The 57,170-nt window shown below is 38.5% G+C and carries 58 protein-coding genes, 2 tRNA genes and 1 pseudogene (2 of these 61 cut by a window edge); 26 read left to right on the plus strand and 35 right to left on the minus strand.

Annotation, left to right across the window (positions count from 1 at the left end):
* Together mnmA and SFB89_RS02335 are read left to right on the plus strand one after the other, a co-directional pair.
* Positions 1-647 carry the 3' portion of a tRNA 2-thiouridine(34) synthase MnmA gene (mnmA, locus tag SFB89_RS02330; RefSeq protein WP_331776042.1) on the plus strand. 400 nt of this gene lie to the left of the window's left edge, so 647 of the gene's 1,047 nt are visible here — the last part of the coding sequence; its start codon lies off the left edge, out of view; the stop codon is at positions 645-647.
* A gap of 94 nt (positions 648-741) precedes the next feature.
* Positions 742-2,661 (plus strand): methyl-accepting chemotaxis protein, encoded by a 1,920-nt coding sequence (locus SFB89_RS02335; RefSeq protein ID WP_331775344.1) that lies wholly within the window; start codon positions 742-744, stop codon positions 2,659-2,661.
* Here SFB89_RS02335 and SFB89_RS02340 read toward each other — a convergent pair.
* Positions 2,658-3,410: a CHAD domain-containing protein gene (locus SFB89_RS02340; protein ID WP_331775345.1), complete on the minus strand. Its 753-nt coding sequence runs from the start codon at positions 3,408-3,410 to the stop codon at positions 2,658-2,660. The two genes, SFB89_RS02335 and SFB89_RS02340, sit on opposite strands and share 4 nt — an antisense overlap.
* Before the next feature lie 138 nt (positions 3,411-3,548).
* Between SFB89_RS02340 and SFB89_RS02345 the strand changes: the two are divergent.
* Positions 3,549-3,737: pseudogene (locus SFB89_RS02345) on the plus strand (YgaP family membrane protein).
* Positions 3,738-3,790: 53 nt separating this feature from the next.
* On the opposite strand, the gene SFB89_RS02350 reads toward SFB89_RS02345, so the two are convergent.
* On the minus strand, positions 3,791-4,141 hold the full coding sequence (locus SFB89_RS02350) for a winged helix-turn-helix transcriptional regulator (protein WP_331775346.1): 351 nt from the start codon (positions 4,139-4,141) through the stop codon (positions 3,791-3,793).
* Positions 4,142-4,335: 194 nt separating this feature from the next.
* Between SFB89_RS02350 and SFB89_RS02355 the strand changes: the two genes are divergently transcribed.
* From SFB89_RS02355 to SFB89_RS02365, 3 genes are all read left to right on the plus strand, one after another.
* On the plus strand, positions 4,336-5,265 hold the full coding sequence (locus SFB89_RS02355) for a ribose-phosphate pyrophosphokinase (protein WP_331775347.1): 930 nt from the start codon (positions 4,336-4,338) through the stop codon (positions 5,263-5,265).
* On the plus strand, positions 5,265-7,061 hold the full coding sequence (gene lepA / locus SFB89_RS02360) for a translation elongation factor 4 (protein WP_331776043.1): 1,797 nt from the start codon (positions 5,265-5,267) through the stop codon (positions 7,059-7,061). Before SFB89_RS02355 ends, lepA begins: the two co-directional genes overlap by 1 nt.
* Before the next feature lie 120 nt (positions 7,062-7,181).
* Positions 7,182-7,664: a phosphoribosyltransferase gene (locus SFB89_RS02365; protein ID WP_331775348.1), complete on the plus strand. Its 483-nt coding sequence runs from the start codon at positions 7,182-7,184 to the stop codon at positions 7,662-7,664.
* A 29-nt stretch (positions 7,665-7,693) separates the two neighbouring features.
* Here the strand turns inward: SFB89_RS02365 and SFB89_RS02370 are convergent, their stop codons facing one another.
* The 3 genes from SFB89_RS02370 to SFB89_RS02380 are packed head-to-tail and all read right to left on the minus strand — an operon-like array spanning position 7,694 to position 10,552.
* Positions 7,694-8,140, minus strand: a complete 447-nt coding sequence (locus SFB89_RS02370; RefSeq protein ID WP_443082174.1) for an Hsp20/alpha crystallin family protein — start codon at positions 8,138-8,140, stop codon at positions 7,694-7,696.
* Between the two features lie 52 nt (positions 8,141-8,192).
* On the minus strand, positions 8,193-8,873 hold the full coding sequence (locus SFB89_RS02375) for a Crp/Fnr family transcriptional regulator (protein WP_331775349.1): 681 nt from the start codon (positions 8,871-8,873) through the stop codon (positions 8,193-8,195).
* 44 nt (positions 8,874-8,917) lie between these two features.
* Entirely contained in the window at positions 8,918-10,552 is a 1,635-nt protein-coding gene (locus tag SFB89_RS02380) for a Na/Pi cotransporter family protein (protein WP_331775350.1), read from the minus strand.
* 47 nt (positions 10,553-10,599) lie between these two features.
* On the opposite strand from SFB89_RS02380, the gene yddG reads away from it, so the two are divergent.
* Entirely contained in the window at positions 10,600-11,523 is a 924-nt protein-coding gene (gene yddG / locus SFB89_RS02385) for an aromatic amino acid exporter YddG (protein WP_331775351.1), read from the plus strand.
* On the opposite strand, the gene SFB89_RS02390 is transcribed toward yddG, so the two are convergent.
* The 8 genes from SFB89_RS02390 to SFB89_RS02425 all read right to left on the minus strand — a co-directional run bounded on the left by SFB89_RS02390 (position 11,518) and on the right by SFB89_RS02425 (position 17,899).
* Entirely contained in the window at positions 11,518-11,928 is a 411-nt protein-coding gene (locus tag SFB89_RS02390; RefSeq protein ID WP_331775352.1) for a 4Fe-4S binding protein, read from the minus strand. The two genes, yddG and SFB89_RS02390, sit on opposite strands and share 6 nt — an antisense overlap.
* Before the next feature lie 8 nt (positions 11,929-11,936).
* Complete coding sequence (locus SFB89_RS02395) at positions 11,937-13,025, minus strand: hydrogenase large subunit (RefSeq protein ID WP_331775353.1); 1,089 nt, start codon at positions 13,023-13,025, stop codon at positions 11,937-11,939.
* Complete coding sequence (locus SFB89_RS02400; RefSeq protein WP_331775354.1) at positions 13,018-13,362, minus strand: NADH-quinone oxidoreductase subunit C; 345 nt, start codon at positions 13,360-13,362, stop codon at positions 13,018-13,020. Before SFB89_RS02400 ends, SFB89_RS02395 begins: the two co-directional genes overlap by 8 nt.
* Positions 13,359-13,814: an NADH-quinone oxidoreductase subunit B family protein gene (locus tag SFB89_RS02405; protein ID WP_331775355.1), complete on the minus strand. Its 456-nt coding sequence runs from the start codon at positions 13,812-13,814 to the stop codon at positions 13,359-13,361. Before SFB89_RS02405 ends, SFB89_RS02400 begins: the two co-directional genes overlap by 4 nt.
* Positions 13,811-14,632, minus strand: coding sequence for an NADH-quinone oxidoreductase subunit H (locus tag SFB89_RS02410; protein WP_331775356.1), 822 nt, complete (start codon positions 14,630-14,632; stop codon positions 13,811-13,813). Before SFB89_RS02410 ends, SFB89_RS02405 begins: the two co-directional genes overlap by 4 nt.
* A complete protein-coding gene (locus SFB89_RS02415) occupies positions 14,629-16,374 on the minus strand; it encodes a proton-conducting transporter transmembrane domain-containing protein (RefSeq protein WP_331775357.1) in 1,746 nt (581 codons plus the stop codon). The genes SFB89_RS02410 and SFB89_RS02415 overlap by 4 nt, the downstream gene beginning before the upstream one ends.
* A gap of 35 nt (positions 16,375-16,409) precedes the next feature.
* Complete coding sequence (locus SFB89_RS02420) at positions 16,410-17,219, minus strand: DUF4405 domain-containing protein (RefSeq protein ID WP_331775358.1); 810 nt, start codon at positions 17,217-17,219, stop codon at positions 16,410-16,412.
* Positions 17,220-17,287: 68 nt separating this feature from the next.
* Positions 17,288-17,899 carry a class I SAM-dependent methyltransferase gene (locus SFB89_RS02425; RefSeq protein ID WP_331775359.1) on the minus strand — a complete coding sequence of 204 codons (612 nt, stop codon included), beginning with the start codon at positions 17,897-17,899 and terminating at the stop codon, positions 17,288-17,290.
* A 103-nt stretch (positions 17,900-18,002) separates the two neighbouring features.
* Between SFB89_RS02425 and SFB89_RS02430 the strand changes: the two genes are divergently transcribed.
* From SFB89_RS02430 to SFB89_RS02440, 3 genes are all read left to right on the plus strand, one after another.
* Positions 18,003-18,476: a hypothetical protein gene (locus SFB89_RS02430; RefSeq protein WP_331775360.1), complete on the plus strand. Its 474-nt coding sequence runs from the start codon at positions 18,003-18,005 to the stop codon at positions 18,474-18,476.
* 11 nt (positions 18,477-18,487) lie between these two features.
* The gene (locus tag SFB89_RS02435) at positions 18,488-18,880 is read left to right on the plus strand and encodes a DUF423 domain-containing protein (protein ID WP_331775361.1); all 393 of its coding nucleotides are present in this window, start codon (positions 18,488-18,490) and stop codon (positions 18,878-18,880) included.
* A 65-nt stretch (positions 18,881-18,945) separates the two neighbouring features.
* Positions 18,946-19,437 carry a ferritin-like domain-containing protein gene (locus SFB89_RS02440; protein ID WP_331775362.1) on the plus strand — a complete coding sequence of 164 codons (492 nt, stop codon included), beginning with the start codon at positions 18,946-18,948 and terminating at the stop codon, positions 19,435-19,437.
* Positions 19,438-19,440: 3 nt separating this feature from the next.
* Here SFB89_RS02440 and SFB89_RS02445 read toward each other — a convergent pair whose 3' ends face one another.
* Together SFB89_RS02445 and SFB89_RS02450 are read right to left on the minus strand one after the other, a co-directional pair.
* Positions 19,441-20,460, minus strand: coding sequence for a hypothetical protein (locus SFB89_RS02445; RefSeq protein ID WP_331775363.1), 1,020 nt, complete (start codon positions 20,458-20,460; stop codon positions 19,441-19,443).
* A gap of 29 nt (positions 20,461-20,489) precedes the next feature.
* Entirely contained in the window at positions 20,490-20,966 is a 477-nt protein-coding gene (locus tag SFB89_RS02450; RefSeq protein ID WP_331775364.1) for an ester cyclase, read from the minus strand.
* Between the two features lie 444 nt (positions 20,967-21,410).
* Here SFB89_RS02450 and SFB89_RS02455 point away from each other — a divergent pair, with 444 nt between their 5' ends.
* The 9 genes from SFB89_RS02455 to SFB89_RS02495 all read left to right on the plus strand — a co-directional run bounded on the left by SFB89_RS02455 (position 21,411) and on the right by SFB89_RS02495 (position 30,953).
* The gene (locus SFB89_RS02455; RefSeq protein ID WP_331775365.1) at positions 21,411-22,592 is read left to right on the plus strand and encodes an OprD family outer membrane porin; all 1,182 of its coding nucleotides are present in this window, start codon (positions 21,411-21,413) and stop codon (positions 22,590-22,592) included.
* 140 nt (positions 22,593-22,732) lie between these two features.
* Complete coding sequence (gene gyrA / locus SFB89_RS02460; protein WP_331775366.1) at positions 22,733-25,225, plus strand: DNA topoisomerase (ATP-hydrolyzing) subunit A; 2,493 nt, start codon at positions 22,733-22,735, stop codon at positions 25,223-25,225.
* 50 nt (positions 25,226-25,275) lie between these two features.
* Positions 25,276-25,788: an LPP20 family lipoprotein gene (locus SFB89_RS02465; protein ID WP_331775367.1), complete on the plus strand. Its 513-nt coding sequence runs from the start codon at positions 25,276-25,278 to the stop codon at positions 25,786-25,788.
* Entirely contained in the window at positions 25,764-26,159 is a 396-nt protein-coding gene (locus tag SFB89_RS02470; RefSeq protein WP_331775368.1) for a hypothetical protein, read from the plus strand. The genes SFB89_RS02465 and SFB89_RS02470 overlap by 25 nt, the downstream gene beginning before the upstream one ends.
* Positions 26,160-26,182: 23 nt before the next feature.
* Positions 26,183-27,487 (plus strand): sigma-54-dependent transcriptional regulator, encoded by a 1,305-nt coding sequence (locus tag SFB89_RS02475; RefSeq protein ID WP_331775369.1) that lies wholly within the window; start codon positions 26,183-26,185, stop codon positions 27,485-27,487.
* Positions 27,474-28,499 carry an aspartate-semialdehyde dehydrogenase gene (locus SFB89_RS02480; protein ID WP_331775370.1) on the plus strand — a complete coding sequence of 342 codons (1,026 nt, stop codon included), beginning with the start codon at positions 27,474-27,476 and terminating at the stop codon, positions 28,497-28,499. Before SFB89_RS02475 ends, SFB89_RS02480 begins: the two co-directional genes overlap by 14 nt.
* On the plus strand, positions 28,500-29,003 hold the full coding sequence (locus SFB89_RS02485; protein WP_331775371.1) for a YqhA family protein: 504 nt from the start codon (positions 28,500-28,502) through the stop codon (positions 29,001-29,003).
* Entirely contained in the window at positions 29,004-30,032 is a 1,029-nt protein-coding gene (gene hemE, locus SFB89_RS02490; RefSeq protein ID WP_331775372.1) for a uroporphyrinogen decarboxylase, read from the plus strand.
* A 6-nt stretch (positions 30,033-30,038) separates the two neighbouring features.
* Positions 30,039-30,953 carry a radical SAM protein gene (locus SFB89_RS02495; RefSeq protein ID WP_331775373.1) on the plus strand — a complete coding sequence of 305 codons (915 nt, stop codon included), beginning with the start codon at positions 30,039-30,041 and terminating at the stop codon, positions 30,951-30,953.
* Between the two features lie 35 nt (positions 30,954-30,988).
* Here the strand turns inward: SFB89_RS02495 and SFB89_RS02500 are convergent, their stop codons facing one another.
* Together SFB89_RS02500 and SFB89_RS02505 are read right to left on the minus strand one after the other, a co-directional pair.
* A complete protein-coding gene (locus SFB89_RS02500) occupies positions 30,989-33,160 on the minus strand; it encodes a TRAP transporter permease (RefSeq protein ID WP_331775374.1) in 2,172 nt (723 codons plus the stop codon).
* 112 nt (positions 33,161-33,272) lie between these two features.
* A complete protein-coding gene (locus tag SFB89_RS02505) occupies positions 33,273-34,220 on the minus strand; it encodes a TAXI family TRAP transporter solute-binding subunit (RefSeq protein WP_331775375.1) in 948 nt (315 codons plus the stop codon).
* 220 nt (positions 34,221-34,440) lie between these two features.
* On the opposite strand from SFB89_RS02505, the gene SFB89_RS02510 reads away from it, so the two are divergent.
* A tRNA-Asn gene (locus tag SFB89_RS02510) sits at positions 34,441-34,515 on the plus strand.
* 159 nt (positions 34,516-34,674) lie between these two features.
* On the opposite strand, the gene SFB89_RS02515 is transcribed toward SFB89_RS02510, so the two are convergent.
* The 4 genes from SFB89_RS02515 to SFB89_RS02530 all read right to left on the minus strand — a co-directional run bounded on the left by SFB89_RS02515 (position 34,675) and on the right by SFB89_RS02530 (position 38,206).
* Positions 34,675-35,772 carry a M20 family metallopeptidase gene (locus SFB89_RS02515; RefSeq protein WP_331775376.1) on the minus strand — a complete coding sequence of 366 codons (1,098 nt, stop codon included), beginning with the start codon at positions 35,770-35,772 and terminating at the stop codon, positions 34,675-34,677.
* A 62-nt stretch (positions 35,773-35,834) separates the two neighbouring features.
* Entirely contained in the window at positions 35,835-36,185 is a 351-nt protein-coding gene (locus tag SFB89_RS02520; protein ID WP_331775377.1) for a YkvA family protein, read from the minus strand.
* 16 nt (positions 36,186-36,201) lie between these two features.
* The gene (locus tag SFB89_RS02525) at positions 36,202-36,837 is read right to left on the minus strand and encodes a metallophosphoesterase family protein (protein WP_331775378.1); all 636 of its coding nucleotides are present in this window, start codon (positions 36,835-36,837) and stop codon (positions 36,202-36,204) included.
* 34 nt (positions 36,838-36,871) lie between these two features.
* Complete coding sequence (locus SFB89_RS02530) at positions 36,872-38,206, minus strand: cytidylate kinase family protein (RefSeq protein ID WP_331775379.1); 1,335 nt, start codon at positions 38,204-38,206, stop codon at positions 36,872-36,874.
* Positions 38,207-38,350: 144 nt separating this feature from the next.
* Here SFB89_RS02530 and SFB89_RS02535 point away from each other — a divergent pair, with 144 nt between their 5' ends.
* Entirely contained in the window at positions 38,351-38,776 is a 426-nt protein-coding gene (locus SFB89_RS02535) for a MarR family winged helix-turn-helix transcriptional regulator (protein WP_331775380.1), read from the plus strand.
* Between the two features lie 80 nt (positions 38,777-38,856).
* On the plus strand, positions 38,857-39,960 hold the full coding sequence (locus tag SFB89_RS02540) for a phosphoribosylaminoimidazolesuccinocarboxamide synthase (RefSeq protein WP_331775381.1): 1,104 nt from the start codon (positions 38,857-38,859) through the stop codon (positions 39,958-39,960).
* A gap of 55 nt (positions 39,961-40,015) precedes the next feature.
* On the opposite strand, the gene hcp is transcribed toward SFB89_RS02540, so the two are convergent.
* The 4 genes from hcp to SFB89_RS02560 all read right to left on the minus strand — a co-directional run bounded on the left by hcp (position 40,016) and on the right by SFB89_RS02560 (position 43,779).
* On the minus strand, positions 40,016-41,341 hold the full coding sequence (hcp, locus tag SFB89_RS02545; RefSeq protein WP_331775382.1) for a hydroxylamine reductase: 1,326 nt from the start codon (positions 41,339-41,341) through the stop codon (positions 40,016-40,018).
* Positions 41,342-41,487: 146 nt separating this feature from the next.
* A tRNA-Lys gene (locus SFB89_RS02550) sits at positions 41,488-41,563 on the minus strand.
* Between the two features lie 72 nt (positions 41,564-41,635).
* On the minus strand, positions 41,636-43,447 hold the full coding sequence (locus SFB89_RS02555; protein WP_331775383.1) for an HD domain-containing phosphohydrolase: 1,812 nt from the start codon (positions 43,445-43,447) through the stop codon (positions 41,636-41,638).
* A 152-nt stretch (positions 43,448-43,599) separates the two neighbouring features.
* Entirely contained in the window at positions 43,600-43,779 is a 180-nt protein-coding gene (locus tag SFB89_RS02560) for a hypothetical protein (protein WP_331775384.1), read from the minus strand.
* Positions 43,780-43,978: 199 nt separating this feature from the next.
* On the opposite strand from SFB89_RS02560, the gene SFB89_RS02565 reads away from it, so the two are divergent.
* The 3 genes from SFB89_RS02565 to SFB89_RS02575 all read left to right on the plus strand — a co-directional run bounded on the left by SFB89_RS02565 (position 43,979) and on the right by SFB89_RS02575 (position 46,296).
* Positions 43,979-44,908, plus strand: coding sequence for a ketopantoate reductase family protein (locus SFB89_RS02565; protein ID WP_331775385.1), 930 nt, complete (start codon positions 43,979-43,981; stop codon positions 44,906-44,908).
* Positions 44,909-45,010: 102 nt separating this feature from the next.
* Positions 45,011-45,496 (plus strand): DUF4405 domain-containing protein, encoded by a 486-nt coding sequence (locus SFB89_RS02570; RefSeq protein WP_331775386.1) that lies wholly within the window; start codon positions 45,011-45,013, stop codon positions 45,494-45,496.
* A gap of 92 nt (positions 45,497-45,588) precedes the next feature.
* The gene (locus SFB89_RS02575) at positions 45,589-46,296 is read left to right on the plus strand and encodes a glutamine amidotransferase (protein ID WP_331775387.1); all 708 of its coding nucleotides are present in this window, start codon (positions 45,589-45,591) and stop codon (positions 46,294-46,296) included.
* 3 nt (positions 46,297-46,299) lie between these two features.
* Here the strand turns inward: SFB89_RS02575 and SFB89_RS02580 are convergent, their stop codons facing one another.
* A complete protein-coding gene (locus SFB89_RS02580) occupies positions 46,300-47,055 on the minus strand; it encodes an SDR family oxidoreductase (protein ID WP_331775388.1) in 756 nt (251 codons plus the stop codon).
* A 166-nt stretch (positions 47,056-47,221) separates the two neighbouring features.
* Between SFB89_RS02580 and SFB89_RS02585 the strand changes: the two genes are divergently transcribed.
* Positions 47,222-47,578, plus strand: a complete 357-nt coding sequence (locus tag SFB89_RS02585; protein ID WP_331775389.1) for a DsrE/DsrF/TusD sulfur relay family protein — start codon at positions 47,222-47,224, stop codon at positions 47,576-47,578.
* 74 nt (positions 47,579-47,652) lie between these two features.
* Here SFB89_RS02585 and SFB89_RS02590 read toward each other — a convergent pair whose 3' ends face one another.
* From SFB89_RS02590 to SFB89_RS02630, 9 genes are all read right to left on the minus strand, one after another.
* Positions 47,653-51,249, minus strand: a complete 3,597-nt coding sequence (locus SFB89_RS02590) for a bifunctional proline dehydrogenase/L-glutamate gamma-semialdehyde dehydrogenase (RefSeq protein WP_331775390.1) — start codon at positions 51,247-51,249, stop codon at positions 47,653-47,655.
* 19 nt (positions 51,250-51,268) lie between these two features.
* On the minus strand, positions 51,269-51,991 hold the full coding sequence (locus tag SFB89_RS02595) for an ABC transporter ATP-binding protein (RefSeq protein ID WP_331775391.1): 723 nt from the start codon (positions 51,989-51,991) through the stop codon (positions 51,269-51,271).
* Positions 51,988-52,770, minus strand: coding sequence for an ABC transporter ATP-binding protein (locus SFB89_RS02600; RefSeq protein ID WP_331775392.1), 783 nt, complete (start codon positions 52,768-52,770; stop codon positions 51,988-51,990). The genes SFB89_RS02595 and SFB89_RS02600 overlap by 4 nt, the downstream gene beginning before the upstream one ends.
* A complete protein-coding gene (locus SFB89_RS02605) occupies positions 52,767-53,726 on the minus strand; it encodes a branched-chain amino acid ABC transporter permease (RefSeq protein WP_331775393.1) in 960 nt (319 codons plus the stop codon). The genes SFB89_RS02600 and SFB89_RS02605 overlap by 4 nt, the downstream gene beginning before the upstream one ends.
* On the minus strand, positions 53,723-54,625 hold the full coding sequence (locus SFB89_RS02610; protein WP_331775394.1) for a branched-chain amino acid ABC transporter permease: 903 nt from the start codon (positions 54,623-54,625) through the stop codon (positions 53,723-53,725). The genes SFB89_RS02605 and SFB89_RS02610 overlap by 4 nt, the downstream gene beginning before the upstream one ends.
* 12 nt (positions 54,626-54,637) lie before the next feature.
* The gene (locus tag SFB89_RS02615) at positions 54,638-55,765 is read right to left on the minus strand and encodes a branched-chain amino acid ABC transporter substrate-binding protein (RefSeq protein WP_331775395.1); all 1,128 of its coding nucleotides are present in this window, start codon (positions 55,763-55,765) and stop codon (positions 54,638-54,640) included.
* Positions 55,766-55,839: 74 nt separating this feature from the next.
* Positions 55,840-56,499: a hypothetical protein gene (locus tag SFB89_RS02620; protein ID WP_331775396.1), complete on the minus strand. Its 660-nt coding sequence runs from the start codon at positions 56,497-56,499 to the stop codon at positions 55,840-55,842.
* A complete protein-coding gene (locus SFB89_RS02625) occupies positions 56,492-56,716 on the minus strand; it encodes a ribbon-helix-helix protein, CopG family (protein WP_331775397.1) in 225 nt (74 codons plus the stop codon). Before SFB89_RS02625 ends, SFB89_RS02620 begins: the two co-directional genes overlap by 8 nt.
* A 257-nt stretch (positions 56,717-56,973) precedes the next feature.
* A protein-coding gene (locus tag SFB89_RS02630) for a hypothetical protein (RefSeq protein ID WP_331775398.1) crosses the window boundary here: on the minus strand, positions 56,974-57,170 show its 3' portion. 43 nt of this gene lie beyond the right edge of the window; the window shows 197 of its 240 coding nt (coding positions 44-240); the start codon falls outside the window, past its right edge; its stop codon occupies positions 56,974-56,976.

Here is a 57,170-nt window from a genome sequence, read left to right on the forward strand (position 1 = left end):
GATTTATCAAAGAAGCCGTTGATAAGAGCAAAGACCAAAGCTATTTTCTTGCCAATGTCAAAAAAGAGAATCTTGATTTTGTCACCTTCCCTTTAGGTGAAATGTACAAAGAAGATGTCAAAAAGTTTGCCAGTACGATTAGCGTACTAGAAGAGTTTGCCACACAAAAAGAGAGCAGTGAGATTTGTTTTGTCGATACTACCTACATCGATGTTTTGAAAAAACATATTGATACTCAAAAACCCGGTCATGTTTTGAACACAAAGGGAGAAGTGGTCGGTGAACACAAAGGCTACATGCACTACACCATAGGAAAACGTAAAGGTTTTAGTGTTAAGGGTGCGTTGAGTCCGCATTATGTCATTTCAACCAATCCAAAGACCAATGAAATTGTTGTGGGAGAAAAGCAAGATCTAGAGACGCAGTGTTTTGTTGCAGAAGATACGAATATGTTCATCACTGAAACAGAATTCGAGTGTTCGGTGAAAATACGCTATCGCAGCCCTAAAAGTCCTTGTCATGTTACCATTAGAGACAATAAAGCTGAAGTCTCACTCAAAGAGCCCCTTCAGGCACTAGCAGCAGGCCAAATGGCCGTATTTTACGATGGAGCGCGTGTTATTGGGAGCGCTTGGATTGTGAAATAATTCAAAAGAAGCCCACTAAAATATCTCTGATTTAAAGACAATTGTAGAAAATTTTTGATAATATTCTTTATCAAAGAATGAAAGTGGGCTTATAATGGATATAAAAAAACTTAAACTCTCAACGATGTTCTCGATTATGTTTGCAGGAGCTTTTATTCTAATTTCTGCAATTTTTTACTATTATGGCTATGTCAAAGAGAAAGAGTCTCTCACTCAAAATTTAAAATCTCAAGGTACTTCAGTACTCAATTTTGCTGATGTTCTTCTAGAATCTCGAAACGAAAAATTCTTTGGTGGTACCTCCACAGAAGTACCACAAGTCATCCAAAATGAAGTGTTTGAAAAATTCACAAAATTATCCAAAGGGAAAGTATTTTTTAAAGAAGCTTCCAATAATCCGACCAATGAAAAAAATAAAGCAACGCCTTATGAGAGTAAAATCATAGAAATATTTAAAAATAATCCACAACTCAAAGAGTATGAACAAAACATCAAACATCTCAATAAAGATTATTATCTTCTTGCCCGTCCGATTGTCGCAGAAAAAAGATGCCAAATGTGTCATCCGACATGGAATGCCGGTGAAGTCATTGCGATTGAAGATGTCAAAATCGATTTGAGTGATTTTGATGTGGATATCAAGGATAATCTCATCTTGACCGTAGCAACCGGTTTGATTAATATCATCATTATTTTGTTATTAACCTACTTTTTATTCAAACGCTATGTTGCCAAACGGATTGCCAAGTTATTAGAGGTGATTATGAGAGTCGAAAAGGGTAATTTTGTCATTGATGATATTCTCGAAGATGAACCCGTTGATAATGGCAAAAGTAAAAATGAAATTGACCAACTCTTTAAACATCTCAAAGATATGGTTAATACGCTCAAACCGGTCATTGAAAACGTTGTAGCTGAGAGTAAGCACATGGCTTTTAATGCTAGTTATGGCTATGTGAAAGTGGATCGTACGAATGAACATGTGAAAGATCAGCACGTGGCATTGCAAACGTCTCAAAAGAAACTCAAAGAGATATTTGAAGACAATGCACTCATGCAAAAGACGCTCACACATATGTTAGATAGTTCTCAAAATTCGAAAATCGTAGTACAAAACAGTCAAACAGAAGTATCCAAAAATCTCGAACAAGGTTTAGAAGCGGCTTCTTCCATGGAAGAGACGACCATGACCGTACAAGATCTCAAAACATTCTCAGATGAAATCTCTAAGATGATGGACATCATCTCTGATATCGCAGATGAAACCAATCTGATTTCTTTAAATGCCGCCATAGAAGCAGCACGAGCGGGAGTACACGGTAGAAGTTTTGCGGTTGTTGCGGATAAGATTCGAGAACTAGCAGAAGTATCTCAAAAGAATGCCGATGATATTGGTGAAGTCTTGAAAAAAATCAATAAACAGATTGACAATGTTTCTCAAAGTGCCCAACGCTCTAAAGAGAGTGTCATCTCCTTGGCGGATAGCTCTAAAATTATCGATAAAAACTTTGAAGAGATACGCGATAGTTTTGATTTGATTTCAAAATACCTCAATGATTTTAATGTACAATTCACACAAGAGTCAAAAGTACTAGATGAGATGCATAAAGAACTCGAAAATGTAGATGAAACGAGCAATGTATTAGCCAAAAATGCAGAAGAGACAAAAGATATCATGAAAGACACCGCTGAGAAAAGTGCCTCTTTAAAAACATTGGCGGATGGATTTGAAATCGTTTTAGATAACCGACAAGCCAAACGTACGGTTGTGACGCCACCAATGAAAGCACGTGATATCAAGTCACGCAGTCTTTATATCTTTGATATTTCACAAAGTGGTATTGCTTTTTATGATGTAGACCCAAGTATTGTTAGAAATCAAGGTGATGTGATTACCATCTTGACAGATGATACTATAGCGGGTGTTTCAGAATTTAAGTGTAAGATTATCTATGTGAGTGAGGATACCATCAAAGATATTCATTTTTATGGAGCAGAACTTTTAAATGCCTAGACGCGCTCTTGTAAATGGCGGCGCTCTTTGGCTAATTTTTTGTTCAATTTTTTGATCATTTTAGTACATTCGTATGAGGGGTGCAATCGCGCGTAGCGGTTGAGCCACTCAATTTGCGCACTAATGTCTTGTAGGTTTCCAAATGATTCCTGCGCTTTTTTACAAGTCTTAATCTGAGATTCTAAGTCAATAATATCACAATTTTTAAAAAACTCAAGCGCATAACGTGAGATTTTAAATCGTATTCGTACAGCATGATAGGCGGCATCACTATCGGTTTCATATGAGAGATGCTGGTATGCTTTCATCGTTTTTTTAAAATATTTTTCTGTTTTTTTAATCATCGCAACATAAGATTTGATACCTGGTAGATTGTGCAAGGCATCGGATATTTTTAATAGGGTTGAGGTGATATCATCAATCACGGATTGATGCCATAGTTGACGGTATTGTTTGATGCGATATTGGCGTATTTCTTCTTTTAATTTTGGGAATTTTTCTTCATGGATTGTTGTGAGTAACACATCTAAGTCTCGTAATTCATTGGTCTGTTTCAAGACTCTTTTGAGCTCTGAAATAACATGTTTTTCTTCTGGCATAAAAAGTTTCAATAGAGACAAAACGCGTCGGGTATAGACTCTATATTTATGAAGATATTCTATATCTGCATGCACGTTGATGGCATTGGCACTTCGAATGGCATTGAGAAGATTGAAAATCAAATAATTGACAAATAATAGATTATACATAGCAGTATTTTATCGTAAAAATAGTAGTGGCGTCCTTAAAGCAAATCAGAGTGCCTCTTATCAATAGATAGACACCATAGTGATGTATTATTTAGATTTATATGCTAAAATCAGTAAAAACTTTATGAGGAGCATCAGATGAAATGTAATGTCGGTGGCATGGATAAAATAGCGAGAATCGTAGTAGGTGCTGCTTTGGTCGTGTATGCTTATATGTGAGCACAACCTTTGGCCTATATTGGCATCATTCCTTTGGTGACTGGATTGGTGGGATTTTGTCCCTTGTATACGCTATTTCGGTTTAGTTCATGTTCTAAAAAAGAATGATATAGCACTCAAGCGGCTTTGATTTGAAGAGGGTAAAAGCCGCACGTTACGCATTAAGATGTTGGTTTAGTGATTTCTCCACACTGTTCTGCGTACATTTTACCCCAGATGAACATATCATCCAAGATGGGTTTTAGTTTTTGTCCGATTGGGGTCAAAGAGTAGACGACTTTGGGTGGGATTTGGGCAAAGACTTCTCTATGGATAATCTGCTTTTCTTCCAACTCTTTGAGTTTGATGGTCAAAGTTTTTTGTGTGATTTCACTAATATCTTCGCTTAATTCTTTAAATCGCTTATCTTTTTCCAATAAATGCCATATAATCGATAGTTTCCACTTGTCATTAAAAATATCCAGTGTAATGGACACCGGGCATCCGTATTTTTTGTCGTTTATGCAATACATCAATAGTCCTTTAGCTAATTATAGCATAATTTTTTTTAATGTGTATTACTTACATAAAATATAGTAAAAGATAATTAAGTAACCAGTTTTGCATTATCATGAGGAAAGATTTATCGATTGAGATTTGAAAAAATATCTTTTTAAGCCCTAATTCAGTAAAATAACACTCTATAATTTTCAAAGGAAATAAAGATATGAGAGGGTATAAAGTCTTTGCAGGAACTGCAAATCCTGAATTTTCAAAAAAAGTTGCAAAATATTTAGCTTTACCGCTCTCGCCAGCTCAAATCAAACGATTTAGTGATGGTGAGATTAGTGTACAGATTAGTGAAAGCGTTCGTGGCAAAGATGTATTTATCATACAATCCACCTGTGCTCCTGCTAATGTTAATTTGATGGAGTTATTAATCCTCACTGATGCATTGCGACGAAGTTCTGCCAATTCAATCACCGCAATTATGCCATATTTTGGTTATGCGAGACAAGATAGAAAAGCAGCGCCAAGAGTGCCAATTACTGCCAAATTAGTTGCCAATATGATTCAAGCTGCGGGCATTGACAGAGTGGTAACCATCGACTTGCATGCTGGGCAAATCCAAGGATTTTTTGATATTCCTGTAGATAATCTCTACGGAACGATTGTTTTTCATGATTATGTCAAAAACAAAAATCTCAAAAATCCTATTGTTGCAAGTCCAGACATCGGTGGTGTGGCAAGAGCGCGAAGTTTTGCTAAAAAACTCGGCGTGGATATGGTGATTGTTGACAAAAGAAGAGAGCGTGCTAATGAAGCAGAGATTATGAATATTATCGGTGATGTCGAGGGCAAAGATGTTATTTTGATTGATGATATGATTGATACGGCCGGTACGATTGTCAAAGGGGCTAAAGTGCTCAAAGCCAAAGGGGCAACCAGCGTGATGGCATGTTGTACGCATGCGGTACTCAGTGGCCCAGCTTATGAGCGTATTGAAAGTGGTGATTTAGATGAGTTAATCGTCTCCGATACGATTCCTCTAAAACAAGAATCAAGTAAGATTAAGGTACTCAGCGTTGCTCCAACATTCGCTGAAGTGATTCGACGTGTTTATCACAATGAAAGTGTTAATGGACTGTTTGTTTGATTGATCAATCTCGAATTAGAAACTTTTCTATCATTGCCCATATTGACCATGGCAAAAGCACGCTAGCTGATCGCCTGATCCAAGAGTGTGGGGCGGTAAGTGAGCGCGAGATGGGTGCTCAAATGATGGATACCATGGATATAGAAAAAGAGCGTGGCATTACCATCAAGGCTCAAAGTGTGCGTTTGACCTATGTTAAAGACGGTATATCTTATATCCTCAACCTAATCGACACTCCCGGTCATGTGGATTTCTCTTATGAAGTATCAAGATCACTAGCCTCCAGTGATGGAGCGCTACTTGTTGTTGATGCGAGCCAAGGGGTAGAGGCTCAAACCATTGCCAATGTTTATATTGCATTGGAACACAATTTAGAAATCATTCCGGTACTCAATAAGATTGATTTACCCGCAGCTGACCCTGAGCGTGTCAAAGATGAGATTGAGCATGTTATCGGACTTGATTGTGATGATGCCATCGAAGCGAGTGCGAAAAGTGGCATAGGGATTCGAGAACTTTTGGATAAAATCGTCGAAAAAATTCCTGCTCCACATGGTGATGAAGATGCGCCGACAAAAGCGATTATTTATGATAGTTGGTTTGATAATTATCTCGGAGCTCTTGCGCTGGTTCGGGTTTATGATGGTGAAATCAAAAAAGGACAAGAGATTTTTGTGATGGGTACGGGCAAAAAACATGAAGTCCTCAATCTCATGTATCCTCATCCTCTAGCTTTGCAAAAAACAGCGGCGATCAAAACTGGCGAAGTTGGCATTGTTGTCTTAGGATTGAAAAATATCGGCGACGTGCGCGTGGGTGATACGATTACCGATAACAAAAATAAAACAGCACAACCTATCAAAGGATTTGAAGAGATTAAATCATTTGTATTTGCGGGGATTTATCCTATCGAAACGGATAAGTTTGAGGATTTAAGGGATGCGCTTGATAAATTAAAACTCAATGATGCAAGTATCTCTTATGAGCCTGAAACCTCCGTGGCTCTTGGTTTTGGATTTCGTGTGGGATTTTTGGGATTGCTTCATATGGAAGTGGTCAAAGAGCGATTGGAGCGGGAATTTGGGCTTGATCTCATTGCTACAGCTCCGACAGTGACTTATAAAGTAACCAAAACCAGTGGTGAAGTCCTAGACATCCAAAATCCCAGCCAGTTACCTCCGGTTAATGAAATCGGAAGTATTTTAGAGCCCTACGTCAAAGCGACCATTTTGACACCAACGGAGTTTCTGGGGAATATTATCACACTTTTAAACAATAAGCGTGCCATACAAGAGAAGATGGATTATATCACGCAAGAGCGGGTACTTTTGGAGTATCTGATTCCGATGAATGAAATTGTTATGGATTTTTATGATAAGCTCAAATCGGTGAGCAAAGGATATGCGAGTTTTGATTATGAACAAACCGATTACAAAGAGGGTGATTTGGTCAAACTTGATGTCCTAGTAGCAGGAGAAGTCGTGGACGCACTCTCTATTATCGTGCCACGACAAAATGCCACGACTAAAGGTCGAGAATTTGTTAAAGCGATGAAAGAGATTGTGCCAAGACAACTCTTTGAAGTGGCAATTCAAGCAAGTATTGGCAATAAAGTCATTGCAAGAGAAACAGTCAAATCAGTAGGTAAAAACGTCACGGCGAAATGTTATGGTGGTGATATCACGCGAAAACGAAAATTGCTTGAAAAACAAAAAGCAGGGAAAAAAAGGATGAAGTCCATCGGTCGGGTGCAACTTCCACAAGAGGCTTTCTTAACCGTCTTAAAATTAGATTAGAGTAGCACAATGCGGTGTCTGCTCTGTCTAAATTTTAGCACTAAGACAATCTGCTCACACTGTTTAAATACGCTGCTTACTCCCACACCCCACAAACGAGTACTAGAGAGTGGTCTTTGTGTGTACTCTTTTTACAAATACAGTGAACTTTGCAAACTCTTACATACCAAGCATACGTATATCGGTGCTAAAATATTTGCTTATTTGAGTCATCATGCTATCTTGCCTTTTTTAAAAGAGGCAAATTTGAGAGATGTTGTCTTGCTTCCTATTGATGACCATGTCAGAGGGGGTTATTCGCATACTGCGGTGATGGCTCATGAGCTAAAAACCGTACTCCCTACGATATATGGATCCATAAGAGCACAAAATCCTATCCGCTATTCTGGACAAAAACTCAAAGTAAGACAAGCGCAGAAGAGAGATTTTAAAATCAAATGTAAAGCAGGAATTTCTGCCATTTTGATTGATGATGTGGTGACCACAGGGAATACATTGATGGAAGCACAAGCGACATGTCAAAAAAATGACATCATGATAGCCTTTGCTATCACCTTAGCGGATGCGCGTGAAGATACCCCATTAGGGTTTAAAAAGGGGTAAAGGAGAAGCGAGTTCTCCTTCACATTGTATTACTTGATTTCAATTTTTTTGGTTTTATTATCGATGACATCAAGTTTTGGAATGACGACTTCTAAGACGCCATCTTGAGAGTTGGCATGAATATTTTCGACATCGACCTTTTCAGGAAGTGTGAAACTTCTTGCAAAGCTACCATAAGCACTTTCCATTTTATAGTAGTCTTTTTCTTTGACCTCATTTTTGACTTTTCGCTCTCCTGAGATTGTGAGGGTATTGTCTTTGACATTGACCTCAATCTCCTCTTTTTTAACCCCTGGCAAATCGACTTCTATATGATAAGCATTTTCCCCTTCGATGGTATTGACTTTTGGTTTGAAATTGACGATATTGGAATCATCTAACTTTGAATCGAAGAAATTCATGAAATCATTAACCAAATCGTATTTGACCATGGTTGCTTCTGGATTGGTAAATGGATTGTATTTTCTGATTAACATTGTATCTCCTTTTTTTATTGGAATTTTATAACAAAATAAAAAAAAGAGTATGCTACTTAAGTTGCAATTGGGTGATTTTTTTCAATAATTTTGTGAGATCTTTGATGGTGATGTTTTTGCGCTCTGCGCTGAGAATATTTTGACGTTCAAACGCTTTAAGGTGGCGCTCGATTACTTGTCTAACGGTGCCGATGAGATTGGCAATCTCTGTGTTGGAGAGATTATGCAGCAAATTGTGTTTGAAATTATTGTCGGGATTCATATTTTCAAGTAACAATTTTATGAGTCTTTGCGTGGTATCAAGGAGCGACAAATCACTAGCTAAGGATTCAGTATGACGCATTTGTGAGGCGATATATGGGAAAAACTTTTTATTAAACTCTGGTTTTGTATCAATCCATTCACGTACTTTTTCGATAGGAAATTGCAATGCTTGTGTTGGCGTGAGGGCTTCATACATGAGCGGGTGTGATGTCTGATCAAGCAGTATGATAGTATCGAGCATATCACCGCGACGATAGATGAAAAACGTTTGCTCTCTTAGCGTGTCGAGATTGAGTTGATAGGCCTTGATTTTTCCATCAATAATCGAATAGAAATGTTGCATTAAATCATCCGCAAAATAAGGAATATCGCCTTTTTTAAAATGAACGATTTTAGCGCAGGCATTAATCTCATTTTTAAAGGCATCGTCAAAACCTTGAAATAATTGAAGTTCTTTTTGCTTTGCCATCTGTTTTTCCATAAAAAATTATAACATATTTATACAAGTTCACGCTATGATATGAGGGATTTTAGAAGCGATTTTGAATAGTTTTTGGCTAGATAGAGGTCATTCACGACGATGGCAGTCATCTCTGATTTAATATTAAAATTTTTAGCGATTTTTTCTACCAAATCGATATTTTTTTTGTATGAATCTGAGGTCGCTTCATACATCTTTTGAATCTCTTCTATGGCACTATTGTCCCCGCTTCTTGCTTGATGAAATGCGTGCGTACTTTTGAGAATTTGGCTGCGCAAATTTTCATAAAAATTTTGTTCATCCATACTCGGGGCATTGTAAAGTTGCGCAAGATCCAAAAGCATGTCTTTGATTGATTTTGATGCTGCTGTGAGAAGAGCAATTTTGCGGGAGAGATGCTCTAAGATTTCTTGAGAATCTTTGTCTTGATTTTGGATACTAATGGTAGAAATATAACGATAAATTTCTCCTTCTAAGAGACGAATTTGTTCGTAAATTTTATGATAAGAGAGATGAATATTGTCTTGATATGATGATAAAATAGCCGTATCCATTGTATCATGAGACTCCAAAATCTTATGATTGGGTATGTTGATGGCATAGAGGGCAAAACGTTCAATTTTATCGCTGAGGTATTCAATCTCTTTTTGAAGCGCATCAATCGCCGTTTGTGTATCATGAGCGGGAGTTTGGTGGATATATTGGGTGACGGTATGGGGTGTTGTTTTGAAAAATTTTTGCAGCAATTTTGAAAATTTTGCGATTAACGGAAACCAAATGAGCACACCAATGACATTATACAAAGAGTGAAACAGTGCGATTTTGATGACACTCTCAGCAGTTGGCAGGAGATAATTGACAACAGCAATAAGCGGGAAGAGTAAGCACAATGCCATGAGGTCGGTTGTAATATTATAAATCACATGTGCTGCAGCCGTTCTTTTTTTATTGGAAATACCGCCAAGAGACCCCAAAATGATGGTGATGGTCGTACCAATATCTGCACCGATGACAAAGGCACCTGCGGCATGAAATGTGATGAGATTGGCAAAGAGGGCACTTTGTATGATGGCAATGGATGCAGAGCTCGATTGGATTAAAGCGGTTAAAACAAGCCCAATCACCGCGTACCAATAGGGATTTTCCAAAGTAATCGATGCAACGTCAAAATGCTTGGCAAAAATTCCCAAACTATCCTTCATCTCATTGAGACCTAAAAAAATCAGACCGATACCAAAGAGCACACCACTATAATTTTTCCATTTGTTCTCATTGGATATCAACACCTTGCCAAGTCCTCCAAGCCCTATCATGATGTATAAAATCAGTGTGATGTTGGCTTTAAAACCGACAATGGCCATAATCCAAGCTGTTGCGGTGGTACCTAAATTGGCACCAATAATCACCGATACGGCACTTTGCAAGCTCATCATCTCTGCCCCGATGAGTGAGAGTACCATCAAAGAGACTAAGGAGGAACTTTGGAATATGGTCGTAGCAGATATTCCGATAAAGAGACTTGACATATTGGTTTTGGTTGCCTTTTTCATCATTTTTCTAAATGACGTGCCAGCAGATTCTTTAATTTGAGCTTCGAGAAAATACATACCAAAGAGAAAAAGTCCAAGACCTGAAAATGCTTGCAACAGTATGCTGGTATAATGCATCTTGTCCCCTTTTCTTTTTTTAATTATAGAACATAAATATATAGAATATGTTAAAATGTCGCAAAAAAAGGAAATCCTCCATCAAACAGCATATCTTAAAGGGAAATATTTTTGGACTTATTGCTATTTTATTGTGGTCCACACTAGCAAGTTTTAGTGTTTTAGCCAAGCGAATTCCACCGCTTGAGCTCACTGCCATGGCTTTTTTTATCGCTTTTTTAATTGGTTTGATACTTTGGAAAAAAGAGAAAAAAGGGATTGTAATCCATCTCAAATTTCCGCTTCGCGTGTGGTTGATTGGCGTGGGGGGACTTTTTGGATACCATTTTTTCTACTTTTTAGCATTGCAACATGCTCCTGCGGCAGAGGCTAATTTGATTAATTATCTGTGGCCTCTTTTGATTGTGCTATTTAGCTCTTTTTTGCCCAATGAACACCTGCGTTGGTTTCATGTCATCGGCGCACTTTTAGGCTTAAGCGGTGTCGTGATTTTGGTGAGCGGTGGCGTTGGATTTCATTTTCAAGCAGCCTATTTTCAAGGTTATCTATACGCACTCTCTTGCGCGATGATTTGGGCGAGTTATTCAGTACTCTCTCGCTATTTTGCGCATGTTCCAACAAGTGCTGTGGGTGGATTTTGTGGTGTGACTGCGGTGTTGGCCTTGATATTTCATTTCATCTTTGAGACAACGGTTATTCCAAACATCACCGAGATACTGGCGGCTGTCATGTTAGGCTTAGGCCCTGTGGGTGGTGCGTTTTTTGTTTGGGATTATGGCTTGAAACATGGAGATATCAAACTCTTAGGCTCATCCGCTTATGCGATACCATTGTTATCAACACTATTGTTGCTCATCTTTGGTCTCTCTTCTGTGAGTTATAGTTTGTGGATTGCGTGTGCTTTGATTATCTTAGGCTCACTCATCTCATCGCTAAATCATTTTAAAAAGAGAAAATCAACACAATCATGAAGGCTTTTTCTTATTCTGCTTGTATTTGATACGATCTTCTTTGGCTTTTTCTTGAAGGCGCTTCCATGCATCACTTTGTTCTGATTTTTCAAGCTCAATTCCCGGTTTTTCACTGCTTTGGGTAAGGGCAAGATCTATTTTGGGGCAATTTCGGGTGCATTCACCACAATAGATACACAAGTGATGATTGTAGTGATAATGTTTCGTCCCATCTAAATCTTGTGTGAAGACAATCGCACTGGTAGGGCAGACCTTCTCACAGCGATCACAAAAAATACATTCTGCCTCAGTGTATTGTATCAGACCTCGGTAATGCGCACTCTTTGGGATTGGCACGCTAGGATAGGCATGCGTTAGTGGTTTTTTAAAGATATTTGAGAAGGATTCAATCATCGATTTTATCATGATATCTCCTATTTTGCCGTGCAGGACATACACGGATCAAAAGAGGCCAAAATCGCAGGGGCATCGGCATAATTGGCTCCTTTAAAAATCTTGATAAATGTCGGTACTTGCGAATAAGTCGGCGTTTTGATGCGCACCCGACGCAACATATTGCCACCATCGGCTCTGACATAATAAAAAATCTCGCCTCTAGGTGCCTCAAGTCGGATGAGGGCCTCTCCTTTGGGTTTGCCTTTTACTTTGAGTTGAATTTCCCCCTCTGGCAATCCTTGGATAATGTTTTGTACCATCTGAATCGAGTTTTTAATCTCATACAAACGCACCATATTTCTTGCATAAATATCACCACCCTCAAACAAGATGGTTTCATATCCTACTTCCTTATGGGGCATCACATTGCTTTCTAACCTCGTATCAATACGCGCGCCGGTGGCTCGAGCGAGTGGGCCCATGGCATTGTAAATATACGCATCCTCTTTGGAAAGTACGCCGATGCCTTTGAATTTTAAAGAGAGCGACCAATTGGTTTCAAATGCCTCAATCAAATCGTCAATCTTGTGATCTAAAATCTGAACTTCTTTGAGGATTTGTTTCTCAATGGCTTTATCGATATCACGATTGACTCCACCCACACTGATATAATCAAATTGTATGCGGTTGCCGCTGATGGCCTCTTGAAGTTGCATAATGGCTTCACGATCATTCATAATCTTCATAAACATCGCTTCAAATCCCGCATTTTCAACCGTGTGAGAGAGACAGAGCATGTGAGAGTGGATGCGATCAAGCTCCAACATCAAGACGCGCAAATATTGAATCTTTTTGTTCAATTCAAGACCCAAAAGTTGCTCGATGGCATAGGTGTAAGCGAGCGAATGGGTGATGGCACACAGCCCACAAACACGAGCGACAACATAACCGACTTGTTTGTATTCAAATTTTTGGGTACAAGCCTTTTCGATGCCACGATGTACAAAACCCACATCCCAATCAATACCGACAATCTTTTCATTTTCGGTGGTAAATTTAAAGCGCACCGGTTCTAAAAGAGAGATGTGTTGGGAACCGATGGGAATATTAATGCTTTTTTTAGGCATTGTCATCTCCTCTTAGCGGGTATTTTTGGGAGCTCTCATCAAGATACAATCCCTTATCAATGCCTTGAATATCAATACCGAAAAGATCTACCACCTCACGCTCGCTCATGATGGCACTGGGGATTATATCCATGATTGAGGGCACTATCGTATCATAAGAGATGGTGGTGGTAAAGATTTGATACTCACTATCGCTGAGGTATTTAGAGAAGATCCATTGGAGTTTGCAACGCCCTTTGATATCATCAGCATTCAGACAGACAAAATGCCAAATCTTTGGATCATAAAAATCTTGAATCTCTTGTTTTAACTCTTCTAGTGCAATCTCTTTTATCATGTAAAGTCCTTTTTGACTTTTTCTTTTTCATTGGTTTTGGCCTCTAATATATCTATGGCTTTGATAATCCCATCGATAATGAGTTCCGGACTGGCGGCACATCCTGGGATATAAACATCAACAGGGATAAATGAATCGATACCATTTTCGACATTATACATATCGCGAAAGACCCCTCCGGTACACGTACAACTCCCTAGCGCGACGACTACTTTAGGCTCAGGGATTTGTTTGTAAAGCTCAATCAATCTCGCACGTGAGCGATAGGTGAGGGCTCCGGTGACTAAGAAAATATCGGCTTGTTTGGGGTTGCCGTTGTTTAAAATCCCAAAGCGCTCCAAATCATACTTTGGAGCAAGCGCTGCGAGGATTTCAATATCACATCCATTACAACTGCCACAATTATAGTGTAAAATCCACGGAGATTTTTTCTTGTAGGTATCAAGATTCATAATAAACTCCCCATAATGCTTAAAATACTCAAGCCAAACCCATAACTATAAATAAGACGCACCATGTCACTGATTTTGATGCGTGCGGTGGCATTATCGATGAGATTGACCAATAAAAAGGAGAAAAGCACCAAAAAAATCCCCATAAGATGATGACCTCCACAGAGAATATAGATAAAACTGTAGATGAAAATCGTCTCTAAAAATTTTGCCATATAAATCATCTCATATAAGATACCTCCAAACTCAACATCAATGCCACCGACGAGTTCTTGATGGGCTTTGGGTGCATCAAAGGGAGATTGGCCTGTGATGGCAGGCGTGATGAGTAACAAAGCTAGATAACTCAACAAAAGCGGAAATACAGAGTGGGTGCTCTCTAAAATCTGAGATATTTCAAAACTGCCATAATAGAGATAAAAGGCGATGGCATTTAAAAACAAAATCGGCTCATACGCCACAATACTCAGTAGTTTTCTATTGGCGCCTAGATTTGAAAATATCGACTTGACACTAAAACCTGCTAATATATAAAAGAGTGAAGCCATCAAGTGAAAGGAGATGATGTAGAGTAAATTGGCGCCAAAAAATATCAAAAAAATCGTCAACCACAGGGTTAAAAAGTAAAACAATCCTAATACTCGATGGATGTTGTTGATAAAAAGCGCTCTTTTATTGATGAGCTTGAGCATATCATAAAAAGGTTGCAAGAGTGGTGGCCCGATGCGCCGTTGCATTTTCGCCCTCAAGACGCGTTCAAAACCATAGATAAGACCACCCCAAAGCGGAGATAAGAGTGCTAGTATGAATGCTATCATGATACACCTGCTACAATCAAAGCACTCAAAAACAAGAGACACATGATGAGAATGAGACGGGAGACACGAGTAAAATCAAAATAAAAATTACCAAGCTCTTGGGGGTCTTTCTCCCCGCAATAATACTCATGTGCTGGGTCCATTTTTATTTTTGGTGATCGTTTCAATAACATAAAAAATCCTATCAAGGTGAGGGTTGCCAAGATGATATATAACAGCGTTTGTGGATTGGGCAGGGTCATCATGATAATACCAAAAGCCATAACGACAAAGAGAAATAAAGAGCCCGATAAGAAGCCTAGATGCATCTTAGACTGATGCTGCTGAGCTCTTTTTGATACTAAGATTAAGCTGGTGACTTTAAAATATAAAAGCACCATCAAAGAAGAACCCATAACGATAAAGATAAGGACAAAAGCATACAAGATATTGAGGTGGATGAGTTCACTCAGATAGGCGATTGAGAAGATTTTTGCAAAAAACAGCCCAAAAGGCGGTAGACTCAAAGAGGCAAAAGCGATGAGAATCATCACTGCTAGTAACGGCGCTTTTGAGATAAGATTTTCAAAATCATTGATACTGCGAATTTGATACTCTTTTTCTAAAATACCCGCGCACATAAACAAAATCGCTTTGGAGAGAGCATGAAAGAAGATAAGATAGAGCACGATGGTCTCAGCATATGGGGTTCCAATCGCCGCGATACTCATCATCAACGCCAACATCGCAATGGTCGAGTAGGCTAATATCTCTTTGAAATTATCCTTATCCAAAGCTTTTAGCATCGAAGAAAAAAACACAAAAGCACCATAGAGTGATATCAAAATGGCAACAGATTGGCTAAAGGATGGGGCGAGTTTGAGAATCAAAAACGGGGCGATTTTTACCATAGTAGCAGCATGCAAGATGGCACTCACCGGAGTTGGCGCCACCATAGCTCCTACCAACCAGCGCTCAAAAGGCATCATCGCTCCTTTGACAAAAGCGGCAAATGCCAAAAATACCATCGCAATTTGCAAAGGATTGGGGTTTTTTAAAATGGCACTAAAATCAATCGGAAGTTGATAATATAACAACATGCTAATTCCCATCAACAAGAAGACACCGCCGATTTGGTTGATCATAAGGGCATCCAGAGCATTCTGTATGGAGATGGCATCTTCGCGAAAGCGAATCAAGAGATACGATGAGAGCGTCGTGAGCTCAAAAAAGAAGAAAAACAAGAGCAAATCATCAGCAAGGACGAGCATATTCATAATCGCAATAAAAATCCAGAGATAACTCAAAAAGAAATTTTTTTTCTTAGGCGAAGTGGTCTCGTATTGGATGTAGCGATAGGCATAGATGACAATTGTCGCACCGACAAGATTGATGATGATGAGCATCAATGCGGCTAATTTATCCAACACTAAGACAGAGGTATGCGTCGCTAAGAGGTGTGCGTGAGCATAGAGATAAAAAACCAACTGTATTACCGCAAAGGTGATGATTTTTTTGTGGTGATTGTGCCATCCGACATAAGCAAAATAGAGCAATAAAATGATATCTAATAGATAGATAAGAGGCTCAAACCCTGCGGTGATATTGAGATGAATCACCCGCTCTTGTGTCAAAAAAACCAAAGCGAGCGTACTGAGGAGTATCATAGACAAAAATGAACAAAAGTAGAGTACTTTTTTATAATCTAAAAGGGCAAGTATGAAGAGGATGAAGGGAAGAAAAACATATAATAATAAAATCATAATCTTCTATTGCCTCCTTCGTCTAAAAAACCTTTTTAGGGTGTGAGTATTTTGATTAATTCTATAGGTGTGATGCCTAACTCATTTGCGATGGGTTTGATTTTGCTATTTTTATCAGCTTGAATACCTTTGTCTTGTAAAATTTTAACAGCACGTTCTAAATCCAAATTTTTGGATTGGCAGACTTCACCCAAGCTCATTCTCCCCCAACCGCCACTTTTTTGACTTTTGGTGGTATTCGTTTGTGTTGATGCGGTGATGATTTGATAGAGTTTTACTGGAGCGAGGTGATGTTTCTCGGCCAAGGTGGCAAGAGGCTGGTTGGCTGAAATATTAGTGATTCCATTGGCTTGCAAACGGGCTATTGCATTATTGAGGTCGATATTGGTTTTATCGCACAACTCTTTTAAGCTAAGTAATTCTGCATGAGGAATCGGCGCTTCATTGTGTTTTGTTTCCCAGCTATTTTTGACACTCGCTTCAAAATCAGTGAAGGTTTTAAAGGGAGGTATTTGATAGAGCGTGCCGAAGATAAAAAGGAGAGCAAAGCCAAAGGCCATGGCAAACTCTTTAGTAAGAATAGAAAAATTTCGTTCTTTATTTTGCAGATAGTGCATCAAAGGACGCCAGTTGAGATAAAGATGCAGTGCAATCCCTACGATAAAAAGCACCATAAAGGTGACGTGTAAATCGGTATATTGATCCTTGCTCAGACCAAAAAGCTCCCAATTGGTCCAATGCGCAACACGACCTTTTGGAGAAATAAAAAGAAAAATCCCAGTATAGGTCATAATAATAAACGAGAAGGTAATGGATAAAGATACGAACTTTCTAAAACTGCTCATGATACCCTCCTTTTAAAAAGGTTATTATAATTATAACATTATCTTGATGAAAAAGCGTCTCTTCTCTTTTAAGATGCGGCAATCTTCTTAATAATGATTCGAATCACACTGGCTTCTCCATTGTGTGCGGGACCTTCTTGAAGAAAAATTCTCTCTTGAGAGAGTTTATAAATCTCACAAGGAAGTGCTGAAAAAATCTGATAAAGCGAATCCAAACGATAGAGTAAATCAACATTTTTAGGTCCACCACTTGTAAAATTAAGTTGTGATGTACTGAAAAATTCAGCGATAAAATACCCTCCGACACGCAGGGCTGTGATGATTTTTTGGAACATCTCTTTTTGTTCGTTGGCATGAAGATGCATGTAGGTTGATGCGATGGCATCATAAGTATCATGATCTTCCCATTGCGATATTAACAGGTGTTTTAGATGAATGTCAACATGGTGTTCTTTCGCTAATCGTTCAACTTTGTTCAATCCCACATCAGAGGCATCTAGCGCGGTGACATCAAACCCTTGCTGTGCTAAAAACAGTGCGTTTCTTCCTTCTCCTTCGCCAAGGCAAAGAATTTTTGAGTTTTTTGGGATGATTGGGTAATTTGTCTTGATAAAATTATTGGCTTCTAAGCCGTATAAAAAGGTTTCGGAGTTAAATTTTCTATTCCACATTTCGCGCATTTGTTTCTCTTTTCTTATGAATTTTTATTATTTTACCCAATGTTAATTAATATTGAAATAAATAATGTATAATGGGCCAAACATTCAAGGACGGTCATAAAAAATGCAAGATGATGAAATCATAAAAGCCTTTGAAACCTTTGATGAAGACAAAGACAGTTTGGTTATTTCAAGTAGCAGTTTGGATAATATTCCTTTAACGAATTATTCCCCCTTTGTTAAGAAGGAGGGCGCTTATTATATCTGTGTGAGTTCTAATTTGCCCCATTATAAGAATATGATTGAAACAAAACGTGCTCATGTTATGATTATAGAAGATGAAAAAGATGCAGAGCATATTTATGCAAGAAAACGTCTCTATTTTGGTGTTTCTTGTGAGCTTGAACCCGATCAGGAGAGTATTTTCAAACTTTTTGATGCACGCTATGGTACCGCGCTCTCTTTTATGCGAAATATGAAAGATTTCAAAGTTATCAAGCTCATACCCCATGAGAAAAGCTTGGTATTAGGATTTGGAGCAGCGTATCGGATGAATCTCAAGGGAGAATTAGAATATAAAAAAATCAAACATCAATAAGGCGGTATGGTATGAATGAACTCTCAAGGAAATTTGTATTTTATGGTGCGCTTTTTATGGCGCTAGCTGTAGCAATTGGCGCATTTGGCGCACATGGTCTCAAGCAGAGTCTCACCAAAGAGATGGCCGTGGTTTATCATACTGGAGTGACGTATCAATTTTATCATGCTCTTGGCCTCTTTGCTGTTGCTTTTGTGGCACATTTTAATCCGTGTAAAAAAGTAGCATGGGCAGGGTATTTGATGATTTTCGGTATGGTTTTATTTTCGTGTAGTCTTTATGCCCTCAGCATCACCCATATCATGTGGTTGGGCGCTATTACGCCTATTGGAGGCACGGGTTTTATTGTCGCGTGGATTTTGTTGGCATGGGGTGTAAAAGAAAAATCTTTTGCTAAAAAATAGTCACTGAACATAGACGCATGGCTATGTTTTGTGGTAGTATTTATCATAAATTATAAGGAGTCAGTATGAATGCATATGAATATGCGATGGAAATGGAAAAAGAAGGAGAGAGTTTTTATAGAGAGTTGGCCAATAAATCAACCGATATTGGAATTAAAAATATCTTTTTAAATTTAGCCAATGAAGAAGTCAAGCATTATGAACTCTTTAAACGATTGGCCCAAGAAGAGGGTGATGCTAGTGTTCCTAAAATGAATGTCATGAAAGATGCCAAAGCCATTTTTGCTGAGATGAAAGCATCCGGTCGCGATTTGGACTTTGGTCATGATCAGGTTGTATTGTATCAAAAAGCGCTAGAATCAGAGAAAAAAGCTTATGATTTATATGTGAAAAAAGCAGATGAAGTCACAGATGCCAAACATAAAGAAATCTTTTTACGCATTGCAGCAGAAGAGAAAAAACACTTGGAGCTTTTAGAAAACCTTGTTGATTTTGTCGATAGTCCAATGAACTGGCTAGAGAGTGCTGAATTTTACAATATGGGTGAAGCCAGATAGTTTTTAGATTTTGCCAAATATGATATCAAATTTGGCAAAAATTCTATAATTTGGTTTGAAATCATGAGCCTTGCTAAAATTGACTCCGGGACTCAACTCATAAAAAAACCATTTTCGCCATATATTTCTTCTATAGGTAATTTGTGTGAGATAATTGTTGATTCCGGAGAAAATCTGTGTCTCTCCTGTCGCGTCATTGACTGTCGCGACATATTTTGTATTGCCGTAAAACCCTTGCGTGATTTGTAAGCCTTCTTTATCATTGGGGGTCCAAAACAGATGCAAGAGGGCATCATAATCCATACCCTCTCCTTTGGTACTACTCCCCCGCTGTACTTCGATGCGAAAGAGCATCTTGCGGTGTGCCATATTTTTATCAAAATAAACAATCGTATGCTCTTTAAACTCATCTTTGGTGGAGTATTCAAAACTTTGAACCGGTTCGATTTTCCAATCATCAATCATCTTTTTATAAGAAAAACGTGCACGAGTAAAAGGGTAAAACCCTCGTGTTCCAAGAGAGTATTTTGAGGCGACACTTTTATTAATACCCTCAAAGAAACTCAATCCTATCTCTGTTTTGCCTTCTGTATTATCTGCTTTTTCTGTTAGTGTGTCAATTTGGTCACTGTTGAGGTTGTTGATAAAGAGTTTAAATTTTTGATTAGAGCGATTGAGTGCCAAACTCGCGCTGATTGTTTCACCAAAGTCATTGGCATCTTTTGAATTGTATTGCCCATGAGTACTGAGTTTAATGAAAGATTTTCGTGTTTCATTGAGAAACTTCTCACTCTGAAAAAGGGCATCAGCTTTTCCCGGGTCATGCACGGCTTGATTTTTGGGTTGATATAAAAATGTATCGATTTTATTGGCGATGAAATCATCAATGGCTATGGCCATACTCTCGGTTTGATTTGACAAAATACTATGGGCTTGGTCGATATAGTTATGGTTTTGAACGGTAGTATTATTATCTTGTGCAAAAGATAGGGAACATAAGAAAAGTAATATAATCTTTTGCATCCTATCTCCTATGATATGAAATTACAAATCTATAACATCTGTTTGTAGAGAGTATTTAAATCTCCTAATACCCAAATATCAGATATCTTGTCATCTTTAATCGTAAAAAAAGAAGCACCATTATATGTAATCCTTCTTTGTGTCGGTTCAAAATCAAATAATTTACCCAGATGAGTACCATGATAGATAGCCCGTGCGGCGATTTTATTTTTTTCTGATAACATCAACTCCACCCCATGATAGAGATCCGGTAGTGCTACTAAAATCATGTCAAAATAGGCTTCAAACTCTTTTTTCCCCCGACACGTGACATCAAGCGTCCCTCGAAAAACAATATCATCGTGCATCAATGTGTCGATATAGGATTTGTCCTTGGCATTCCATAAATTCTCATAATAAGATTCTACAATTAACTTATTGGTATTCATCTCTTCGTCTACTCTTTTAAAATAAATTTTTATTCTTGTGACATTATACACCAATTTATCATTTTTGAGAAAAATCAAGGGCTCTATCTCTTATAAAAGGAACCGCGATTTTATTAATGAAATGTAATATATTATTGATGTTTTATAAATTTTGTTTATATAAAATAATCATACAAATCACAAAGCTCCCTCAAAGGTTATAGCGCGGCAGTGGAACACGCTCATGATACTATGATTATGAATACCCAAGCGAAACATCTGAGTGATACTCAAATCCATGCAGTCGTGACAAATATCAAAAGTTTACATCAAAAAATGTAAACCTTTTAGCGGGATAAAAAAGATGGAATAATACTCTATTTATCTCGCACTTTACCCCTGGTTTTCCCCTGTTCTACACTATATTGGCATTGTTGATTGACGATAAAAGACTCTTTTTTTCTGAAGCTGTATTCAGAAAATATCAGTAGAGTTTTTGTATGAATCAATATAATGTCAAAGTTTTAAATTTAAGGAGGGAACATGAAGTTAGGGAAATTAAGTCTAGCGGCAATCTTGGTAGGAGGACTCATGACGAGTTCCTTTGCGGCAGACACACTAGCGGGGGCATTCAAAGAGGGAAAAGTCAAAGGAACACTGAAGAGTTGGTATTTTGATAGAGACAATGGCACAACAAGCGCTTCTATTGTCAATATCGGTATGACACTCAATTATGTAACGGGAAGTTTTCATGGCTTTAGCATGGGTGTGACGGCACAATCAAGTGCTTCTCCTTTTGCTGATGATGCGGCGAAAACTCTTTTTAAAGGCGATGAATACGGCTCAGGTGCAGTTTTCTCTGAAGCCTATTTGAAGTATGCAATGGGTAAAACCAATATCAAAGTCGGACGTCAATTTATCCAAACACCATTGGTCGGTGGTAGTGGTTCACGTTTCATAAAACAATCTTTTGAAGGGGCATTGGTAGTCAATAGCGATCTTCCTGATACTCTCTTAGCAGCAGGAGTGGTGACAAAATATCAACGCAGAACGGATTTTTCAGGAAACGTCGGGACTTTTGATAATGTAGGCGATGATGAAAATGCTTATACTCTTTTGGCCATTAACAAATCAATCCCGGGCGTAAAACTCACCGCTCAATATGCAACGTTGAAAAAGTTTGCAGATCTTTATTATGGTGAAGTAGCTTATGCCGGAAAAACCGATACGTTTGCTTATGGTATTGCTGCCAATTATGAGCGTAAAGACCCAGATAGTAGTGCAAAAGCGGGTACTCTTTATGGTGCGAAATTAAGTCTTGGATATGATGCATTGAAATGTTTCGTAGCTTATAGTCGTGTTACTGATGATAATGATGTCAAAGGAAATAACGGCGGTGTTGGTCTAGGTGGTGCAACTCAAGCAGCATACGCCAGAGGATACCAAGCAAAAACAGGTACGTATGATCGCGATAACAAAGCGTACTCTGTCGATGTTAATTATAACTTCAAACAATATGGTTTGATGCTAGGAGCACGTTATACAAGCGTGGATACAAATCCTCTTTATAGCGGTGGCAAAGATAAGATTACGTTGACAGATGTTTATAGTAAATACAAATTTACAGGAGCCCTTAAAGGTCTGTATGCGGATCTTTCATATCAAGGCTATGGTGCAGATTTAGACGGACATGAAATTTGGTTTAAAGCCAACTACAAGTTCTAATCTTTAAATTCACATCATGAGACTCAAAAGTGATGGCTTTTGAGTCTCAAATCCCCTATATCCCCACATTCTACTCACTTTTATCTGATATAAATGAAACTTTAAGTAAAATAGTACAAATTTAATTTTGAGGTTAGTGTATGAAAAGTATTTTTGACAAGAACCAAGATATTCAAGAAGTAAATATAGAAGATTCTATAAAGACCAGCTATCTTGATTATTCTATGAGTGTTATTATCGGTCGCGCGCTTCCTGATGCTAGAGATGGACTCAAACCGGTACATAGAAGAATTTTGTATGCCATGAACGATCTTTCTATCTCTTCTCGTAGCCCCTACAAAAAATCTGCACGTATTGTCGGTGATGTAATTGGTAAGTATCACCCTCATGGAGATACGGCGGTTTATGATGCCCTTGTACGGATGGCGCAACCTTTCTCTATGAGAATACCATCTGTGGATGGACAAGGAAACTTTGGCTCGATTGATGGTGATAATGCTGCGGCCATGCGTTATACAGAAGCTAGGATGACACCACTGTCTGAAGAGTTATTGAAAGACTTGGATAAGGATACGGTTGATTTTGTAGCAAACTATGATGATAGTATGGTAGAACCCGATGTTCTCCCAAGTCGTGTGCCAAATCTTCTGTTAAATGGATCTAGCGGGATTGCCGTTGGTATGGCTACCAACATTCCTCCGCATTGTTTGGATGAATTAATCGATGCTTTATTGTTGTTGATTGATAAGCCAGAAGCAGAACTCGAAGAAATCATGCAATTTATCAAAGGCCCTGATTTTCCAACACGAGGAATCATCTTTGGTAAAAAAGGTATTTTAGATGCATATAGAACCGGTCGCGGTCGTATCAAAATCCGAGCAAAAGTACATATTGAGAAAAAGGGAAATAAGGACATCATCATTATTGATGAATTGCCATATCAAACCAATAAATCGCGATTGATTGAGCAAATTGTCGGATTGGTCAAAGACAAACAAGTCGAAGGCATTAGTGAAATCAGGGATGAAAGTGATCGTGATGGTATTCGCGTGGTGATTGAACTCAAAAAAGATGCGATGAATGAAATCGTACTCAACAATCTCTATAAATCTACTAATCTCGAAGTGACATTTGGCGTTATTTTACTTGCGATAGAAAACAAAGAACCTAAAGTTTTTACACTCATAGAGCTCTTACAACTTTTCTTGAAGCACCGAAAAACCGTCATTATTAGACGTACCATCTTTGAATTAGAAAAAGCCAAAGCCCGTGCGCATATCTTAGAAGGTCTTAAAATTGCACTTGATGATATTGATGCGGTGATTAAGCTCATCAAAGCCAGTGCCGATGCAAAAGAAGCCCGAGAAGGGTTGGTTTCCCAATTTGGACTCAGTGAGATTCAAGCCAATGCTATCTTGGATATGAAATTACAACGTTTGACAGGTTTAGAGCGTGAAAAAATCGAAAACGAATTAGCAGATTTGATGGCTGAAATCGAGCGATTGAGCGCGATATTGAAAAGTGAGACGTTATTGAATGATTTAATCAAGCAAGAATTGCAAGAGATTAAAGATAAATTCAAATCTCCAAGAATCACAGAAATCGAAGATGATTATGATGATATCGATATCGAAGATTTGATTTCAAATGAACCTATGGTCGTGACGATTACACACCGTGGTTATATCAAACGAGTTCCACTTAAATCTTACGAAAAACAAAACCGTGGTGGCAAAGGTAAAACAGCGATTACGACGTATGATGATGACTTTATCGAGAGTTTCTTCGTCTCCAATACTCATGATACCTTGATGTTTGTGACTGATCGGGGTCAACTCTACTGGTTGAAAGTTTACAAAATTCCAGAAGGAAGCCGAACGGCCAAAGGTAAAGCTGTGGTCAATCTCATCCAGTTGCAACCGGATGAAAAAATTATGGAAATCATTCCGACTACGGACTTTAGCGAAGAGAAATCTTTAGCATTTTTTACAAAAAATGGTGTTGTAAAACGTACTAATTTGGCTGAGTTCAAAAATATCAGATCCGTGGGTGTCAGAGCGATTACCTTAGATGAAAATGATGAACTCGTCACAGCAAAAATCGCAACCAAAGATGCCAAAAACCTCTTTATCGTGACTAAAAAAGGCATGTGTATCCGATTTGATATTAATGATACAAGAGAGTTAGGAAGAACAGCACGTGGTGTGACAGGAATTCGCTTTAAAGAAAGCGAAGATGAAGTCGTAGGTGCGGTCACAATTTACAATGAACAAGAAGAGCTTTTGACGGTCAGTGAAAAAGGTATCGGCAAACGTACCACAGCAGAAGAGTATCGCCTCCAAAAACGTGGGGGTAAAGGTGTGATTGCCATGAAACTTACTGCTAAAACTCAAGATTTAGTCGGTGTTGTTATTGTCGATGAAAACAAAGATTTGATGGCGCTTGGAAGCAGTGGCAAGATGATTCGCGTGGATATGCAAACGATTCGAAAAGCCGGTCGAAATACCAGTGGTGTGAAAGTCGTCAGCGTATCGGGTGATGATATTGTAGCGAGCATTGCACGATGTCCAAAAGAAGAGCCTGAAGAGTTAGATGTCTTAATGGAAAGTGAGTTTTCAAATAACGAAAGTTAAATTGGAATGGGAGTTGCTTAGTATCATAAAATTATAGAAAAGGTGTGTTCATGAATAAATTTGTTTTTTTGATTTCTTGTAGTCTTGGTGCCTTGATTTTTTTCTCTGGCTGTAACGGTATTGGTATGCAACCAGAAGCCAAAAAACCTGAAGTTGTCCAGAAGGTTATCGTGCAAAAGGCAAGTAAAAAAGATATTGAGAAGATCATCAAGGATGAAAAACTGGCATTTTATAACAATATTCCTGACAAGGAATTTTCAGTTTATGGTGAGGGTATTGCTCCTATGAACACGGTATCTCCAGCACAAGCAGTTGCTTTAGCAAAAAGAGCCGCAGTTGCAGATGCGTACCGCCAATTGGGTGAGAAACTTTATGGTGTTCAAGTAAACTCCAAAGAGACAATCAAAGATGCGTCTTTGAGAGATTCTCGGATTGAAACACGTGTGAATGGTCTGATTAAAAATGCGACCATTACTGAAACATCTTATAAAGATGGCTTGTATACCGTGAGAATGGTATTGAAAATGAGCGGGAAAAGGTGGAAAGAAATCTTTTCTTACTAGTTGTATTGATAGCTCAATGCTTCGGGGGTGATACTTTTTGGTTTTCATATAAAAGTGTCACCTCCAATCAAATTCTAGTGGAAGAAGAAAAAAATATCTCTCCTTTAGTGGTGCCTTACAACGGAAAGATCTCTAGAAAATGTCACGTACCCATTCATACACATATCGGTGAAACAAATCTCCAAAAACTCAACAAAAATTTTGACAACATTCTCCCATGCTTTTACCAATCTGATACTATTGTCACATCTCGAAGTGTCATTTCAAAAAACAAAAGCTACGATATTGTCGAGGTTGTGATTGCTCCGATTCGGTTCATAGTAGATTTTAAAGATGATTTTGCTAATATATCCATTCTTAAGAAAGAATAAAATAAAAAAAGCGTGGAATGAGTATGAAAATCGTTATAGTCGAAGACGATATAAACATGAGAAAATCATTAGAATTTGCCCTTAGTGAATATCAAGATTTTGTTATTACATGCTATAAAAATGCCAATGATGCACTCAAAAAGATAGAACCTGATACTGATTTAGTGATTACGGATATCAATATGCCGGGCATGGATGGTATTGAATTTGTGAAACGATTGGAAAACCGATTTGATATTATTGTGATTACTGGCAATGCAACCCTCAATCGAGCGATAGATTCGATACGATTGGGAGTCAAAGATTTTTTAACCAAACCATTTGAAATCGATACGCTTGTCAATGCTATTAACCGCAATGTGAAACTTAGAAGCAAAGTATCAAAAAAAACAAAAACAAAAACAGTAGAGAATAGATATTTTTTAGGAACATCAAAAGCACTAGAAACCTCACTCGCTTTGGCAAAAAAAGCAGCTAAAACTGATGCAACGATTTTGTTATTAGGCGAAAGCGGTGTGGGAAAAGAGCTGTTTGCCAACTACGTTCATGATAATTCAAAACGTGCGGGAAATGCTTTTGTTGCGATTAATATGGCGGCCATTCCTGATAATCTTTTGGAAAGTGAATTATTTGGTTATGAAAAAGGTGCCTTTACAGATGCCACGAGTGCGAAACAAGGGTATTTTGAATTGGCGCATAAAGGGACTCTTTTTTTAGATGAGATTGCTGAGATGTCCATCGCCTTGCAAAGCAAAATTTTACGGGTGTTGCAAGAACGTGTGATTTATCGTGTGGGAGGCGTGAAACCTATTCCTATTGATGTTCGTGTGATCTCCGCTACAAATGCCAATATCACTGAGAACATACGAAATGGAAAGTTTCGTGAGGATCTCTATTTTAGGCTCAATACGATTCCGATAAAAATCGCTCCTTTGAGAGAGCGAAAAGAAGAGATTTTGACCATTGCGCAAAAAGTATTGTTGGAAGTAAAAGAGAAATATGAGCTCGGAGAAAAACATTTTTCAAAAGAGGCAGAAGAGTCTCTACTCTCTTATGCCTGGCATGGCAATATTAGAGAGTTGATTTCTGTAGTAGAGCGGGCGGCGATATTGAGTGATGATGTGAGTATCAGTGCAAATGACCTGTTTTTGGAGAGTAGAAGTGAAAAGAAAAATATAAAAAATATGGAAATAGATTTGATAAAAGAGGTGCTTCAAAGTGTCGATCATGATATTACAGAAGCGAGTAAGATATTGGTCATGAGTAAAAAAAGCTTAATGGATAAAATAAATAAATACAATATTGGGGTGAATAATGAGAAAATATAATGTCGCAATCGCAGGCGCCACAGGGGCAGTCGGCGAAGAGTTATGCAGAGTTTTGAAAGATTTAGATTTTCCGGTTGGAGAATTATTTCCATTAGCGAGTGCTAAAAGTGTTGGTATGGAAGTAGAATTCAAAAACAAAAACTATAAAGTATTAGAACTCACACAGAGTGTTTTTGCAGAAAAAGAAATCGATATTGCATTCTTTAGCGCGGGGGGAAGTGTATCTGCACATTTTGTACCATTTGCAGCAGAAGCCGGTGCGGTGGTCATCGACAATACCAGTCATTTTCGAATGGATGAAGACGTACCTTTGGTGGTACCTGAATGCAATCCTGATGATATTGGTGCATGGAAAAATAAAGGGATTATCGCCAATCCAAATTGTTCCACAATCCAAATGGTACAAGTTTTAAAACCACTCGATGATGTTTTTGATATCAAACGGGTGGATGTGAGTACCTATCAAGCCGTCAGTGGCGCAGGCAAAGAGGGTATGGAAGAGTTAGTTAAGCAAATGCAAGACTTTTTTGCATTTCGACTCAGTGAGAGCAAACACGAGAAATTTCAGCATCAAATTGCACTCAATGTCATACCACATATTGATGTTTTTATGGATAATGATTATACAAAAGAAGAGATGAAAATGGTCAATGAGACCCAAAAAATTCTGAATAAGAACATTGAAGTGAGTGCGACATGTGTGCGTGTCCCTGTCCTCAGAAGTCATTGTGAAGCGATTAGTATTCATTTTAATAATTCCGTTGATGCAGCAAAAGCACGCGAAGTACTAAGAGCTGCTCCGAGTATCGTGATTGTGGATGACCCAAGTAAAAATGAATATCCGATGCCTGTCATCTCAACCGATACCGATGAGACGTATGTGGGACGAATCCGCAAAGACCTTTATCGTGACAATGTTTTGCATCTATGGTGCAGTGCTGATCAAATCCGAGTGGGTGCAGCGACTAATGCTGTGAGAATTGCTAAAAAATGGATTGAATTAGAAGGTTAAATGATAGAAAAAATATTTGAATCAGGACTCTGGTCGACACGTTTTATTACGATATTTGCTGTGATATTTGGAGTGATTGGCTCTATTATCTTATTTATTGTAGCCAGTGTCGATATTTTTCATGTGAGCGTGTTGGCCTATCAATATTTTATATTAGGAACCGAGGTCAAAGAGTTTCATGTCGTCGTCGTGAGTGAGATCATCGGAGCGGTTGATTTGTATCTCATTGGAGTGGTACTTTTGATTTTTGGTTTCGGTATTTATGAGCTTTTTATCTCAAATATTGATGCGGCACGAGAAAAAGGTCGTATCTTGAGTATTACGAGTCTAGATCAATTAAAAGACAAGATAGCCAAAGTTATTGTGATGGTTTTAGTAGTAAATTTCTTTCAAAGAATTTTACACACGACCTATAATGGACCGCAAGAGATGTTATATTTTGCTGGGTCCATTATGGGTATTTCGATAGGATTGTATTTTTTGGGAAAGGTTGGAAAACATTAAATGAGTAAGATATTTGTAGATGCATGTTTGGGAAAAAAGACGCCTTATACTCCGGTATGGATGATGCGACAAGCGGGTCGGTATTTGCCTGAGTATATGGAAGTGAGATCACAAGCGGGTGATTTTCTCTCTTTATGCAAAGATTATGAAAAAGCATGCGAAGTCTCCTTGCAACCGGTCGATATTTTAGGTGTTGATGCGGCGATTATGTTCAGTGATATTTTGGTCGTTCCTCTTGAGATGGGGATGGATCTGAAATTTGTCAAAGGAGAGGGACCGGTTTTTTCTGATCCGATACAAAGCATGGCAGATGTCGAAAAACTCGATATTAATAAAGCAGCTGAAAATTTGCAATATGTGTATGATACCATTAAAGCAATCCGTGGTAAGTTAGCTGCTGATGTCGCATTGATTGGCTTTTGTGGGGCACCTTGGACGCTTGCGACGTATATGATTGAAGGGCATGGCACCAAGACGTATGCGAAAGTGAAAAAAATCATCTATTCGAATCCAGAATTGATGCATGCGCTTTTGAAAAAAACAACAGAAGCCCTAAAACTCTATCTAGAAAATCAAATCAAAAGTGGCGCTGATGTTATCATGATATTTGATTCTTGGGCGGCGGCTTTGGAAGAGAGTGCTTATTTTGAGTTTAGTTGGAATTATATCAAAGAGATTACGCACTTTTTAAAATCAAAATATCCCCAAACTCCACTGATTGTTTTTCCTAAGGGAATCAGTGGCTATTTGGATAAAATTGATGGTGATTTTGATGTTTTTGGCGTGGATTGGTCGACACCAATGGAACTGGCCAAAGAAAAACTTGGAGATAAATATGTGCTCCAAGGCAATATGGAGCCGACACGATTGTATGATAAAAAAGCGATTGATGAGGGCATCGAGAAGATCACTGCAGTGATGAAAAATGAACGTCATATCTTCAACTTAGGCCATGGTATCTTGCCAGATGTCCCTGTGGAAAACGCGCAATATTTCATCAAAAGCGTTCAAGAAAAGACAAAGTTCTAAACCATCATGGAAAAGATTATATTTGGTCCGGTCACTTCAAGAAGATTCGGACAATCTTTAGGGATCGACCTCTCTCCCGCACTCAAACAGTGCAATTTTGACTGTGTCTATTGTGAATTACAAGGGGCCAAACCTGTTGATGCGATGCGTGAAGTTGTCGCGGTAGATGACATCATTAGCGCGCTCAAAGAGGCCCTTGTCAAATTTCCTGATGTGGATGTCATCACGCTCACGGCCAATGGCGAACCGACACTATATCCGCATCTTGATATTTTGATTGACAAAATCAATGCACTCAAAGCAAATCACAAACTGCTTATCCTCACTAATGGAGCTACGATTGTAGAACCGCGCGTACGTAAGATGTTAGCAAAGCTAGATATTGTAAAACTCTCTTTAGATTGTGTCACCCCAAAATGTTTCAAAAGGATAGATCGCCCTTATCATGATATTAAAATTGAAGCGATAATCGAGGCCATGCGAGAATTTCGACGAGAATACAAGGGATTGTTGATTATTGAAGTGCTGGTGGTTAAAGGGATTAATGACAAAGAAGAAGAGTTTGAAAATATTTCGCGCGTCCTCAATGAAATCAACCCCGATCGCGTGGATGTTGGTTCGATAGACAGACCTCCTGCTTATAAGGTGGAGGGTGTTGATAGTGCGCGTTTACGAGAATTGGCACATAAAATCGAAAATCTAAATGTGAGCATTGCGTATCGCAAAGATTATACAGGAGAGATGAGAGATTTTACGCAAGATGAAATTTTGAATTTACTCTCCAAAAGACCGCAGAGTGCCGATGATGTTCTCTCTACATTTAGTCAAAAAAGTCAGAATATATTAAAAAATCTTGTGAAAGATGAAGTCGTCAAAATCGAAACGATTGCAAAAACGACATTTTATCGATATAAGATGTGAGCCACTGGCTCACATCTTAGTATGAAGCGCATGCTCTAAGCAAGCGCTGGAGTTTTTTTGAGTTTTGCTTTTTGTATCATGTAAACGGCTGCATAAATAGCAATACCGGCAAGATAACTCACATATTCATTTGGAAAATCTAGATGCTTTATCATCAGCTGTGGTTGCATTGTAAATGGAATAACAGAGATAAGCATCAACCTCTCAATAGTACTCACTTTGGTGAGAAACCATCCTTGTGTTGCTGACGTAAAGGCAAACATTCCCGCAAGTGCTGCTAAGAATATTGCCCCGATTTCCAGTGGATTGGAAATCCAAACCCATTTTGAAGGGTCATTTGGATCGGTTGGATCCACCGAGCTAATCATCAAAAGTTTGTTGTTGAAAAAGAACATAAAAGGCAATAATCCTGTCCTAATATCATAGAAAAATCCTTGAAGACCCGCTTTGATTGGATCGGCCTTAGCGATACCGGCTGCGGCGTATGCCGCCAAACCCACAGGAGGCGTATCATCGGCTAAAATACCAAAATAGAACACAAACATATGCGCCGCTAACATTGGGATAACATAGCCATTAGAAGCCGCCAGCTGCATGATAACAGGGGCGGTCAATGAAGCCATGACGATATAGTTTGCGGTTGTTGGAAGTCCCATACCGAGTATCAATGAGGTAATAGCAGTAAAGAGCAATACCAAAATAATATAACCATGAGAGAGTTGGTCGATAACATCGGCTAAAATGAGTCCAATACCCGTGAGCGTAACAGAGCCAACAATCACACCAGCCACACCTGTAGCTACAGCGATTGGCACCATTCCTTTGGCACCATTAATCATACCATGACCGATATCGGAGAACCCTTCGATAAGAATTCCCATAGTCAGCTTTTCTTTATCAATAATCGCTTTGATTGGTTTTTGGACTATCATGATAAGCATCATAAATAAGATGGCATTAAAAGCAGCACTTTGTGCTGAGTGTCTGAGGATAATCAATGTGTACATCAAGAAGAAAATTGGAATGATATAATGAATCCCTTTGATGAAAATCGGCCAAGCACGTCCGAGTTTTGATGGATCTTCACCTTTGATTCCTTGTTTTTTTGCTTCTAAGTGTACGATATAAAAGAGTGAAAAGTAACAGACAAATGCTGGTAAAAATGCAGCAAAAACGACCTCGGTATAATTGAGTCCTAAAAATTCAGCGATAATAAATGCAGCCGCCCCCATGATCGGTGGCATCAACTGACCATTGACCGAAGCGGAAACCTCAACTGCCGCAGCTTTTGCAGGTGGAAATCCCAATCGTTTCATGAGTGGAATCGTAAAGGTTCCAACGGTAACAGTATTGGCGATAGAAGATCCTGAAATCATACCCATTAAGCCTGATGCGGCAACTGATGCTTTAGCCGGACCACCATCATAACGTCCCAGCAATGTATAGGCAAGTTTGATAAAATATTCACCTGCACCCGCGCGATCAAGTAGCGAGCCAAATAAGACGAATAAAAAGACATACGACGCACTAACGCCCAGTGGTACACCATAGATTCCCTCTGTGGTAAGTACCATTTGTCCCATCAATTTACTAACACTAGCACCCTTGTGTGCAATCAAATCTGGCATATAAGGACCAAAATAATCATAAAGTAAAAATATACAAGCAATCAAAGGCAATGGTAAGCCCATAACCCGTCTTGCTGCTTCTAAAACAATCAATACCACAATGACACCGGCAACAACATCACTGGTCGTCCATGCACCTGAACGCATCGCTAGTGCAGTATATTCATACCATTTATAAAGTACAACGCTCACACCAACAATAGCAAATAAAAGATCATACCACGTGATGGTATTCCTAAGATTGGCTCTTTTGACGATTGGGTACATTGTAAATGCCAATGCCACAGCAAATGCCAAGTGAAATGATCTCAAATATACACTGTTGATAGGTGAGATAACGACATAAAGTTGGAATAATGACCAACAAAACGCGACGACTGTGACCAGCCAATAAGGTGATGTTCCTTTTTTGAAAACTCTTTGCCCTTCGAGTTCACTGATCAACTTCTCTTCTGCTGTCATGTGATCTTCTGATGCAATAGTACTGCTGTCGAGCTCTGATAGTGTTTCTAATTCTTCTTTGTTACCTTTTTGAATATCTTTAAGATATTCGGTTTCATTATCAGTTTGCTTTTTCAAGTTTGCCCCTCTTTAATAGTCTTGAGAAGATCTCTAAAATATATGATCTTTGTATTTTAGAGATCTTCTAGATGGTTCAGACCCGAAGGTCTAAACCAAGTGAAAATATAAATTACAGTAGACCTGCTTCTTTAAATGCTTTGATAGCACCTGGATGTTGTGGAATACTCAAACCATCAAGTAAGCTTTTTTTAGTAATTGTTTTATATGCTGGGTGTAGTTTTTTGAAAGCTTCAAAGTTATCTAAAATTGTTTTAACAACAGTATAGACGACTTTTTCGCTGATTTTTGAACTCGTACAAAGAACTGCTTTAACACCAATACTTGGTACATCATGAGTGACACCTTTGTAGAATGTACCAGAGATTAAGCCTTTAGCATAATATGGATATTTTTTTACTAATGCATCAACTGGTTTACCTTGAATTGGGATTATATCAATGTCAACAGAGTTTGCTGCATCTTTGATATTTGCGGTAGGATGACCAAAAACTGCAAAATAACCATCGATATGGTCGTCTTTTAGCATGGTAGGACCTTCGCTAGAAGAAAGTTCGTCTACTTTACCAAGCTCAGATTTTTTGATGCCAAATGCTTTAAGAACGATTTCTGTAGTCATTCTAGTACCAGAACCTGGAACGTCGATATTGATTCTTTTGCCCTTAATATCTTGTAATGTTTTGATACCAGATCTTTTAGCAACAACAAAAGCAAGTAGTTCAGGATAGATAGCTATAGTACTTCTCAAGTCTTTGATAGCTCTACCTTTAAATTTGCCTTCGCCATGATAAGCTTGATATGCAGTATCACTTTGAGAGATACCAAAATCAAGTTCACCTGATGCTATAGTATTAACATTATATACTGACCCACCTGTTGATTCAACAGAACATCGGATACCTGTTTTTGCTTTTTGCTTATTAACCATTCTACAGATAGCTCCACCTGTTGGATAATAAGTACCCGTAACACCACCTGTTCCTATAGTGATGAAGTGTGCTGCAAATGCAGGAAGACTTAGTGCACCCGCAAGTGCAATAGTAGCAAGTTTTTTGTTCATACAATCTCCTTTTGTTTTTTAACCCCATAATAGGTTAATTGCGCTAATATTAGCAGTTGTTGGCTTGATTTTTCTTAAAAAAAATTATGAGTTCGGAAAATATTAATATTAATTTAATTATATGTAAATATTGAGTAAATAAGTGCTTTACAATAATTTTATTAAAGTCTTGACATTAAAGACTTTTTTTACTATAATTTCGACCTCATTAAAAATATGTTCCGGATTAGCTCAGCGGTAGAGTAGGTGACTGTTAATCACTTGGTCACTGGTTCGAATCCAGTATCCGGAGCCATTTCATTTTAACCCCCTAAAATACGATATTTCAGAGACCTAAAAAGCTTCGGTAGCTAATGGGTAGCTTTTTTATAAAATATAAAAAGATACTAAGTTCAGCAGTATAGACGTTGCGTGGGAGTTTAGATTGTTGATAATCTTCTCTTTTTTATTTTTCTTATATCTTATTTTCCAGCAATCCTTCGAAAATTTTAGTAGATAGATTGATGCGTTGGACAAAGCTACTTTTTAGAGCGCGTTCGTGTGGGGTGTGGTCTCCATCTCCAAAGGGGCCAAAGCCATCGAGCACCGCTACACCGCGAGATGCTACGGTATTGGCATCACTGATACCGCCTCTTTTTTCTGTTGGTATTGTTTCTCCTGTGTACGTTTCTATACTTTTTAAAAAATTTATTTGCGCAGTATTTTCTTCCATAACATCTTGTAAGATTCCTCCACTTAGGATGGACTTTGTGCCTTTGATATATGATGTATTGACGATTTGATCGATGCCTTTAAGGAGTCTATCTCTCTCTTGTGCACAAGTATATCTCACTTCAAAAGTCAATTTTGCAAAAGGAGATATGGTATTGGCCCCGATGCCACCCTCGATTTTGCCGACATTGACCGTCGTGCCTGCCTCTAAATTGGTTAATTTTATGAGTTCTTGTATTTTATAGGAGGCTTCCAAATTGGCATCAATACCCAGGGCATAATGATTTCCCGCATGCGCTGCTTTACCTTTGATGTCGATATAAAAGAATCCATTGCCTTTTCTGGCGACCACGACTTCTAGGTTTTCTCCTGCTGATTCATAAACCATACAATAATCATAATCGGTGGCGATTTGCGAAGTGACCCATCTTGAGTCATCACTTCCTCCTTCTTCATCACTAACAAGCAACAAATCAATATTTTCAATTTTTCCATAGTGGCGATAAATATTTCTTAGCGCCTCTATTGCGACCATATTCCCACCCTTCATATCACAAACTCCGGGACCATATACCCAGTCTTTATCCTCTTTAAAATCGCAAAATGTTCCTGGTGGAAAAACCGTATCCATATGTCCTATCAGCAATAGTTTTCGCCCAGCTCTTTTAGAAGATTGAAATAATAAATGATTTCCTATCGCTTCGCGTTCAAAGACTTTGCAAGTGAAGTCTAATGGGAACATTTTCGTTTTATAAAGTGCTCCATTTTGATCGGTTCCGTTTTTATTCTTTGTGTATGAATTGATCATGATGAGTTCTTTTAATTCATCAAAATCTCTCATCGAGTTGCCTTGAAATTTTTGGAATGATGAAAATGCGCGAAGATTCTATTGGTTGCACGGATTTATTTTCCAAACCATTCTTCTAATTTATTTTTTGCTTTCTCTTTGGCCTCATCTGTGATGTACATGGCCACTGTTGCGATGGCGGCGGTGAGGACGCCTAAATCATCAGTGAATCCCACGATAGGGGTGACATCAGGTATCGCATCGATGGGTGATATAAAGTATCCAAGCGCTCCGATGATGACTGTTTTTGCCCATGTGGGAGTATTGGGATTTTGCATTGTATAATAAAGCTCCAAGGCTTTACCAATCACTTCAGCTCCTGCCATTTTGGCAAAGTTTTTGATTTTTTCCCAAAAGCTGTTTTCTGAGTAATCCTCTGAAAACCCTATCTTTTTATTTTCTTCCATTTGATCTCCTATCGTTTTATAAAGCTAGCAATTTAAAATCATTGCGCTCCAAACAAGCACTCTTGCAAAATGGCTCTTTGGCTCCATGCGAATGCGTGTGTCCGTGGATATTTAGCTCACAATTTGCCCGCACGAAAATCTTCTCTAATATTTGTGTGATACCATAGTATTTGATGTCATAGGGATTATTGTCAAAGACCGGGAAGTGCGAAAACATCACACGTTTTCCATTGAGATCCATGACCCAACATGCGAGGAGTTTATGGTGGAGTGCTTTTTGAGAAAAAGTATTGTTGAGCTCTTTTAATATCGCCTCTCCCTCAGGAATATCCAATCTCATAGAATCAATCACATCCCAGCCGAGCTCTTTATAGTACCGAAGATGTTTGCTTCTATCATGATTGCCTACGACCAGACTGATTTGACCTTTGAGATTTTGGGTTCTCTTAAAACCTTCTTTGAAGCTGACATCTCCCAGATGTAAGACATGATCTTCTTCTTTTACCGTCGCATTCCAAGTATCAATAATCATCGCATCAAAATCTTCATAACCACATGCTCGCATTTTTTCGGCTCGTGAGGGCTCAAAGGTGAGAATATTGCTATGTTCAAAGTGCGTATCTGCTATGATAAATTTGGGACTGTTTGTCATGATATAAAACTTTATAAAATATTTTTATTCACAATTATACAGTTTTTTTGTGTTCCCCTTCATGATCTAGCTTGGATTCCAAACTTTTTTGTATCATGATACTGGCATTTTTTAGCCCAACGCTGGATGTATTGATGCAAAGATCATAGACATTGATATCAGGAAATGCCCGTCCGGTAATCGTCTCTAAATAGATATTTCTATCTAAATCATCTTTTTCGACAATCTTGGTAGCTTCTGTTATGGAGACATGACGCATTTGGGAAATTCTCTGGATGCGATCTTCTTTTGGGGCATACAAAAAGACCTTCAAACAGCGCTTGTGGTGTCGCAAGATGTGATAGCTACCTCGTCCTAAAAAGATAGCAGAACTTTGCGCTGCAATTTGTGCGATAAATTTAGACTCAAGCTCAAAGAGTTCTCGATCAGTAGGGAGATATCCCGCACGGATTTCAGTAGTTGGGTCATCGAGCAGTTGTAAATTTTTAAATGCTTCCCAAAAAGAGGTCACCCTCTCGTCTCGGTGTTCGATATCCTTTTCTGAAATATTGAAAAAATCTGCTACTTTTTTTAATAAGGTGCGATCTACAAAAGGAATCGCAAGTTTTTGAGAGAGTTGTTTCCCGATATAGCTACCGCCACTTCCAAGTTGATGGCTGATGGTGATGACGTATTGATTTTTGGCATCAAATTTACGAGTTTTATGGGGACGCAGAAATGCTTTTTTGATTTTTTCTTCAAACTTGATGTATTTGATGGCACGGTCAATCATTTTTATCATGAGGCCGGTGAGTATTGCAGAGATGATAGTACCCTCACGAATTCCTCGAATCTCACCAAAATAAAATAAAGAGAATGAAATCGCGATGAGAACGAGGGAGGAGTCAAAAAGGAGCTTGGTGGTTCCAAATTTGATACCGGTTTTTGTGGCGAGCGTTTTGACGATGGATTCTCCCGGATTAATCAAGACATTAGCGCTCACTTCCAAATAAACGCCCAATGCAATCAAAAAAGAACCCAGCACGACAAAACTCACTTTTTCAGCATAAAAGGTTGGATTCACAGAAGACAACAATCCCATACTAAAATCAATAAAATAGCCAAAAATTACAGCAAGACTGACTTGAATCAAATTTTTCTTTTTAAAATCTTTCCTAAGAATCAGCAATTCAAGCAGGGTACATAAAATAGTAAAGTAAAATATAAAAGCACCAAAAGAGGGCTTAAATATCAAGCTTAACACATAAGAAGCACTCGAGATAGGGGACGTTCCGATATCTGATATGGTGATAAGACTGATGCCCAAGGCGATTAAAAATAGTCCGATGACTAATAAAATATAACGTTCAATGATTTTGGAATGTAACAAGATGGTTCCTCTTAAATAGTGTGAAATATAGTTGTGTATGAAACTAAAATTATAGTCATAATTTCTTAAAATGTGATAAATATTGACTAAAATGGCTTATTTAAGTAAAATATTAGTTGCAGAGAAACTATATAGGACTATATCATGAAAGATTTAACCAAATATATCTCAGTCTCTTATCGCCGGACTCAAATGTTTTATACTGAGCATTTAAAGGAGACTGAAATCAGTAGTGGACAATTTATGTATATTGTTTGTATTTGTGAGCATATCGGACTCACCCAAGATGAACTCTCCCATCGTCTTATTATTGATAAAAGTACCGTAGCGAGAGTGTTATCTCAGCTTGAATCTAGTGGCTTTGTCACTAAAAAGACAAATACCCACGACCGACGTGAATTTCATCTTTTTCCGACGGAAAAAGCGCTGGCAATTTATCCCAAGATTGTACAATTAAAAGAAGAATGGCATCACAAATTAGTAGAAAATTTGAGTGATATAGAGCGCGATATTTTAGCCAAACTACTTGAAAAAGTGATGGAAAATGCGGTGAATCATTGCAAAGGATAGTAAGCACAAGTAAATATTTGTTTTGCTAAAATTAGCGAAAATTGATTTTCTCACAAATCATTGATATAAAGGTATAAATAATGAATTTAGCTGATAAAGTATTGGCCGTCAATAACGACCTCCCAATACGCACGGATTTGCCCGTACACAGTGGTAAGGTACGCTCAGTTTATTGGTTGCGAGATGAGGACAGTCGTCGTCTCATCAAAGAAAAATCCTATGATGTGCCACTTGATACGCCACTTGCTATCATGGTGATTAGTGATCGCATCTCTGCTTTTGATTGTATTTGGAGAGGTGAGGGCGGTATGAATGGAGTGCCCGGTAAAGGGGCGGCTTTAAATGCTATCTCAAATCACTGGTTCAAGCTTTTTAAAGAGCGCCATCTCGCAGATAGTCATATCCTCGATATTCCCCATCCTTTTGTTTGGATTGTCCAAAAAGCAAAACCCGTGATGATTGAAGCGATTTGTCGTCAATATATTACTGGCTCGATGTGGCGGGCGTACGAAAAAGGAGCGCGCGAATTTTGTGGTATCAAACTACCTGATGGACTCAAAAAAGATTCCAAACTTCCAAAACTCTTGCAAACTCCTTCGACTAAAGGCATCTTAAAAGGGATTCCTGGTGTACCTGAGGCTGATGATGTCAATATCACACGTCAAAATATAGAAGAGAATTTTGATGCTTTTAATTTCAAATCACTTGAAGATATCACACTGTATGAAAAACTCTTGACGGAGGGTTTTGATGTGATTTCTGAAGCATTGGCCAAAATCGATCAAATTTTTGTCGATACCAAATTTGAGTTTGGTTATGTCAAAGACCGTCAAGGTCACGATAAGCTCATCTATATGGATGAAGTGGGAACGCCGGATTCTTCACGTATTTGGGATGCCAAAGCTTATGCCAAAGGCAAAGTCGTAGAAAATTCCAAAGAGGGATTTCGCCAACTGTTATTGCATCATTTTCCTGATCCTGATATTTTACTCAACAAATCACGCATGAGTGAGCGGGTTGCTTTGGCACGTGATAATGTATTGCCAGCAGAAGTGTTGATGGAGGTTTCAAAGACTTATATCGATATTGCGGAGAAGATTACGGGTGAGAAAATTGTACTTTCGGATAATCCAAAAGCTGAAGTGATTGAGATTTTAAAAGAGCAGTACCAATTGATCGATTAAAGTTATCATGATATACCATCACGCCTCTTGGCACGATGGTATATCTTTGTTTCGCTTATGAAGCTTTTGGAATCAGAAGATTGGCAAGATCCTCTTTTGCATTACCGGTAGTATGCAGATTAAAGGTCTCAGCCAAAAAGTTGAAGATATCTTCATTCACAAATTGTGGTGGTTTTGGTCCTAAATAGATATCTTTAATCCCCAAACTAAACAATGCTAACAAAATAATGACAGCTTTTTGTTCCATCCATGAGAGTACGATAGAGATTGGCAAGTCATTGATAGGTGTATTTAGTGCGCCACTAATCGCTTTGGCAATCTCAACCGCACCATTGGAATCATTACATTGACCCAAATCTAAATAGCGTGGAATCCCTGTGCCTTCAATCTCTCCAAAGTCGATATCATTAAATCTAAATTTTCCACAACTAGAGGTAATAATCACACAATCTTTAGGTAGATTTTCTGCTAGTTCTCTATAATAATTTCCCGCCTTACCCGGTGCATCACACCCTGCAATGACAAAAAATTGACGGATTTTTCCAGAATTGATGGCCTCTAAGATTTGTGGTGCTAGTGTTAAGATTGTTTTATAGTGATGTCCGGTGCTGAGTGTGGTATTGGCATCCATATTGGTATCTTCACACGCCAGCGTACGCTCGATTAATTCACTAAAATCATCATCAACAATCGGAGTACCCCCTTCGATACCTACGAGTTTATAAGTAAAAACTCTATCGACATAATCAGCATTTTTCTTTGGCGGAATGATACAGTTGGTATTGACGACAAAGGTGCCTTTGAATGTTTTCATTAATTGTACTTGATCAAACCAAGCTTTCCCGATATTCCCTTTTAGGTGCGGATATTTCCTTAGTTCAGGATAGCCGTGTGCTGGCAACATTTCTGAGTGGGTATAGACATTGATTCCTGTGCCTTCTGTGGCCTTCAACAGTGCTTCAAACATCTCTAAGTTATGTCCGCTGACTAAGATAGCTTTGCCTTCTACCTTATTTTGGGCAACTCTTACAGGTGTTGGAATACCAAACTTATTCGTGTGTGCATTCGATAATTTATCCATCACTTCAACTCCCGCACTTCCCACTTTCATCAGTTGTGCAATATGGTCGTTAAAATTAAAATTCACATTAGTAAGTGTGAAATAGAGTGTTTCACTGATGACATCATCGACATTTTTTGTTTGTAGTGGTGCCAACTCATTTAAATGCTCTCTATACGCACTTAATCCCTTTAGACCAAAGATCATGATATCTTGCAGACGGCTTAAATTTTCGTCTTTTCCGCAAGTACCGACAGTTGCGCCAGTGCTACCACATCCATTGGGTGCACTCATTTCGCATTGATAACAAAACATACTCATTTCTAAATTTCCCCCTAAATTTTTTTTGCAAGTGCAATGATATGTAATTTTTTGTAATTTAATATTGATATATGTCAAGGGTTGAAAAATAATTTGTGCTAATAGAAGTGGAGGAAATTGATACCATATAGAAAAAAATAAGACGTTGGTGGTCCGTGTAGGTTTCGAACCTACGACCCCATCATTAAGAGTGATATGCTCTGCCAGCTGAGCTAACGGACCGTTTTAAAAATAAAATAATATTCTTTCTTTGTTGAAACTCAGATTAAATGGTCTGCTTTGGTGTAGATAGGGTTATTGATAATGACAGGTGATAAAAGGCAAGAGTGTCTGAAAAGAGGTGATTTTTTCTTTTTGTATGTGGACTTCTCTGATGCTGAAATCTAGCTCTGGCGGTAGCTCAAAATGAGCAGATTCGATAGTATTGTCCCGAGGACAAAGGACGACAAATTTATCACCATGTACTCGAAATACCATTTGCGTTTTGTATTGCTCAGTGATGTGATGTGCCAAATCTATCAAGACGTGATTACCAGCTTCCCAGCCATATTTATTATTGTAATTATGGAGATGGTGCAAATCGATGATATGTATTTTGGTATATTTTGACGCTTTGATATCATCATGTAAAAAAACATTGAGATAATCGCCATTGTAAACATTGGTGAGTAAGTCTTTGAAAAAATAGGCAAATCTGTGAGTGTTTTTGGGGTCAGTGGGCATGACTTCCTCGAAATCTATCGTCTTTAAAGTGGAAAAATATTGTTTTGCATAAGGAATAATCTTGGGGTCAAATTGTGTGCCACTGTTGTTTTCAAGTTCTTTAATAGCCTCTGCTATTTCCATTCTTGGTTTATAGACACGATTGGTTGTCATTGCATCAAACGCATCGGCTACGGCCATGATACGTGAGAGCAAGGGAATCTTTTCGCCCTCTAAACCATCAGGATAGCCCTTGCCATCATAGCGCTCATGATGATGTCTGATGATTGTAGCGATAAACTTATAAGAGGCCATTTGATTTAAAATGCTAAAGCCAGAATGAGCATGTTCTTGCATCAATTGAAGCTCTCCTTGATTAAATTTACTAGGTTTCAACAAAATAGATTCTGGGGTGACGATTTTACCGATATCATGTAAATTTCCTGCACGAAAGATAATATCGATATCTTCGGCTGAAAGGGCCATATTTTTGGCTATTTGGCGTGAATATTTTGCAACGCGTCTTGAATGTCCTGCTGTGTAGATATCTTTTTCTTCTAGAATATTGACAAAAGAGAGCATCACCGATTCAAAATTTTCTTTGAGTTCTCGTTCTTGTTGTCGCTCTTTTGATAAGTCATACAAAAGACAGTTGGTGTGATCGAGTACGCCATTTTCGTAATACGAGAGATTTCCATAGACGCGAATAGGAGTCAAAGAGCCATTCTTTTGATCAACCAATTCAAATTCCGCATCGTCCATATAGCCTTGTTTTTGAAATCTACTAAAATCTTCTTTGAGATCTGGCGCGGTTTCTTTTGATAAAAATTCACTGAAATGTTTACCCAAATAATCGGTTTCGATATTGAGTAATTTTTTCCATTTTTTGTTTACTTTCACGATGTAGCCATTTTTATCTAAGGCCTGATATGCGATGGGAGCATTATCAAATAACTCTTCATAGAGTCGGTTTTTATTTTGAAGTTGAATTTGGTATTTTTTAAGCGCTATCGAGGTTTTTTCGAGTTGGGTGATATTTTGCATAATGACAACATAACGCAATTGCTCGTCGTAATCAAGTGGATGGACTTTGAGGGAGTGGATTTCTATTTTCCCATGAATATTGAGTTTGACTTTAATGTCTTGTTTGTCTTGATGGGCAAGTGCGTAATCAAGCCAATTTAAAGTACCGACGGTTTTACCAATATAGCCTTTTTTCTTATCTTCTATAAAAAAATCGCAAATACACGGATACTCTTTGAGAAGGTCTTCTATGGAATCATAGCCTAAAACGTCCAAAGTGTGTTGATTACACCAAAATAAATGCTCCCCTTTGATAGTGGAAATCACAATATTTTCTAAACTATTGAGCGTTTGTTTTAATAACCTTGGAGAAGAGAACATAGTGACCACCTTGGTTTGCGCTAAAGTTTGACATAGGTTCATTGTTGGTGAGTCATAATTATACTATAATTTCTGAAAAAAACCTATTTTATGGCGGTTTTTTTGGTATATAATTTATCAGGATTTAAAATATGAATCCTGATAAATCAGCGCTATGCTGAGAGTTTCTTGACGATCTTTTTCGCTGTTTTTTTGAGCGATTTTTTAGTTTTTAGTTTTTTGGCTATAACCTTTTTGATTGCTTTTTTTGTAACTTTTTTTCCTGCATCTGCTTTTTTTGCCGTAGATTTTACTACTTTTTTAACAGTTTTTTTCTTTAGAACTTTTGCCATTTTCATGCCTTTGTCTTAGAATTTTACTATTGGAGATAGTAAGTAATCACTATTATAGTTCTTCTGTGTATCAAAAGTCAAGTTGTTAAAAAAAACAAAACGATAAAGAGGTAAAGGTGAAAAAAAGGTACAAAAAATTAGCCAAATGTTTCAAATATTGGTTATAATTGAAACACAAAAAATATATCATGAGGTACACATGCATATTGCGATTATTGGAGCCGGTGGCGTTGGATGTTATTATGGTGCACGATTAGTCCAAGGGGGAGAGCGTGTCACTTTTGTAGCACGTGGAAAACATCTTGAGATGATGCAAGAAAAAGGTTTGGAAGTCATCCATCCAGATTTTACATTTCATCAATCCGTTGATGCTTGTGATATGAAGACACTGCTCACTCAACCATCTAAAACATTTGATGCTATTATTTTGTTAACCAAAGCGATGCAAACTGAATCCATAGCCATAGCGCTGTCGCATTGGTGTGAAGATCATACTCCTTATATCATCTCCTTGCAAAATGGTGTCGAGAATGAAGGCATCCTTGCGAAGTATTTGGACCCTAAAAAGATTATTGGGGGATTGAGTGTGAAGATTGGAGCGCATATCATGAGCCCTGGTATCGTGCATGCTGTGGGCGTTGCGCAAACGCCTCTAGGACTTTGGGAAGAGAGTGCAGATGGCACGGCATTTTTAACGCAATTTGTGAGTATCATGAACGCAAACCATATCCCCACAACAATCTCACCAGATATTCGATTGGAGCTTTGGAAAAAACTCATTATCAACAATGGCGTCAATGCGCTTTGTGCCTTGCTCGAAAAACGCACGGGCGAGGTAATCGCAGATGCGCATCTCTCTAAAATCGTATTGGGACAAATGAAAGAGACGGCAATCGCGGCCAAAGCAGCATCTGTTACGATACACGATCATGATGTCATCGAGATGTTTGATGTCATCAAAAAATTTGATTCGATTAAGCCCTCTATGTTGGTCGATAGAGAACATAATCGCCCGATAGAACTCGATGAAATTTGTGGTGTCGTCATCAGAAACTGCGAATCTCAAGGTCTGGATGCTCCTTATACGAGAAGTGTCTCGACATTACTGCGTAGTCTGTATCACGTCTAAAATACCCAACATACTCTTTTATTAAGATGACATTAACACACGGTTGTCACTACATCAAGGTTCTGGTAGTAAAATTCTAATAAATTATTTATGGAGGAAAAGATGAATCGATCGTCTTTAAAAGATATAGCGACATCAATGACCAGTTTGGTATTTTTAGTGATAGCAATCAGCGGGGTAATGTTGTATTTTCATATCTTAGATGGCAGTGTCAAGAGTATGCATGAGATTATGGGGTTGGTGTTTGTAGCCGTAGCGGCGTTGCACCTGTTTTTTAATTTTAAACCAATGAAGCGCTACTTTGGCAAAAAGATTTTTATGGTTTCTGTCATTCTGGTTGGATTGGTGAGTACGGGATTTATTATCAACAGCAGCAACGGGAGCAATAATCCAAAACAACTCATGATCAAAAGCCTTTTAAATGCACCGATTGCCGATAGCTTGAAAGTGTTAAACATCGAGTACAATCATGCTACACAAATTTTGAAATCTAAAGGTATCATGATAGAAAATAATCAAAACATTGATGCCATCGCAAAAGCCAATCAACTCAGCCCGATTGCCGTGGTTAAAATGCTACAAGAGTAAATACTTCGAGTATTTTTGTCTATTTTTTCTACAATTTTTTATTTGATATGTTCCATTGTGGGTGTAAAATTATCGCAAAGGAAATGATTGAAATGAAACAACTGTATATTATTAAAACGGGTGATACTTTTGAGGAAATCAAGGCATCACTCGGAGATTTTGAGGATTGGATTGCCAATCGTACCGGCCTCTCTCAACCCGTCGTGATAGATGTGCAAAAACACGATGCGCTACCTGATGTGACATCGTGTCGGGGAGTCATTATCAGTGGCTCTCATGATATGGTGACTGAGAATCTAGAATGGAGTTTACAAGTCGAAGATTTTATCCGACTTTTAGCCCGCCACCATGTGCCGACATTGGGTATTTGCTATGGACATCAACTCATCGTCAAAGCTTTGGGCGGACGTGTGGATTTTCATCCTCGCGGTATGGAATTAGGGAGTGTGAGGGTTCAGATGAAGCAAGAGGCTAAAGATGATGCTATCTTTAAGCATCTCCCGAGTACATTTGTAGTGCATGTGGTGCATTCACAAAGTGCTATGAGTTTGCCAGCAGGAGCTAGGGTATTGGCTTTTAATGATTTTGAAAATTTTCATGCCTTTCGAATGGAGTCCAATATCTGGGGCGTGCAGTTTCACCCTGAATACACCCAAGATGTCATGAATGCGTATATCAAAAAAGTTTGTGACGTAGAAAATAGAGGGCAAGAAACGCTTCAAACGCTTCTTGCAAATACTCAAGATACAACATTTGCCAATCAAGTGATTCCTCTATTTGTGGATGTGTGTATGCGCTAAATATTACGACTCTTTGGCAACTTTCAAGCCTCCCCAAGTTTGACATGTTGGCATCACTTCAAGAGTATTGACATTGACATGTTCTGGTAACATGGAGAGTGTATAGATGAGGTTGGCGATATCCTCAGCGACCAAAGGCTCAATTCCCTCATACACCTTAGCGGCTTTTTCAGTGTCACCTTTAAAGCGCACATCGGAGAATTCTGTCTTAGCGGCACCCGGTTCGATGTTGGAAACTCTGATATTGGTGCCAACTAAATCAGTACGGAGATTTCTGGAAAATTGTTGGACAAATGCTTTGGTGGCTCCATAGACGTTACCCCCTTCATAAGGCCAATTTCCCGCAGTGGAGCCAAGGTTGAAGATGTAGCCGCTTTTGCGAGTGACCATCACCGGCAACACCGCTTTGGTGACATACAAAAGGCCTTTGATATTGGTATCTACCATGATATCCCAATCTTCAATCAGGGCATCATTTGCATGGCCAAGACCGAGTGCTAAACCCGCACTGTTGATGAGAATATCAATATTTTTATAGTCTGAGGGCAATTCTGCAATTGCTGAAAATACCGCATTTTTATCGCTAACATCAAAGGCTACTGTATGGACTTGACAATCTTTGAGCTCATTTTTCAATGATTCTAATTTATCTAATCTTCTGCCTGTTGCGATGACTTTGTGTCCATTTTGGGCAAATAATAAGGCACACTCTCTACCAAATCCTGAAGTCGCTCCGGTTATGAAAACTGTTTTTGACATGTCGTATATTCCTTTTCACTATAAATTTTTACTTCTTATTAATTATAGCAAAAGAGCGTTGAGAGAAAGCACGAAATGTGCTATATTTTTATGATAATATTTATTATAATCTAATCGAAATAATATTATGATGTGAACGATAAAAATAATAAAACAAGGAGAATAGATGAGTGTATTGATTGTCTTTAATCATGAACCCTATGATGATACAGATGTGACATGGAATGGTTTGAGATTGGCTGATAAATTGCAAGAAGCGGGAGAGGAAGTTCGCATATTTTTGATGAATGATTCTGTTGATATGGCACGAGATGTTTGTAAAAAACCGGATAATTATGACCAAGATCTCTCACAAATGTTAAAAGATTTGATAGCAAAAAATGTTCAAGTCAAAGTTTGCGGTACGTGTATGTCTCGATGTGGTATCTATAAAAATCATCCCTATTTTGAAGGAGCCGAAAAATCGACAATGCCAGAACTCGCCTCATGGGTTATAGACAGCGATAAAGTCCTCACGTTCTAAATCGTTACTTTGGCATTAATATCAAAGAGCTGAGGGAGATAAAATCCCCCAGCGTGTGGTAACACCATAGTGTGTTATTTGTCAATCCCACGTGCTCCCAAGTTACCATATCGATGGTAACTGTGTGAGATACTTTGTTCATGGAGATAGTTGAGCAGTTCTAATCTTCCCTCCATCATCGGTTTTTGTCGGATGATAAACGTGGCGAGTTTTGCTGCCTCTTCAAAGACAAAATCACTCACTTTAGTGATATCTGAATAGAGAATACGATCTACTTTTTTGAAGCATTTTACGAAATCTTCTTCACGCTCTCGTGCGATAAAATCGGTTGATTTAAGAAGGGCGTCTTTATTTTCAAATAAAAATGCAATCGTTTCACTCTCAGCATAATCGACGCTAATATGGAGCTTAACCCCACAGATATGTGCGGCCATAATCCTTGAAATCGTTTCAAATACACTATCGTCTTTGGAAACTCTGAGGGCGACTTTGTTCAAAGGTAAATATCGGAAGATATTGTCTTCTCCCCGAAGTTTGAAATAATCTTGCTCGATATTAAATTCAGTTTCAAAATTATAAAGATAACTCTCAAGTGCTGCTTTTAGTTTTTCAAAATCTGTTGTGAAATTTGTATAGAGACCTTTTTTGGCATCAGAAATCCATTGATCGATTTTCTTGTGCATTGGTCCCACAGGTACCGATGGTGTCTTAGGTGTGGCAACCTCTTCATAGTTAGAAAATTGTGTGACATAATTATAATGTCCCGCTTTTCTTCCCGCTCCGATGGCAGATTTTCCCATACCGCCAAATGGCTGTCTGAGTACCACAGCACCGGTAGTCCCACGGTTAATATAAAGATTTCCCGCTTTGATGTGCTCTTTCCAATATTCTACTTCTCTGGCATCCAAAGATTCTAAACCCGAAGTCAAACCATATCCGGTTTTGTTGACGATATTGACGGCTTCTTCGAGATTTTTTGCTTTCATGACAGAGAGTACTGGTCCAAAGAGTTCATTCATATGACAAAAGTTACCATCTTTGACACCCCAACGAATCGCTGGTTTGAGCATGTACTCATTATCATCTGCAAATTCTGGTTCCAATGCCCAAGATTCGCCCTCTTGCAAGGAATCGATTGCTTTTTTAAGATTGCCTCCGATTGGATTGGCGAGCGTTCCGATGCGGTTGACAAAATTCCAAACTGAACCGGTTTCCATACTTTTGGCGGCATCAACAAGCGCACTTTTGAATCCTGGGTCGTTGTAAACTTCTTCTTCTAAAATCAACAAAGAAGTAGCCGAACATTTTTGACCACTGTTTGAAAAAGCAGAATGAATGACATTTTTAATCGCTTGTTCACGGTCACTCATCGCGGTGACAATCGTAGCATCTTTTCCGCCAGTTTCTGCTGTGAGTAAGAGATCCGGTCGTGCTTCTAGCATCTTGTATGCGGTATCTTCTCCACCGGTTAAAATCACGAAATCAACATCTTTATTTTTGATAAGATGTTCTCCTGCTAATGCGCCCGGACAAGGGAGATATTGGAGCGTATTTTTGCTCACACCTGCGTCCCAAAAACATTGACATAATTGATAAGCAGACAACGCTGCGGCACTTGCTGGCTTGATAATGACGCAGTTACCCGCGGCTAATGCTGCGGTAATACCACCGGTTGGAATAGCAATAGGGAAATTCCATGGTGGGGTGACGACACCCACGCCTTTGCCTTCAAATTTCAGATTTTCATAGGCTTCAAAATGTCGTATTGCATGGGAATAAAACTCTAAAAAGTCAATCGCTTCACTCACTTCAACATCGGTTTCTCCAAATACTTTTCCCACTTCTGCTGCGGCAATTCCGACTAAATCACCCCGTTTTTTTCTAAATTCGTTGGCAACATTGCAGATGATTTCATGTCTTTTTTCATGGCTAAGTGCGCGCCATCCATCCACATCCGCTTTAGCGACTTTGACAGCTTCTTGAAGGTCTTCTGCGGTTGCTAGCGTAAATTCTCCTGCGATGATATTGTCTTTAAGTTGTGATTTATCGAGGGCTATTTGTGTTTTACGATCTTGGCTGATTTCTTTGCCTCCCACAACGATAGGCACTACAGTGTGTTGGGTATCTTTTGAGGCCATCCATTTTGCACGGATATCCTTGGCCCATTGTTTATTGTCGGTCATGATAAAATCAGTATCTGGTTCATTCGTAAATTTTCCGGTTTGGAAACTACTGTTTTTAAAATCGTCCCAGTTTTCTTTGAGTCTGCTTTGTTGTCTTTTGGCACCGATGAAGATATTACTGGCGTTTTCAAAAGAGTCGATAAAAGCTTGTTTGAGCATTTCCCAATCGGCTGATCCGACTTTGAGACCAAAAGAGTATCGAATAAAGTTCTCTTTTCCGGTATTTTCATCAAGTCGTCGTACCAAATACGCGATTGCATTGGTAAATTGCTCTTTTTTTGCAGCCGGGGCATAAAGAATAATATCAGTACTAATCTCTTTGATGGCAAGACGTGCGGATTCACTCATCCCCTCAAGCATCTCCATAGAATAATAATCCAACACATCGTACTCTTTGGCGAGCGTATAAGCATAAGCTTGTTCAAAGAGGTTATGCGATGCGGTACCAAGATTGAGATATTGGATGTGTTCTTTTCTCATGCCGTATTCTGCCATGATTTTAAAGTTACTATCGGTATCTTGTTTCTTGTCATAAGGAGCACAAGCCCACCCTCGCAAGGAGGCTTCGGTCTCTTCCATCTCCATGTTCGCACCTTTTACCAGACGCATTTTGAGTGGCACACCGCCATCCTCGACTCGTTTCTTTGCAAATTTAATCAATTTTTGTTGCCAAAGATGAGAATCAGGGAGATAGGCTTGCAATACAATTCCGGCTCTAAAATCTTTGAATTCTGGTTGGCTGAGTGTTTCTGTAAATGCTTGATAAGTGAGTGCCAAATCACGATACTCTTCCATATCAAGATTGATAAATTTATTCTCTTGTTCTCCTTTGCTGTTAGTAAAGCTGAACTTTTTCGCTTGGGCAAAGATGGTGCTTAATCTCTCTACTAATTTACTCACCGTATCTTCAAAAGAGACGGGGTTGATCTGTGAGAAGAGTGTGGAAATCTTGATGGAGATGTAATCGACATTGGGATTTTCGAGTAGTTTGAGGTATTTTTCCATGCGACCTTTGGCTTCTTCTTCACCTAATACAATCTCTCCAATCAGATTGATATTGACTCTTGTTCCTTCTGCTTTTCTTTTTTGTAAATGTGCATTGAGTATGTCGTCTTCGCCTTTAATGACGACGGTTTTGGTATCCTCTCTGATATTATTGATAAACAGAGGGATTGAAATATTGGGTAAATAAATACCAATATTTAAAAATAAAAAGATGAGAAATCGCTCACTACTGGTGAAAAAGGAAGCGAGTCCGTATTTGGTAAAAAGGTACTCGATTTGATTTGCGACTCTCTTTGTGTTTTTGCTACGAAAACTTTGATCCATCAACTCGATAAGCATCACTTTATCTTTTGGATGGCTGAGCATTTTATTCATTTTGACATGGAATTTTTTGTCAAAATCACTGACTAATTCATCCGCTCTTGATTGCCAAACTTCAGCCAATTTGATGGCTTGCTCCATAACCGCCTTATTCTTTAACATCATCATCCCCTATAATTTTCTATTTTTTCTTGCCTAAATAAGCTTCCTGGATCGCTTCAGAATTGAGTAGTTCATCGCTACTGCCTTCGTGTGTGATCTTCCCTAGCTCGAGGACGTAACCTCGATCTGCCAATTTTAATGCCGCTTTTGCATTTTGTTCTACGAGCAAAACGGTGACACCGGCATTACTGATTTCTCTAATTGCTTTAAAGATAACTTTGACCAAAACAGGAGCCAAACCGAGACTTGGTTCATCAAGTATGAGTAGCTTTGGATTGCTCATGATGGCACGTCCGATAGCCAACATTTGTTGTTCACCGCCACTTAATGTCCCCGCTAACTGTTTTTTTCTCTCTTTAAGTCTTGGTAATATTTGATAAATCCAATCCAATGTTTTGGAGTCAAATTTTTTGAGTGTGTATGCACCCATCAAAAGATTTTCTTCGACACTTAAGGTACCAAATACACGTCTTCCTTCTGGTGAATGGCTCATCCCAAGAGATACGATTTCGTGAGCTTTGATTTTGGTGATGTCCTTACCATCAAAGATGATTTGCCCATCATTGGATTTTAATAATCCGCTAATCGTTCGCAGTGTGGTTGTTTTTCCTGCTCCATTAGCGCCCAAAATCGTTACCACTTCGCCCTTATTAACATAAAGGTCAATGCCTTTGATTGCTTGAATGGCACCATAGCTGACTTGTAAGTTTTTGATTTCTAGTAATACTTCATTGTGACTCATGATGCATCCTCATCTTCGTCGCTTCCGACATAGGCTTCAATAACAACGGGATCATTTTGTACCACAGATGGAATCCCCTCGCTGATTTTGGCTCCGAAGTTAATCACGGTGATGTATTCGCATAAGCTCATCACCATCTCCATATGATGTTCAATCATCAGTACCGTCACGCCTTTGGCTTGGATTTCTCTGATGGTGGCGGCGAGTTCCATCGTCTCATTATCATTGAGTCCTGCCGCAGGTTCATCTAATATCAAAATTTTGGGCTCTGCGGCCAATGCGCGCGCCATTTCGATTTTTCGTTGCACCCCATAGGAGAGATCACCCGCTGGTGTCGTGGCATATTGCGTGAGTTTGAAAAATTCCATCAATTCGCCGACTTTTTCCCATTGGGCGTGTTCATCGCGTCGCATTGCTGGAGTGTGAATGATGCCGTTGTACCATTTTTGCTTGGATTTGATGTGGCGTCCTGACATAATGTTTTCTGCGACACTCATCTCAGAGAATAAACGAATCGTTTGAAACGTTCGCAAAATTCCACGCTCTGCTATCTTATAAGGAGCGACTCCTTTGATACTCTCGCCTTCAAATAGGATTTCTCCCTCTTCGGGAGTATAAATTCCTGTAATACAGTTAAACAGCGTGGTTTTTCCTGCACCATTTGGACCAATAATTCCATAAATTTGTCCCTTTTTGACTTTCATAGAAAGCTGATCTATTGCTACTAATCCACTAAATAATTTTGATACGTTTTTGACTTCTAGTATGTATTGGCTCATTTGACATCCTTTTTAAGGAAGTTTGGAATATTCCCAAAGCGAACCGGCCAGATGCCACGAGGTCTCAAAATCATGGTCAAAATCATCGCAATACCAAAAACAAGGTATCGTGCGGTTTGAAATTCTCTAAAAATCTCAGGCAAGACAAACATCACAAAGGTTCCGATTAAGACTCCCGGAAGTGATGCAGATCCTCCCACTAAGACAATCGTAAAGAACATAATTGATTGGATAACATTAAAGGCTTCAGGTGAAACCGCAGAGTATTGCACCGCAAACATGCTCCCAGCAGCTCCGGCAATCCCCGCTCCAAGAGCAAAAGCATACAATTTATAGTATCGTACATTGATACCCATACTTTGTGCGGCAATGTCATCTTTATTGATATAAAACATCGCGCGACCGAATTTGCTTGTATCGAGGTTTTTCATGATAAAAAGTGTGATACCCAGTAAGATAAAAGCCATATAATACATGGCGGTTTGGCTCATAAATTCAATACCAAAAACTCGCACCACATCAATACCAAAAATCCCATTTGGACCTCCTGTGAGACCAAAAACATCATTTTGTAAAATTTGTATAAAGATGATATTGAATCCAATTGTAGCCACGAGAAGATAATCACCCCTGAGGTGAATAATCGGACCAGCGAGTAAAATCGCGATGATGACCGGAACGATGACTGCGGGAATCCACGTGGCTAAGATAGGCCACCCAAAATGGACATTTAAAATCGCAGTAGAATACGCACCCAGACCAAAAAAGAGGGCATGACCCATATGAAAAGCACCCGCACGTCCTAGGATAATATCTTGAGAAAATGCTACAACAGCATAGACCAAAAAGGTGGTACCAATGGCAAGCCAAGCAGAATCGGCAACAAGTGGAAGAATTCCCATAACGATTAGAAAACCTAATGCTATTAGATTTGTTTTATTGATTGATTTCATCATACTTTCTCCGCCACTACTTCACCTAAAATTCCTGTTGGTCTAAAGATCAAAATAATGACCAATAAAACAAAAGTAAAGGTTTCAGCCCATGCACTCGAGATATAGCCGCTAATCATAGCATTAAACAATCCGAGTAACAAACCGCCTAGCATTGCGCCGGGAATATTTCCGATACCACCAATAATAGCGGCGATGAAGGCATTGAGCCCATACATCCAACCCATATCAAAGGTAATACCACGATAATTGATACCGATGAACAATCCTGCAACCGCACCAAGAGCAGAGCCAATGATAAAGATGGTCATGATAACTCTATTGACATTGATACCCATCAATTTTGCGGCATCTTGATCAATCGCTGTGGCACGGATTGCGGTGCCGATTTTGGTTTTGTTGATAAAGAAATATAAACCCAGCATTAAAACAGCAGAGACTCCAAGAATCATGGCTTGCGTAAAGGTAAAAACCACACCTTGAATTTGCCAAATGGTTGAAGGAAATAAATCTGAAGGGAAAATCTTCATATTTGGTCCCCAAATTAGCATGATGGAGTTTTGTATCACCAATCCTGCGCCCAATGCAGAGACAACTGCACTCAATCTAGGTGCCGTTCTTAAAGGCCTATATGCGAGGCGTTCAAGAAGAACACCGACTACTGCAATTAGTAATGCAGTGATGACAAAAACGCTCAATACCAAGAGGATTGATGTTTTTCCTTCACCAAAGATTTGCGTGTAGATAGTAAGTCCAGCAAAAGCAGAGAGGGCCACGAGGTCCCCGTGAGCGAAGTTGATAAGCTTCATAACTCCGTAAACCATCGTGTAACCCAATGCAACCAATGCATATAAACTTCCTACTGTCAAACCGTTGATAAGTTGCTGTAGAAATATATCCATGGTTTTTTCTTTCTATTTATATACTATTTTATAGCTATTATCGCCTTGAATTTCATAAGCCATATATCCGCCGCCGATTCGTTCACCATCATCTCTAAAGGTTACCGGTCCTGTGATTCCTGGGAAATCTTTTAGTTTGTGTAGATAATTAGAGATTGTTTTGGTATCGGTACTTTTTGTCTCTGTTGCTGCATGCAAGATTGCTCTTAAACCATCGATGTTTAACAGTGTCCAAATAGAAGCTGGAGCCATTCCGTATTTTGCTTTATAATCACTCAAGAATTTTTTCGCAATATCATACGGGAGAATATCTGGGGTTGGAACATTGATTAAAAATGCACCCTTAGCACTGCTTCCTGCTAGTTTGAGGAAATCTGGATTATCATTAGAATCTCCACCTACGAAATCAGCTTTGATACCCAGTTGAAGTTCTTGTGCTCTTAAGAGTCCACCATCATTGTAGTATCCACTATAATAGATGACATCGGGGTTCATTGATTTGATTTTTGTCAGTACAGCTGTAAAATTTTGTGTTCCTGATTTGATTTTGCCACGATAGACGATGTTGCCATTAAGCGCTTTAATCGCTTTTGCAGTAGCATCTGCTAACCCTGTGGCATAGCTTGAGTAATCTGAGAGTACGACGATTTTTTTGTAACCTTTGTGTTGTACCATGTATTTGGCAGTAAAATCTGCTTCGGCACTGTTTGGAAATGAATTTCTAAAAAAGGTCCAATATTTGTGTTTGGTTAATGAGTCGCTAGTACCGTCACTTGTTTGAAGTACTTTGTTTCTGTAATACGTAGTTTGTGCGGCTTCTGTTGCTCCTGAAGTATAAGAGCCGATGACAGCCATGACGCCTGCATTGACTAGTTTTCTCGCACAAATCGCAGCTTTTTGAGCTGTTCCTTCATCATCACAGCTGATGACTTCAATCTTTTTACCAAGAATGCCGCCTTTGGCATTATACTGATCAACGATGAGTTTCACACCATTGTCAATACTCTGTCCTTCATTGGCATATTTCCCGGTAATTGGCGCTTGAACACCTATCTTTATAACATCAGCAGCATTTGCCGATGCAACTAATGCGGTACAAGCTACTACTGAAGCAGCCAATTTTATCCATGCTCGTTTCATTCAATCTCCTTTGAATTTTGCTTGAAAATGCATAACATTACAAGTTTAGTAAAAATGATGCGCCATCATCTTTACTAAACTCTTCTTATAGTGTATGCACCAATGAGCCACTCACCGATATCTTTTTCTGTGATTACCCCCGTATTTTTATATTCTGATTTTAACTGTGGAAATGTTGCAACGACGGCTTCAAAACTGTTTATAATTTCATCCAATCGCACCGCTAATTTTTTTCTCGCACTACTAGGTAAATCTGTATAAAATGCGAAAATGCCGTACTCTAATGTTGATTGGTCTTCTGGTTTGCTATTGAGCATTTTACAAATGCGTTCAATCTCTTCTGTATATTCTCGTTTGACATTGCGGATATTTTTTTTAATAGATATGATGGCACGTGAGATAGAATCGTTATCATTTTTGTGTTTAAAGCGTTCATCTAATGTGATGCTAAAGCTTCCTGCTGCTAAATTGTTACGCTTCATGTATTCTAAAAATCCATCGCGTTTGGCTAAAGAGCATCGGAGCGTATCATAAACAGTGGCATCGATAAAGATTTCAGGAGTGTTTTTTTTGATTTTAGCAAGAGCTTGCGCGACATGAATACTGATAATCTTTTCGGGTCCATGAGAGAGAAACAAACGATCATGGGTCCAAAACAAAAAGTTTTTTCTTGCCTCTTCTATACCTTTGAGAATGGCTGTGACGATGCTATCAATCTCAGGGAATTTACTCATAATAATTCTCCTCGACTTCTTCTATGATACCACTTTCATATAAGATATCTTCGATCAATTTGTTTTTTGATATTTTGAGTGCGCGTGACAATGTATGCAAGGCATCATCGAGTTTAGAATCTATTTTGATACTGAGTTGGGATATCTCCCTTTTTTTTGTTTGGTTTTTTGTTATCACGGTTTTGATAATGTCTTTTCCAAATTTTTGTTTTGCCAAAATAACTCCATTTAATTTTTTTTAGTATTACTAAAAGTATTACTAAAAATGCATAACACAATATTAGTATATTTTTTGTTTTTTTGCCTTAAACGAATGGTTAAAATTTACACACTATGATATTTTATCATGATATATTTTGAAGAAAATAGTTGGAAAATGGTGATATGGGGAAATTATTTAGAGAAAATGAATTTTATGTATGCGTTACTAAAAGTAGCAAATATGGAAAAATAAGAAAAGATTAAGGGGAAACCTTAATCTTTTAATTTAGAAAGTATTTGTTGATTGAGATCAATATGCTCTCTATTTTTCTTAATTTTTTCATGATGTCCGTCAAGTTTTGACTTGTTTTCTTCGATACGCTCTTTATTAGCATTGATTTCATTCTTATTGATTTCAACCAATTCATTGAGCTCATTTAATCTTTTTTCATATTTATTTACTAAAAAAT

The sequence above is a fragment of the Sulfurospirillum sp. 1612 genome, from assembly GCF_036556685.1.
Lineage (GTDB): Bacteria > Campylobacterota > Campylobacteria > Campylobacterales > Sulfurospirillaceae > JAADIZ01.

What these genes read in the sequence shown, in the direction of transcription:
- SFB89_RS02335 (WP_331775344.1), top strand. Translation starts at nt 742, where the DNA reads ATGGATATAAAAAAACTTAAACTCTCAACGATGTTCTCGATTATGTTT.
- SFB89_RS02340 (WP_331775345.1), bottom strand. Translation starts at nt 3,410, where the DNA reads ATGTATAATCTATTATTTGTCAATTATTTGATTTTCAATCTTCTCAAT.
- SFB89_RS02350 (WP_331775346.1), bottom strand. Translation starts at nt 4,141, where the DNA reads ATGTATTGCATAAACGACAAAAAATACGGATGCCCGGTGTCCATTACA.
- SFB89_RS02355 (WP_331775347.1), top strand. Translation starts at nt 4,336, where the DNA reads ATGAGAGGGTATAAAGTCTTTGCAGGAACTGCAAATCCTGAATTTTCA.
- SFB89_RS02370 (WP_443082174.1), bottom strand. Translation starts at nt 8,140, where the DNA reads ATGTTAATCAGAAAATACAATCCATTTACCAATCCAGAAGCAACCATG.
- SFB89_RS02375 (WP_331775349.1), bottom strand. Translation starts at nt 8,873, where the DNA reads ATGGCAAAGCAAAAAGAACTTCAATTATTTCAAGGTTTTGACGATGCC.
- SFB89_RS02380 (WP_331775350.1), bottom strand. Translation starts at nt 10,552, where the DNA reads ATGCATTATACCAGCATACTGTTGCAAGCATTTTCAGGTCTTGGACTT.
- yddG (WP_331775351.1), top strand. Translation starts at nt 10,600, where the DNA reads ATGTTAAAATGTCGCAAAAAAAGGAAATCCTCCATCAAACAGCATATC.
- SFB89_RS02390 (WP_331775352.1), bottom strand. Translation starts at nt 11,928, where the DNA reads ATGATAAAATCGATGATTGAATCCTTCTCAAATATCTTTAAAAAACCA.
- SFB89_RS02395 (WP_331775353.1), bottom strand. Translation starts at nt 13,025, where the DNA reads ATGCCTAAAAAAAGCATTAATATTCCCATCGGTTCCCAACACATCTCT.
- SFB89_RS02400 (WP_331775354.1), bottom strand. Translation starts at nt 13,362, where the DNA reads ATGATAAAAGAGATTGCACTAGAAGAGTTAAAACAAGAGATTCAAGAT.
- SFB89_RS02405 (WP_331775355.1), bottom strand. Translation starts at nt 13,814, where the DNA reads ATGAATCTTGATACCTACAAGAAAAAATCTCCGTGGATTTTACACTAT.
- SFB89_RS02410 (WP_331775356.1), bottom strand. Translation starts at nt 14,632, where the DNA reads ATGATAGCATTCATACTAGCACTCTTATCTCCGCTTTGGGGTGGTCTT.
- SFB89_RS02415 (WP_331775357.1), bottom strand. Translation starts at nt 16,374, where the DNA reads ATGATTTTATTATTATATGTTTTTCTTCCCTTCATCCTCTTCATACTT.
- SFB89_RS02420 (WP_331775358.1), bottom strand. Translation starts at nt 17,219, where the DNA reads ATGAGCAGTTTTAGAAAGTTCGTATCTTTATCCATTACCTTCTCGTTT.
- SFB89_RS02425 (WP_331775359.1), bottom strand. Translation starts at nt 17,899, where the DNA reads ATGCGCGAAATGTGGAATAGAAAATTTAACTCCGAAACCTTTTTATAC.
- SFB89_RS02430 (WP_331775360.1), top strand. Translation starts at nt 18,003, where the DNA reads ATGCAAGATGATGAAATCATAAAAGCCTTTGAAACCTTTGATGAAGAC.
- SFB89_RS02435 (WP_331775361.1), top strand. Translation starts at nt 18,488, where the DNA reads ATGAATGAACTCTCAAGGAAATTTGTATTTTATGGTGCGCTTTTTATG.
- SFB89_RS02440 (WP_331775362.1), top strand. Translation starts at nt 18,946, where the DNA reads ATGAATGCATATGAATATGCGATGGAAATGGAAAAAGAAGGAGAGAGT.
- SFB89_RS02445 (WP_331775363.1), bottom strand. Translation starts at nt 20,460, where the DNA reads ATGCAAAAGATTATATTACTTTTCTTATGTTCCCTATCTTTTGCACAA.
- SFB89_RS02455 (WP_331775365.1), top strand. Translation starts at nt 21,411, where the DNA reads ATGAAGTTAGGGAAATTAAGTCTAGCGGCAATCTTGGTAGGAGGACTC.
- gyrA (WP_331775366.1), top strand. Translation starts at nt 22,733, where the DNA reads ATGAAAAGTATTTTTGACAAGAACCAAGATATTCAAGAAGTAAATATA.
- SFB89_RS02465 (WP_331775367.1), top strand. Translation starts at nt 25,276, where the DNA reads ATGAATAAATTTGTTTTTTTGATTTCTTGTAGTCTTGGTGCCTTGATT.
- SFB89_RS02475 (WP_331775369.1), top strand. Translation starts at nt 26,183, where the DNA reads ATGAAAATCGTTATAGTCGAAGACGATATAAACATGAGAAAATCATTA.
- SFB89_RS02480 (WP_331775370.1), top strand. Translation starts at nt 27,474, where the DNA reads ATGAGAAAATATAATGTCGCAATCGCAGGCGCCACAGGGGCAGTCGGC.
- SFB89_RS02485 (WP_331775371.1), top strand. Translation starts at nt 28,500, where the DNA reads ATGATAGAAAAAATATTTGAATCAGGACTCTGGTCGACACGTTTTATT.
- hemE (WP_331775372.1), top strand. Translation starts at nt 29,004, where the DNA reads ATGAGTAAGATATTTGTAGATGCATGTTTGGGAAAAAAGACGCCTTAT.
- SFB89_RS02495 (WP_331775373.1), top strand. Translation starts at nt 30,039, where the DNA reads ATGGAAAAGATTATATTTGGTCCGGTCACTTCAAGAAGATTCGGACAA.
- SFB89_RS02505 (WP_331775375.1), bottom strand. Translation starts at nt 34,220, where the DNA reads ATGAACAAAAAACTTGCTACTATTGCACTTGCGGGTGCACTAAGTCTT.
- SFB89_RS02515 (WP_331775376.1), bottom strand. Translation starts at nt 35,772, where the DNA reads ATGAGAGATTTTGATGAATTAAAAGAACTCATCATGATCAATTCATAC.
- SFB89_RS02520 (WP_331775377.1), bottom strand. Translation starts at nt 36,185, where the DNA reads ATGGAAGAAAATAAAAAGATAGGGTTTTCAGAGGATTACTCAGAAAAC.
- SFB89_RS02525 (WP_331775378.1), bottom strand. Translation starts at nt 36,837, where the DNA reads ATGACAAACAGTCCCAAATTTATCATAGCAGATACGCACTTTGAACAT.
- SFB89_RS02535 (WP_331775380.1), top strand. Translation starts at nt 38,351, where the DNA reads ATGAAAGATTTAACCAAATATATCTCAGTCTCTTATCGCCGGACTCAA.
- SFB89_RS02540 (WP_331775381.1), top strand. Translation starts at nt 38,857, where the DNA reads ATGAATTTAGCTGATAAAGTATTGGCCGTCAATAACGACCTCCCAATA.
- hcp (WP_331775382.1), bottom strand. Translation starts at nt 41,341, where the DNA reads ATGAGTATGTTTTGTTATCAATGCGAAATGAGTGCACCCAATGGATGT.
- SFB89_RS02555 (WP_331775383.1), bottom strand. Translation starts at nt 43,447, where the DNA reads ATGTTCTCTTCTCCAAGGTTATTAAAACAAACGCTCAATAGTTTAGAA.
- SFB89_RS02560 (WP_331775384.1), bottom strand. Translation starts at nt 43,779, where the DNA reads ATGGCAAAAGTTCTAAAGAAAAAAACTGTTAAAAAAGTAGTAAAATCT.
- SFB89_RS02565 (WP_331775385.1), top strand. Translation starts at nt 43,979, where the DNA reads ATGCATATTGCGATTATTGGAGCCGGTGGCGTTGGATGTTATTATGGT.
- SFB89_RS02570 (WP_331775386.1), top strand. Translation starts at nt 45,011, where the DNA reads ATGAATCGATCGTCTTTAAAAGATATAGCGACATCAATGACCAGTTTG.
- SFB89_RS02575 (WP_331775387.1), top strand. Translation starts at nt 45,589, where the DNA reads ATGAAACAACTGTATATTATTAAAACGGGTGATACTTTTGAGGAAATC.
- SFB89_RS02580 (WP_331775388.1), bottom strand. Translation starts at nt 47,055, where the DNA reads ATGTCAAAAACAGTTTTCATAACCGGAGCGACTTCAGGATTTGGTAGA.
- SFB89_RS02585 (WP_331775389.1), top strand. Translation starts at nt 47,222, where the DNA reads ATGAGTGTATTGATTGTCTTTAATCATGAACCCTATGATGATACAGAT.
- SFB89_RS02590 (WP_331775390.1), bottom strand. Translation starts at nt 51,249, where the DNA reads ATGTTAAAGAATAAGGCGGTTATGGAGCAAGCCATCAAATTGGCTGAA.
- SFB89_RS02595 (WP_331775391.1), bottom strand. Translation starts at nt 51,991, where the DNA reads ATGAGTCACAATGAAGTATTACTAGAAATCAAAAACTTACAAGTCAGC.
- SFB89_RS02600 (WP_331775392.1), bottom strand. Translation starts at nt 52,770, where the DNA reads ATGAGCCAATACATACTAGAAGTCAAAAACGTATCAAAATTATTTAGT.
- SFB89_RS02605 (WP_331775393.1), bottom strand. Translation starts at nt 53,726, where the DNA reads ATGATGAAATCAATCAATAAAACAAATCTAATAGCATTAGGTTTTCTA.
- SFB89_RS02610 (WP_331775394.1), bottom strand. Translation starts at nt 54,625, where the DNA reads ATGGATATATTTCTACAGCAACTTATCAACGGTTTGACAGTAGGAAGT.
- SFB89_RS02615 (WP_331775395.1), bottom strand. Translation starts at nt 55,765, where the DNA reads ATGAAACGAGCATGGATAAAATTGGCTGCTTCAGTAGTAGCTTGTACC.
- SFB89_RS02620 (WP_331775396.1), bottom strand. Translation starts at nt 56,499, where the DNA reads ATGAGTAAATTCCCTGAGATTGATAGCATCGTCACAGCCATTCTCAAA.